This window comes from Mesorhizobium sp. WSM4841 (assembly GCF_055811515.1).
The window spans coordinates 1-57671 of sequence record NZ_JBVVQC010000015.1; the positions used below are offsets into that span (position 1 = coordinate 1).

The window sequence follows — 57671 nt, forward strand, 5'->3', positions numbered from 1 at the left end:
GGTTAGGGGTGGGGTACATCGTAGAGCGAAAGCCTCGGCTTTCCAGCTGCGGTAGCCCTGGTGTAACAGGGGGAGAGGAACCAAAGTCTGCCAGGCCCGCCCTTCCCGACCAGTCATTCGTCGACCCTACGGAGCTTCCCATGCGCATTGCCGTCCTCGCCGATATTCACGGCAACATCGTCGCCCTGGACGCCGTGCTCGACGATCTCAGCCAGCGCGGCAGTGCTGACCTCATCGTCAATCTCGGCGATTGCGTCTCCGGCCCGCTCTGGCCGCGCGAAACCATGGAGCGGCTTGAAGCGCTCGCCTTGCCGACGGTGCGCGGCAATCACGACCGCCGCGTCGCCCGCGACGCCGCCGATGAAGCCATGTGGCCGTCCGACCGCTACGCGCAGGAGCGGCTGACATCGGCGCAGCGCGAGGCGCTGTTCGCCTTGCCTCTCACGCTGGAGATCGCGCCTGACGTGACCGCCTTCCATGCCCGGCCCGACCACGACGAAAAATATCTGACCGATACGATAGAAGATGGCCGGCTGGTGCGAGCACCACTGGCCGCCATCAAGCGACGGCTGGCCGCGCTCGATCCGGCTTGCCGCATCGTGCTGTGCGGTCACAGTCACCGCAGCGAGCTGATCCGAATCCCAGGCGGCCCGGTCGTCTTCAATCCGGGCAGCATCGGCTGTCCCGCTTATGGCGATTCGACACCGCCGGCGCATGTCTCCGAGCAAGGCTCCCCACATGCGCGCTACGGCATCGTCGACCTGGGTGAGCCGGGCCGCCCCGACCGTTTCGAGGCCATTGCCGTCGACTATGATCACGAGGCGGCGGCGCGGCAAGCCGAACAGGCGGGGCGGCCGGAATGGGCCTACGCGCTGCGCACCGGATTTATGTCCGGCTGAACGCAACGCGTTCATGTCCGGCTGAACGCGGAAACGCGTTCATGCCGCACGCTGAGCTTGCTCATGCCGCACACTGAACACGTTGACGTCGCAGCCGCATTTTCGGGCTTACATAGCGCCACGTCGTCGCTTATAAAATCGACTTGGCCAGCGGTGGCGTTTCGTACCTGGCCGCGCCTTCGGTAATGAATCTATCGCCACGGCCAACATAATGAGGCGCACAGTTACGCTCCGAACGACACTGTACGCGCTCACTGCCCCTCTCCTGCTAACGGCGCTGCTGCCGGCCAGGGCCGAGGAGGCGCCCGTCGTGTCCATCGTGACCGACCTCGCTCCAGGCGATCTCCTGAACGTCCGCGCCACGGCGTCGGCGATAGGCAAGATCAAGGCTCGGCTGCCGAATGGTACGAGCGTGAACAATCTCGGCTGCAACGACGTCAATGGCCACCGCTGGTGCAAGGTTGCAGAAATCGACAACCCGCAACTGACCGGATGGGCTCCTGCGCGCTACCTGAACCCTGAGAATCCGGTGGCCGTTTCGGATGCGGATACTGATCCGACCGGCGAAGGCACCGCCTCTGCAGCCGAGGCCGCGAACCCGGCAACCGCAGACCAGCCGCTGCCCGACCTGACAGCGCGCCTGGGCGCTACCGATCCCGAAACCACAATGACAGCCGCTGAGGCAATCGGCAGGGCCGCCATCGAGGACGCTTACCGCCTGGCGCTCGCTACCAGCGGAAATCCTTCGATCGAGGAGATGCAGACGGCCGCGGCGGCGAAAGCGAGCCAAAATCGCGCCGCCAATGCAGCGGCTCCGGCCAACGCACAAACCGTTGCGCGGCTGCAGCCGCCGGGGCGGCCCGCGCCGGCGCTGGGTGCCCGCAACGAGATTCCTTGCGCGCGCTATGTCGGCCAGCCGATGACCAGCTGCAAGGCGGGCGTTGTCCACACCGGCGACAAGGCCGAGGTGACCGTGACCTGGCCCGATGGCGGCACGCGCGTCATCAGCTTCCAGGCCGGTCGGCCCGCCGGTTCGAATGCATCAGGCGAATTCCGCTACACCCGCGAGGGCAGCCTGAACCTGATCCGTGTCGGCGTTTCCGAACGCTTCGAGATTACCGACGACCTGGCGCTGGGGGATGAGTGGCTAAGGGGAATAAGGCAGTAGGGCAGTAGGGCAATATGTTTAAAAGGCGCTCGAACCACTGCCCTACTGCCCTACTGCCCTACTCGCATTTTAGGGGGTTACATCAGGCAAAACTCTTCCCTATAAGGCCCTCCTAGCCTGATACCAGAATCGCGAGCACAACCGGCCGGGTCTTCCCGTCCGGTTTTTCGTGCAAGCCGCCTGCCGAACGGACCCTCGATATGCCAAGACGCACCGACATCAAGTCGATTCTGATCATCGGGGCCGGCCCCATCGTCATCGGTCAGGCCTGCGAGTTCGACTATTCCGGCACCCAGGCCTGCAAGGCGCTCAAGCAAGAGGGTTTTCGCGTCATCCTGGTCAATTCCAACCCGGCCACCATCATGACCGACCCGGAATTGGCCGACGCCACCTATATCGAGCCGATCACGCCCGAAGTGGTGGCCAAGATCATCGCCAAGGAGCGGCCGGACGCGCTGCTGCCGACCATGGGCGGCCAGACCGCGCTCAACACCGCACTGTCGCTGCGCCGCATGGGCGTTCTCGAGCGCTACAATGTCGAGATGATCGGCGCCGACGCCACGGCAATAGACAAGGCCGAGGACCGCGCTTTGTTTCGCGAGGCGATGAAGAAGATCGGCCTGGAAACGCCGAAGTCGATGCTGGCCAACGCCACCGACGTCAAGAACGCCGACCGCAAGACGCACGAGGCCGAACGCGCCGCGCTGAAGGCCGAGAAGCCCGAAAACCTCGACGCCGCGCTCGACGCGCTCGAAACGCGCTGGAACCTCGGCGAGGGCGACCGCAAGCAGCGCTACATCAGCCACGGCATGGCGATCGCCGCACAGGCGCTCGACCATGTCGGCCTTCCCGCCATCATCCGCCCGTCCTTCACCATGGGCGGCACCGGCGGCGGCATCGCCTACAACCGCGCCGAATTCTACGAGATCGTCCAGTCCGGCCTCGACGCCTCGCCGACCACCGAAGTGCTGATCGAGGAAAGCGTGCTCGGCTGGAAGGAGTACGAGATGGAGGTCGTCCGCGACAAGGCCGACAACTGCATCATCATCTGCTCGATCGAGAACATCGACCCGATGGGCGTGCACACCGGCGATTCGATCACCGTCGCCCCTGCCCTGACCTTGACCGACAAAGAATATCAGATGATGCGCAACGCCTCGATCGCGGTGCTGCGCGAGATCGGCGTCGAGACCGGCGGTTCCAACGTTCAGTTCGCCGTCAACCCGGCCGACGGCCGCCTGGTGGTGATCGAGATGAACCCGCGCGTCTCCCGCTCGTCGGCACTGGCATCCAAGGCGACCGGCTTTCCGATCGCCAAGATCGCGGCCAAGCTCGCCGTCGGCTACACGCTGGACGAGTTGGAGAACGATATCACCGGCGGCGCCACGCCCGCCTCGTTCGAGCCGTCGATCGATTACGTCGTCACAAAAATCCCGCGCTTTGCCTTCGAGAAATTCCCCGGCGCCGAGCCGGTGCTGACCACGGCGATGAAGTCGGTCGGCGAGGTCATGGCCATCGGCCGCACTTTTCAGGAATCGCTGCAGAAGGCGCTGCGTGGGCTTGAAACCGGCCTGACCGGTCTGGACGAGATCGAGATCCCCGGCATCGCGCACGGCGCAGCCAGCCACGCCGACGACCGCAACGCCATCCGCGCCGCGCTGGGCACGCCGACGCCCGACCGGCTGCGCATGGTGGCGCAGGCCATCCGCATGGGCACCTCGCTCGAAGACGTCCACGCCATGTGCAAGATCGACCCGTGGTTCCTCGAGCAGATCGCCGGCATCCTGGCCATGGAAGACCGCATCCGCGAGCACGGCATTCCCGAGGACGCCGCCAATCTGCGCATGCTGAAGGCGATGGGTTTCTCCGATGCCCGCCTCGCGTCGCTGGTCCGGAAAGACGTCGAAGATGTACAAAGGATACGCGAAGAGCTCGACGTTCATCCGGTTTACAAGCGCATCGACACCTGTGCCGCCGAGTTCGCCTCGCCCACCGCCTACATGTATTCGACCTATGAGACGCCTTTCGCCGGCGCGCTCGCCAACGAGGCGCAGGTCTCGTCGCGCAAGAAGGTTGTCATCCTCGGCGGCGGCCCGAACCGCATCGGCCAGGGCATCGAGTTCGACTATTGCTGCTGCCACGCGGCCTTCGCGCTGCGCGATGCCGGGTTCGAGGCGATCATGGTCAACTGCAATCCGGAGACCGTCTCGACTGACTACGACACGTCGGACCGGCTCTATTTCGAGCCGCTGACGCCGGAGGACGTGCTGGAGATCCTGCGCGCCGAACAGGCGTCGGGCGAGTTGGTCGGCGTCATCGTCCAGTTCGGCGGCCAGACGCCGCTGAAGCTGGCGGATGCGCTGGAGAAGGCCGGCATCCCGATCCTCGGCACTTCGCCCGACATGATCGATCTCGCCGAAGACCGCGACCGTTTCCAGAAGCTGCTGCACAAGCTCGGCCTCAGCCAGCCAAAGAACGGCATCGCCTATTCGGTCGAGCAGGCCCGCCTCGTCGCCGGCGAGCTCGGCTTCCCGCTGGTGGTGCGCCCGTCCTATGTGCTCGGCGGCCGCGCCATGCAGATCATCCACGACGAAAGCATGCTGCAGACCTACCTGCTCGACACCGTGCCCGGCCTGGTGCCGGAGGACATCAAGCAGAAATACCCCAACGACAAAACAGGCCAGATCAACACGCTCCTGGGCAAGAACCCGCTGCTGTTCGACACTTATCTCTCGGGCGCCATCGAGGTCGATGTCGACTGCCTGTGCGACGGCAAGTCGACCTTCGTCTCCGGCATCCTGGAACATATCGAGGAGGCCGGCATCCATTCGGGCGACAGTGCCTGCTCGCTGCCGGTGCACGCCCTGCCTTCCGACCTCGTCGACGAGTTGGAGCGCCAGACGGCGGCGCTCGCCCGCGCGCTCAATGTCGGCGGGCTGATGAACGTGCAATATGCGATCAAGGACGGCACCGTCTATGTGCTGGAGGTCAATCCGCGGGCGTCGCGCACCGTGCCCTTCGTCGCCAAGACCATCGGCCGTCCCATTGCGAAAATTGCCGCCCGCATCATGGCCGGCGAGACCCTCGAAGACGCCTTCGCCCACTATGGCGCCATGCCCGACCCCAGAAATCCCGGCCACATCGCGGTCAAGGAAGCAGTGTTCCCCTTCGCCCGCTTCCCCGGCGTCGACATATTGCTCGGCCCGGAAATGCGCTCGACCGGCGAGGTCATGGGCCTCGACCGCGACTTCGCGCTGGCCTTCGCCAAGAGCCAGTTAGGGGCCGGCGTCGACCTGCCGCGCTCCGGCACGCTGTTCGTCTCGGTGCGCGACGACGACAAGAAGGGCATCTTGCCGGCGGTCAAGCGCCTTGCCGGCCAGGGTTTTAAGGTAATGGCCACCTCAGGCACCGCGCGCTTCCTCGCCGAGAACGGCGTCGTCGCCGAGAAAATAAACAAGGTGCTGGAAGGCCGCCCGCACATCGAGGACGCCATCCGCAACCGCCAGGTGCAGATCGTCTTCAACACAACGGACGGCCAGAAGGCGGTGTCGGACTCAAAGTCGCTGCGCCGCGCCACGCTGATGCAGAAAGTGCCGTATTACACGACGCTGTCGGGTGCGGCTGCGGTGGCTGAGGCTATTGCGGCGCTGAGGGCGGGGAGCCTGGAGGTTAGGCCGCTGCAGGAGTATTTTGCCTGAGGCGACTAGCCAATCTCCCTCCTTGTGGCGGAGATGGCCGGCAGGCCAGAGGGGGGTGCTGTCCCGCCAACGCTGCGATTTCTACAGCACCCTGATCCGTCCAGGGCAATCGAACCGAGCCGACGCTCACCTCAGTTGAGAAACCCAATAAATCGTCCGGCGAACAGCACCGACGTCCACAGAGCCATCGACAGCACCGCCAGGATTGTGACGGTCCCGCCGGCCGGCTCGTCACCGCCTTTTGCGCGGCGCATGAAGACGAAGAAGTTGGCGCCGGCGAGAAGGATAAGTGTCATCTTGGTGAGGAAAATCGGCATCGCCGCGTACTCGCTCGCCCTGACTGAAAAGAGCAGCGAGCCCGTGACAAGCGCGCCGGCGAACGCGGCAAATGCAGTGCGGCGCAGCAGCGCAATGAACTCCGCGTAGGGCAGCGAACGGAAGGCGCCGAGGATCCTGAGGTCCATCAGCCAGACGCTGGTCAGCAGCGCGCCGATCGACATGATGTGCAGCGCGTTGACTATGGGATAGGCGACGAAGGAGGCCTTCAGTGCCCGCACCAAGGCGAGTTGCTCGATGCCGGCGAGGTACCAGTCCATTCAGGCCGGCGGCACGCGGTCGGGATAAACATCATAAGTCTTGCCATTGACGATGATGCGAGATGCTTTCATCCACTTCTCGGTCTCGTCGCGCGAGCGGTGGCCGATCGCGGTCACCTCGTCGCCGACTTTGGCGACCTCCTCGGTGAAGCCGGCGGCGATCGTCCGGGACGGCGGCGCCAAATCCACCCGCCAGACCTCGCCCTCTGCGTCGACATCCAGCGTGGCATGCGGATTGCCGATGTAGATGGCCGTGATCCTGCCCCGGAGTTCGAAGAACCCGTCCTGGGTCCACGACCAGCCGTGATGTGCATAGGCTGCGGTGGCGGCAGCAAGCATCACTGCCGCTGTCAGCGCGACGCTCCGAATCCCGTTGAAAGGTGACTGCATCGCTCGTCTCCTCGGCTCATGCCGTCAGTGTTCGAGAGTAGGTCACGGCGCGGCAACGTCAAATCACATCGGTGCGAAGGCCTTCCGCGACGGCCGCCATGTGCCGTTCGCCCAGACGCTGCCCGATCAATCACCGGCCCGATCAATCACTGGAATGAACGGTCCGGTCTTGCTTATGACATCTATGCGCGCCATGTTCGGGCGCCACCCGCCGCTCTTCTTCTCCATCGGATGAAGGTCGGAGACTCACACCTGAACGAGGCAAATTATGAGCAGTATGAGAGACCGTCAGGAAGGCTTCGAAAAGAAGTTTGCGATGGACGAGGACACGAAGTTCAGGGCCATGGCGCGCCGTAACAAGCTGCTCGGCCTATGGGCCGCCGAAAAGCTCGGCAAGTCAGGTGAGGACGCCGACGCCTATGCGAAAGAGGTGGTGCGCGCGGACTTCGAAGAGGCCGGGGACGACGACGTGTTGCGCAAGATACGCGCCGATTTCAACGCGGCGGGCGTCGCCCAGTCGGATGTTCAGATTCGCGGCGTCATGGACGACCTGCTGGCGACGGCGGTCGAGCAGATCAAAAACACCTGAGAGCGCCAACGTAAAGCGCGGCGCGACGCGCTTTACGTTCTTGTTTTTATGCATGTCGTTATCCCAAAACCGCTGCGCACCCTCGGGTCAGGCCCGGGTCAGGGCCTGGGTCAGGCCCGAGGGCATGCTTTTGGGCGACATGCATTAGCTGTGGGCGGCCACCAGATCCTTTAGGCGCTCTTCGTGCATCCGCAGCGTCGGTAGTGTCTTCTTGGCGAATTCCTTCAGCGCCGGGTCTTCGCCCGACTGCGCATAGGTGGAAAGCAGCGCCAACGCCTGCTTGTGCACCTGCGTCTGCAGGACGATGTATTTCGCCTGGAAAGCATCGCCGTCGAGCTTCTTGAGCTCGTCCAGCATCGCCTGATCCTTCGACAACAAAGCGGGGCCGCTCGCTGTCACCGAGGCCGTGGTCTGGCTCTGTTCGAGAGCTGCCTTGAAATCCTCGGCAGCCTTGGTGTGATCCCTAATCATCAGCGAGGCGAAATCCTTCACATCGGCGGCGACATTCTTTTGTTCGGCCAGCTTGCTGCTTTCAATCTCGAACCGGTTGGCGCTGGGGACCATTTTGGTGAAGGTCTCGGTCTCGATCTTGGTTTGGCCGACAGCAGGTATATCGGCCGGCGTGGCGGATTGGGCGAAGGCCGCCGGCGCGCCGGCCAGCAAAGCGACCATGGCAAGCGTGAGATGCGTTTTCACAGGAAATCTCCGGGTTTGTGATCCTCGGAGAGTTCAACGCGACACAAGCGGCGAAGTTGCGCGACGGGGACTGGAATGAGGTGTCAGCAATCCCGCCAACACCCCGCTCGGCGCCGAAAATGTGCTTGGCTGCCAGGTCAGTGGCAGCACGCGCCGGCATACTGCAGCTGTTCGTTCCAGTCCGGCCGGCCCTCCGGCGTGAAATCCATCAGGTTCCACAGGTTCTCGCAGGTGCCGACGGCGCGCGGATCCTGGCCGGGTTCGGACGGCGCGAAGCCAAGCTCCGAACTCCAGAAATGCCGGATGCCATCGGCGTCGCGATGGAACACCGACAGCATCGGAAGTTGCGCGCCGTCGTCGGCCTCGGCGTGGTAGTCGCGCTTGAAGCTGTTGCCGGCCGAGGAGACCAGCCGCATGTTCGTCCAGCCGCGATCGCGGCCAAGCGTGATCAGGTTTTCGAGCGCGGTCTTGCCCACCACCGCGAAATTGAAGCCGGCCGCCTCGAGATGGCCGATGGCACCGTCGAACTGGTCGAGCAGCGCCGTGCAGGACGGGCATGGCTGGTCGGCCCGCGCGAGCTTGGCCGTGCCGCCGCTTGTTGCCACGTCGCGCGTCTCCTGCGGGTGGCGCGGAAACATCATCGAGTAGACGATCAGCGTGTCTTTGCCGGACGAAAACAACTCCGACAGTTTTATGCGGGCCGGCTTGCCGTCGGCGCCAAGCCCGTCGAACACATAATCCTGTGGCACCAGCCCGCCCGGCGGTAGTGCACGGCGGGCGACGGCCACATCCTCCATGGCGCGGCGCAGCTCGATTTCCTTTTGCAGCAGCGTTTCGCGGGCGGCGCGATATTCAGCGGATTCGTTGGGAAAGGTGATCATCGTCATCTCCATCAGCCGTGCTTGTGGCGGCGCGCCCTACGCGCACCTTGCCTCTCAAGGACGCATTGCGAAGCAGAGTTCCGACATTTTGCACGCCTGGCCCAGCGATGAGGCCTTAACGGCTCGGCCTTCGCCAGGGACAGAGGCTACTGCGGCGGCACCGGGCAGCTCGTGTCGCCCTCCTGGCGGTTGAGATAGCCCTGAAAATCCTTCAGCCTGATGTTGGTGAGGCTCTCCTTGCAGCCGGCGATAACCATCGGATACATGCTGCCTGCCATATCGGTCGGGCCGCCCTGGAAAGCGCATTCGGCATCGCGGAAGGCGACCCAGGCGCGCTGCGCACCCACCAGCAGCTTCTTCGTCGCCGTATCTTCCTGCAGCCGGCCCTCGATCTGTCTGTAGGCGTGGTTGAGCTTCTTGTCGGCTTCGGTGAACGACTTGCCGGCGCATTCGTTCATGGTCGCCTGGCCCTGCGCGTTGGCGCAATCGTCGGCGTGCGCAACGCCCGCAAGAAGCGGGATGGCGAGGATCACCAGACCCGTTTTGGCCAAACCCGTTTTGGAAAGCAAAAGCCGCATCGTGTTTCTCCGGTTTCGGTCGAGACCCCGCCCGCGGCACGAAAGCCGCAGGATCGCAGCTTAACGCCCGAGCGGTTGCCGGCAAGATGCAGCCTGCCGCCTTGGTGGACACTTCCTTTCCACACAATGCCCCTCGGCCGCTCGCTCGCTGATTGGCTTCGTCGACCGCCCCTCACCCCGCCCAATCGACTTCGAACATCCCCAGCCGCTCGTAGAGCCTGATGGCGGCGGCGTTCTCCACCGTGCTGGTTTTGAGATCGACATGCGCAGCGCCTCGTGCGCGGAAGGCGGCGAAGACGTGCCACATCAGCGCTTCGGCGATGCCTCGGCCGCGCGCCTCGGGGTGGACGGCAAGGTCTTTGACGAACGCCCCCGTCCAGCACAGTGCCGCGCCTGCCAGCCGACCCTTGTTGTCGATAACCAGGAAACACAAGGCAGGGTCGAATTCCGCGTCGCTTGAAATGCGCGGCCACCATTCCTCGAACGGCCCATCGGCGCCATCGTCGAACACGGTGGTCAGCAGCGCATGCAAAGCGAGCGCGTCGGCGGCCTCGAAGCCGCGCATGACAAAACCTTCCGGCCAGCGCGGCGGGGCAAGCTTGTCGTCGAGGATCTTGCGCAGCCTTATGTCGTTCGGCGCCGGCGGGCGCTGCTCAGGCATGTGTTCAGGCATCGGGCTGCAGGCGACGCCGAGCGCGATCGCGGCCTAGGCCGGTTTCTCCCAGCATGCCCTTGCGCTTGGCGTCGTAATAATAGCCGCTCTGGTAGAGCCGATCGGCGCGCTTGGCGTTGCCGCCGGCCACCAGCCAGGCGCCGCGCAGATATTTCACCGCATATTTCAGATTGGTCTCGGCGTCGAACAGCCCGCTCGCCGGCCCGTCATAGCCCATGCCGCGCGCCGTCGCATGCTTGATCTGCATCAGCCCCCAATGGCCGCGATTGTAAGCCTTGGGATTGAAGGTGCTCTCGCGCCTGACGACACGGCGCACCAGATCGACCGGCACCTCATAGAGGACGGCATATTTCTCGATCAGCCGCTCGATCTCGCCGCGCGGGCCCGCCGAATACTCCTTGGCAGGGCTGGTCGAAAGCAGGGCGGACGGATTCTCAGGCACGACATAGGCGGCCTGCTGAACGCCGGGCATCGTCTTGCCTGTCTCGCCGGTGACCGGCATGGCGACAGCGGCCGTCGCATAGACAGGTGCTGCGCCGGCTGGCGCGGCATCGGCCGTCATGGCTGCAGGTGCAGTTGCGGCCAGCGGAGTCGGGCCGGCAAAGGCGGACGGCTGGGCAGGCATCGCGGTGGGGTCGACAGCCAGCGCCGCCGTCTGGACAGGCGCGATGCCGGACGATTCGGGCAGCACCGAAACCGTGTCGGGCAGCGCCAGCGTAAAGCCGGCATCAGCGCCTGCGGGGGTGGTTTCAGTCAGGGAAGGCACGGCCTTCGTCTGCGAGGTCGAAGTGCAGCCGCTGAGACCGGCCGCAGCGAGCATCACGCCGATCGCGGGAAAGATGATTTTTGCTGGCAAGCCGCGCTCGGGTCCGGTTCGTCTGTTAAGAAAGTCCTTACACCAGCGCCTTTGCCCCGGCAATCCGCAGCCAGTTGGGACCTCGAATGGTTTTCGGGTGGCAACAGATCCCTGAAAATGCGATATCTCGTTCTCGATATGTACTGGATTCCCATCCGTTTCTGCGGAAAGGAGCACATCATGGAAAGCACCTCTCAAGCCGTCGCCGGCCACACGGTCTTCGAAACCGTGATCGGCTTCATGGGCATCGCCTGGAGCGAGGCCGGATTGACCCGGCTCTGCCTGCCCCAGCGCAACCGCGACGCCGTGGAACGCCGGCTTTTGCGACATGCCGGCAGTGCCGCTCCGAGCGCCCAACCGCAATGGATTAGCGAGCTGATTCTGTCGATACAGGCCTATGCAGCCGGCAAGGACGTCGATTTCTCCGGTGTGCCGGTCGATCTCACCGGCGTCGACGATTTCCGCCTCGCCATCTACGACGCGGCGCGAAAGCTCGCCTTCGGCGAGACCACCACCTATGGCGAACTGGCCAAGCGCGCCGGGCATGCAGGGCTCGCGCGTGAGACGGGCGCCGCACTCGGCGCCAACCCGGTGCCGCTGGTCATCCCTTGCCACCGCATTCTTGCCGCCGGCGGCAAGATCGGCGGTTTTTCTGCACCCGGCGGCTCGACCACCAAGGAAAAAATGCTGGCGATGGAAGGCGTGCGCGTCGGGCCGCCGCCGCCTGCACAGGTCTCGTTTGGATACTGAGGCCCCGACGTAGCTAGTTCGGAAAGATGCGCCGGCGGAAATGCCGGTCTGTTTCCACGCGCTTGCATTTGTAGACGATGCAGGACCTGGTATCGGCGCTCGGCACCGAGGCGCGTGCCCTGACCTCCCCCGTGTTGCAGAAACGCTGGCTTCGCACATAGCGGTCGTAGAGCGGCAGCCCCGGCGTGCGCGTCGACTGGTAACGCAGGATGACCGCGCCTTCACGCGCGATCGTCGCCCGCACCGTACCGCAACTCATGCGGCTCGGGTCGTAGCGCGAGATCGCCTGCGCCTCGGCGGCCACCAGCGTCAGGCAGGCGGCAAGCAGAACAGTTTTCATGGTCCTCTCCCCAAACAGGACCGGGCGCTCGAAGGCGGCGCGATCTTCCCCGCAACGCGCGATAAGCGGTGCAACCCTCCGCAACACGCGACTTTGCAAGGCTTTCACGCGATTGGGGCGGCCGTTGGGCAGCGCCGCATCAGCGCCTTTTTCGCGCAGTCTTGTTTTTTGCGGAGAAGCAGACTATATGAGGTCCATTGATATTTCGGCCGATCGATCCGGGCCTCGCGATATTCGCGTTTGCTGACGTCTATCCCCAAAATCTCGATACAAACCGGCTGGACTTCGGTTCGGTCAAGCTAAAGCAAACGTATAAGGACTATCGAAATGGCAACAGGTACGGTCAAGTGGTTTAACTCCACCAAGGGTTTCGGCTTCATCCAGCCTGACAGCGGCGGCGCGGACGTTTTCGTCCACATCTCTGCAGTCGAGCGCGCTGGGCTGTCGACCCTGGTCGAAGGCCAGAAGATCAACTTCGAGATCGAGCAGGACCGCCGCACTGGCAAGTCGTCCGCTGGGTCTCTGAGCAAGGCAGCCTGATTTTGCGAATGGCGCGCGCCGGGCGACAGCTCGGGGCGCGCGGCAAGTCACGGATGTACTGACGGTCGCGCGAGAAGCGCACCGGAGCGGAAAGACACCGACAAGCCGAAGCAGCAGATTGCTGTCGGCCCGGACCAAACGCTCCCGATCAGGCTACCAAGCATGGGAAGGCGGGATTATGTCCCGCCTTTTTGCTGTCCGAATTCCGGATGAAACAGCTACCTTGGCCTGTATCAATCATGGTATTTTTAGCCGATGAGCAAGCTCGAACAGATCGAAAAATCCGTTGCCGAACTGAGCCCTGAGGAGTTGAAGGCGTTTGCCGCCTGGTTCGAGGCGCTGCAAGCGGACATATGGGATCGGCAGATCGAAACCGACGCCAAGGCCGGCAGGCTGGATAAACTTGCCGAGCAGGCCTTGGCTGACCATCGCGCCGGCCGGACCCGCCCCTTCTGAATCACACGGCTACGCCTCATCACCCAATCCGAAATACGCGCCACAGCCGAAGGCCGCAAGCCCGACTGGGCGTCGCGCCGGCTACAGCGCCGCGCGTCCTTTTGGACGCGCAAAGGACGCGTAGCACTTTGATCTTGCGCACAATCCTTACCGAAAATTATTTCCGATTTTCGGGGTGCGCTAGCGCCCCGTCCGGAGCGAGCCGCGAAGCGGCGACGAGCGTGAGGACAGAACTAAGGCAGCCATTCCATCGGCACGTGCCCCGGATCGACCTCGACCCGTTTCAGCCAGGCCGCCACCGCCGGATAGGCATCGAGCTGAAAACCGCCCATCTCGGCCGTATGCGTATAGGCATAGAGCGCGACGTCGGCGACGCTCAATGCCTCACCGGCAAAGAACGCACTGCCCGCCAGATGCTTGTTCATCACGCCGAGCGCCTTGTTGCCGCGCTCCAGCGTCACCGCCAGCCGTTCCGGCGTCGCATCCTTGGCCCGTTCGGGAAAGGTCAGCAGCGCCTTGCGCACCGCGATATAGGGTTCGTGGCTGTACTGCTCGAAGAACAGCCATTGATAGGCCAGTGCCCGCTCGTATTTGTCGGCCGGCAGGTACCGAGTGCCCTCGGCGAGATAGAGCAGGATGGCGTTGGATTCGGCAAGCCGCCTGCCGTCGTCGAGTTCGAGCAGCGGCACCATTGCGTTTGGGTTCTTGGCGACATAGTCCGGCTTGCGCGTGTCGCCGGTATGCGAACTCACCTCGACATTGGTGAAGGCCATGCCCAGCTTGGCCATCAACAGGCGCGGCTTGTAGCAATTGCCGCTGTCGATCATTCCGTAGAGTATGGTCATTGGCGCTCCGCTGGCTCGTGCAACGACAGCCCTTGGGGGCCTGAGTCCGGTCTCAAGGCTCTATCCCGGCAGCAACGACTTCATCCAGTGATTTGTTTTGGCGCAACCATCAGCGCCGCTGATAGATCACCCAAACAGAGGCACGACGTTGTTGTCCCTGCCAAGCAGCCTGTCGATCGATAGCGGTTCCTCGTCGAACAGCGTGCCGGCCAGCGCCGGCCGGGCAAGGTAAAAGCCCTGAAAAAGATCGACGCCGCCGTCCAGCGCGACGCGCAGATGCGTGGATTGCTCGATGCCTTCGACCAGCACCTTGGTGCCGCGGTCGTGCAGCGCAGAGACCAACGGCCGGAAAAACCGCTCGGCGGCGGCATGGCGGCAGAATTCCGCGAACCAGGTGCCGTCGATCTTGACGATGTCGGGCTGGACAAGCGCGACCCGTTCTTCCGTCGAATGCCCGGTGCCGAAATCGTCGATGGCGATGCGGATGCCGTCACGCCGCATCTCGCGCGCCAGGCTGACGAGCACCTTGTCGTCGGCGGCCTGTTCGGTGATTTCGCAGACCAGCATGCCGGGGTAGAGATCGAACTCGGCGAGATGCCTGGTCATCAGCCTGATCTCAGCCAGCGCTCGCCCGGGGTCATCGTTGATCAGCGGATTGTAGTTGAAGAACAGGTCGAGCCCATCGACGCCGATGTTGCGGAAGTTCCGGAGATGCAGCACCCGGCACATCGTCTCGACGAACAGGCGATCCGCCACGGGGACGCCCTCGAAAAATACGCGCGGCGCGACCGACCTGCCGGCGCGGTGCGGCTCGATCAGGCCCTCGACCGCGACGGCCTTCAAAAACCTGCCGCGCGGGGCAAAAATCGGCTGATAGGCGCTTCTCAACCGGAACGCGCCATAGACGCCGTATTCGATACCGACCTCATCGGTAAAGATTGCTTCGCCGACATTGCGCCGCCTGTCCGGCCGCCCGGTCATGGCACCGCCTTGCGCCCGAAAGCCCGTTTCGGCCGCGGCGAAGGCGAGACAGTCGCAGGCGCCTCGCCGGCATCTGGCACTGTCACCGGCATCTGCCTGTCCTTGCCGAAGGCGTGAAAGCTGGTCGGTGCAAGCTCGGGGCGCGCCAGCGCGAATCCCTGCACCATCGAGGCTCCCGATTTCTCGGCCAGTTCAAGCTGCCAGCCCTCCTCTATGCCCTCGAACACGGTGCGGATGCCTTGCTGTTCGAAACTTGCCACCATGGCGGTCAGCAGTGCGAAACCGGCGCCGGACTCCATCAGCTGCATGACCCAGCGGGCATCGAATTTGACGATGTCCGGCCTGAGCTCCTTGATGCGGTTGATATCGGACTCGTCGGCGCCGTAGTCGTCGACAGCTATGCGAAACCCGTTGGCCCTGAGTGCCTCGACGAAATTGTAGAGCGTTTCCTGCGAGGCCGATTTTTGCTCGGTCACCTCGCAGACAACGCGGTTCGCATCGATCTCAGCCTCATGCAGTACCAGCCGCATGTCGCGCAGCGCCTTGTCGGCGATGCTGCGGTCGGTGAACACCGACGGATCGAAGTTGATGAAGATGGATGCCTCTTGCGGCAGGCAAGCGCCGGCGTTCAAAAGATGCAGCGTCCTTGTCAGCGCCTCGATATGCAGGCGGTCGACCGTCGGACAGGTGTTGAAAAAGCTCACCGGCGACTGCGGCTCGCCGTCGCGGAACGGCCGGATCAGCCCCTCGAATCCGGTGACGGACAATTTGCCGTTGCCGAAGGCGAAGATCGGCTGGAAAGCGCTCTGCAGCGTATAGATGCCCCAGACACCGCTGGCGGTGCCGTCGTCATGACGGACGATATGGGCATGCTCGATGCTGCGCGACACGGTTCCTCGCTCTGCGAGACTGGCGGAATGGGTCGTGGATCCAGCCAGTCGGGGTTTTACCGCCTGTAGGTGAATTTATTGTTGCCGGATTTGCCGGGGATTTGAGATCTGGCTCATCCGACAATGCTTGCGCTTGGCGGGATGATGCGACATGAGAGACGCCGCGGTCGGACGGACCGCCTAAGCCTACAAGGAGACAACGCCGTCATGGCCTTTCTTGCCGACGCCCTTTCCCGCGTAAAGCCTTCCGCGACCATCGCAGTGACGCAGAAAGCGCGCGAGCTGAAAAACGCCGGCCGTGACGTGATCGGGCTGGGTGCCGGCGAACCGGACTTCGACACGCCGGACAACATCAAGAACGCTGCGATCGAGGCCATCCGCCGCGGCGAAACGAAATATCCTCCTGTTTCCGGCATCGCGCCGCTGCGCGAGGCTATCGCCAAAAAATTCAAGCGAGAGAACAATCTCGACTACCGGCCGGAGCAGACCATCGTCGGCACCGGCGGCAAGCAGATCCTGTTCAATGCCTTTATGGCGACGCTGAATCCCGGCGACGAGGTCATCATTCCGAGGCCGTACTGGGTCAGCTATCCCGAGATGGTGGCGATCTGCGGCGGTACCTCGGCCTTCGCCGACACCTCCATCGACAACGGCTTCAAGCTGACGGCGGCGGCGTTGGAAAAGGCGATCACGCCGCGCACCAAATGGCTGTTGATGAACTCACCGTCGAACCCGTCGGGCGCCGCATACACGGAGGCGGAGTTGCGCGCTCTGGCCAACGTGCTGCTCGAACATCCCCATGTCTGGGTGCTGACCGACGACATGTACGAGCACCTGATCTACGGCGATTTCGTCTTCAGGACCATCGCCGAGGTCGAGCCGAAGCTTTATGAGCGCACGCTGACGATGAACGGCGTGTCGAAGGCCTATGCCATGACCGGCTGGCGCATCGGCTATGCGGCCGGGCCCGTGGCGCTGATAAAGGCGATGGATATGATCCAGGGCCAGCAGACCTCCGGCGCCTGCACCATTGCCCAGTGGGCATCGGTGGAGGCGCTGAACGGTCCGCAGGATTTCATTGCAAAAAACAAGGCGATCTTCCAGGCTCGGCGCGATCTCGTCGTGTCGATGCTCAATCAGGCGCGCGGCATCACATGCCCGTCGCCGGAAGGCGCCTTCTATGTCTATCCGTCCTGCGCCCAGTTGATCGGCAAGAAGACCAAAGCCGGCAAGGTGATCGACAACGACGAAGCCTTCTGCTCGGAGCTGCTCGAGGCCGAAGGCGTGGCGGTCGTGTTCGGCTCGGCCTTCGGCCTCGGCCCGAACTTCCGCATCTCCTACGCCACATCGGAGGCGTTGCTCGAAGAGGCCTGCACGCGCATCCAGCGCTTCACCGCCTCGCTGACCTGATCAGCCGTATCGTTCCCGAACACCAAAACCCGGCCGCGAGCCGGGTTTTGGTGGCGATAGGCACCAGCCTCATCCCTGCTGATTGGTTTCGCGTGCCGAACGTGCCTCGGCCGGCGCCAGAACGGCGACCAGAAGCCCGGCCGTGACAAACGAAACGATGGCCGCCGTCAGCATCGCCGCATGGAAACCGCCGGCATAGGCGGCTGCGAACAGATCGCGCAGGCCGTCCTTGCCCATCGCCGCATCGGCTACGAAATCGTGCCTTGAAACGGCGGCGCGGGCCACCGCTCCGGCATTGGCGACACCGGCATTTTCAAGATGCGCCGTCAGCAGGGCTGTTGCCCGCATGCTCATCAAGGCGCCGAGCAGGGCGATGCCGATAGCGGTGCCGCCCTGGCGGGTTGCGTTGATCACCGCCGACACCATGCCCGAACGCTCGCGCGGCGCAAACGACATCGCGGCAGCGCTGCCGGTCGGGATGGACAGCGCATTGCCGAGGCCGCCGACGGCAAACAGCAGGCCGATCGTCACATAGGGTGTCGAGGGTCCAGCCCAGCACATGCCCAGCATGGAAAGACCGCTCGCAAGATAGCCAGATGTCATCAGCGCCGAGTGTCCGTAGCGCTGACTAAGCCTGCCGATCGCCGGCGACACGACCATTTGGACAAGGAACAGCGGCGCCATGCGCAGGCCGGTCTGTGTCGGCGACCAGCCCTGTACCTGCTGCAGGAACATCGAATAGAGGAAGACGCCGGTGTAGGAGGTGAGGCCGAGCGCGAACGAGGCGACATTGGCGACGGCAAAGCGAATGTCGCGGAACAGGCCAAGCGGCAGCATCGGCCGCGGCGTGCGTGCCTCGAAGACAAGGAATGCCACTAGGCCAGCGAAGCCGACGACAAGGGCGATAACAGCCTCTCGATCGCCCCAACCTTTTTCGCCTGCCGAGATCAGGCCGAAGGTCAAGGCGCCCAGCCACAGAATGCTAAGCGCCAGGCCGACAAGGTCGAGATGGGCATGCTCGGGGTGTGAAGTCTCTACGATCGAAGCCGCACCGAGCACGATCGTGGCCAGGCCGAGCGGCAGGTTGATCAGGAAAATGCTCTGCCATCCGGCGGTTTCGACCAGGATGCCGCCGAGGACCGGGCCGGCGAGCAGCGAGACAGCTGCGAACGACGCCCAGCCTCCGATAACGCCGGCACGCTCGCGACCGTCGGGAAACGCCTGCGTCAGAATCGACAGCGCACCCGGAATGATCAGCGATCCGGCTATCCCTTGCACCACCCGGCCCACCAGCAGCACCGGCAGGTTGGGCGCGATTGCACATATGGCGGAACCGGCCACGAAAATGCCGATGCCTGCCAGCCAGGAGCGCTTGCGCCCGTAGCGGTCAGCGATGAGTCCTGCCGACAGCATGAAGGCCGACAGGCAAAGCGTGTAGGCGTCGATCACCCATTGCAGCCCTGCGAAATCGATGCCGAGCGCAAGCTGGATCGTCGGCAGGGCGACGTTGACGATGCTGATGTCGAGCAGTGCGACGAATGTGCCGAGATAGACGGCGGCAACAAGAGGCAAGCGACGCTTCGACATGTCGACTCCAAACCTGAGTATGGAAAATCCTCTAATGATCGGACGCCACGCGCTTTTAGGTCCGATCGACGCCGCCATACTGCTCGTCTGTCACCGTCTCCAGCCAGTCGGCATGGACGCCGTCGAGCGCCTCCTGCATGGCGATATGCGCCATCGCCGATTTCGGGCCGGCGCCATGCCAGTGCTTTTCATCAGGCGCGAACGAAATGACGTCGCCGGCCCTGATCGCCTGTACCGGCTCGCCCCAGCTTTGCGCGAGGCCGGCGCCTGATATGACATAGAGCGTCTGGCCCAGCGGATGCGTATGCCAGTGGGTACGCGCGCCGGGCTCGAAACTGACGATGATGGCGCGCAGGCGCGCTGGCGCTTCCTTCTCGATGATCGGCGTCTGCCACACACGTCCGGTGAAGTACTTTTCCGGCGCAATGACGGTCGGCACGCTGCCGCAGGCAATGATCTTCATCGTCGCGAGGCCTCAAGCTGATGGCGGATCGGTCGGCGACGGCCGTTCCTTTTTGTCGCAAGAAGGGCAGTTTCGTCCGATAACCATTATGGCGCAACCGCTTTTGCGGCTGTTCGGCGACGGGCTCTGTCGCGGGATTTGATGGGAGGCTAGGCTCGCATCCGACGGCTTCGCCGATCACGGCTCAACATCCGCGACATCAGGCGATCCTCAAATCCCCGATTCTCAAATCACTTGCCCTCCCGGCTAACCCGTGGGACGATGCCTTTGGGTAGGTGGCAAACTGAAAAAAGCCCCGCCCGCGACGGTCGACAGGCCGGCCGCCGCTCCCAGGGAAACGCCTGAGTGGAGGTCAGTCATGGGAACTCGCGCCGGAGGACGACGCACGGGACCGAAATGCATTGCCATAGTCGGTCCCTTTGCAAGCGGTAAGACGACACTTCTCGAAGCCATTTTGGCCCGCACGGGCGCCATTCCCCGCCAGAATCCCGTTTCCTCGGGAAATACCGTTTCCGATCATTCGCCCGAGGCACGCGCCCACGCCATGAGCGTCGAGGCGACCTTTGCGACCACCGAATTCATGGACGAGCAACTCACCTTCGTCGATTGTCCCGGTTCCATCGAATTCTCTTTCGAGGCAGAGCCGGTGCTTGCCGCCTGCGACATCGCCGTGGTCGTCGCTGAAGCCGACGCGAAGAAAATCCCTGCCCTGCAGCTGATCATGCGCAAGCTCGACGATCTCGGCGTGCCGCGTATCATGTTCCTCAACAAGGTCGATAAGGCGATATCAGGCGTGCGCGACACGCTGAAGATGCTGCAGCCGGCAAGCTCGGCGCCGTTGCTGCTGCGCCAGATTCCGCTGCGCAAGAACGGTGTCGTCATCGGCTCGATCGATCTCGCTCTGGAGCGCGCCTACATCTATCGCGAATATGCCGAAAGCGAGGTCGCCCAGATTCCCAGCGACGACAAGGCGCGCGAGTTGGAGGCGCGCTTTTCCATGCTGGAGACGCTTGCCGACCATGACGACCAGTTGATGGAGCAGCTCCTCGAAGAGATCGAGCCGCCGAAGGACGCGATCTTCGACGACCTCGCCGCCGACCTGCGTGACGGCGCGGTGACGCCGGTGCTGATCGGCACCGCCGAGAAGGGCAATGGTGTGCTGCGGCTTCTAAAGACGATCCGCCACGACGCGCCTGATGTTGAAGCAACGCGCAAGCGCCTCGGTGCACCTGACGGCAATACGACCGTAGTCCAGGTGATGAAGACCATCCATACTGCGCATGGCGGCAAGCTGTCGGTCTCGCGCATCCTGTCCGGCCAGCTTGCCGACGCCTCCGAGCTGTTCCTTTCGAATGGCGCCACGGCAAAGGTCTCCGGCATCTACAGGATGCTCGGCAAGGACCAGACCAAGCTCACCTCGGCCAAGGTCGGCGACACAGTCGCGCTCGGCAAGCTGGACGACGTCACGACCGGTCAGACGCTGAGCTCGGCCAAGGGCGGCATCAAGCCGCTGGTGACGCTGGCGCCGCCGCAACCGGTCTTCGCCTTCGCGCTGCGGCCGAAGGAACGCAAGGACGAGGTGAAGATGTCCGCGGCCATCCAGCGCCTTGCCGAAGAAGATCCCTCGCTCAGCCTGCGCCACAATCAGGATTCGGCCGAAACCGTGCTGTCGGGCCATGGCGAGATGCATCTGCGCGTCGTGCGCGAGCGGCTGGAAGGCAAGAACCAGATCCCGGTCGAAGGCCATCCGCCGGCCGTGCCTTATCGCGAGACGATCCGCAAAACCGCGCAGCAGCGTGGCCGCCACAAGAAGCAGTCGGGCGGCCATGGCCAGTTCGGCGACGTGATCATCGAGATCAAGCCGCTGCCGCGCGGCTCCGGCTTCCAGTTCACCGACACCATCACCGGCGGCGCCGTGCCGAAAACCTATATCCAGTCGGTCGAGACCGGCGTGCGTGATTATCTGAAATCCGGCCCGCTCGGCTTTCCGGTGGTCGATGTCGCGGTCAACCTGTCCGACGGCTCCTATCATGCCGTCGATTCGTCGGACATGGCCTTCCAGATGGCGGCGAAGCTGGCGATGAAGGAAGGCATGGCCGCCTGCTCGCCAGTGCTGCTCGAACCTATCATGAAGGTCGAGATCGTCACGCCGTCCGACGCCACGTCGAGGATCATCGCCCTGATCCCGCAGCGGCGCGGCCAGATCCTCGGCTACGATGCGCGGCCCGGCTGGCCGGGATGGGATGTCGTCGAGGCGACCATGCCGCAGGCCGAGATCGGCGACCTGATCATCGAGTTGCGTTCGGCCACCGCGGGCGTTGCCAGCTATCGTGCCACCTTCGACCATATGGCCGAACTCACCGGTCGCCTGGCCGATGAGGCGTTGAACGCCAATGGCAAGGCCGCCTGATACTGGATTTTGACGCCAGTATCGCAGGCTGCAGAACACAGGGAAACGGCGTCCGGAGTGATCCGGACGCCGTTTCCTTGCGGACCGTCTTCGTGGGAGGCGAAAACGGCAGGTCCGCCGCACATGCCGCCAGCCGCCTGACGGCCTCAGCGGAAGAATGGTTCGGACGCGGTAGCCGCCTGAGCCCGGATCGTCCGAGTGATGCCCCCATCTCCCGCACGAACCACACCGCGTCCTATGATCTGCTTAGTCGATGATAGGCGCCTAGGATATGTTACCTGAGGTTACATGTCACTGTTACGTGACAATTTCGGTCGGCTTTCCCTGGGCGCCAGCAGGTTTCAGGCAACAAAAAAGCCGGATCAATGAAGATCCGGCTGAGTTTGATTGGAAGTGCCTGTTAAGGCTAACCTCCAGAGGGGAACACTCGAGGGCGCTAATGGGAGGAGAACGCGCCCAGGAGATGATCTATATATGTGCTCATCATGCCCAAGAAACAAGCATCTATTTTGCAACACACGCATGCAAAATGACACAGGCTGTGGTCTAACCCATTCCTTGGCCCCGTAGGACCAGCAGAATCGTCGAAATGCGGTGCACAGCCAGGCAAAAACCATCGCGAAATAGCAAATCAGAGCCAATTCTCGGCCCGGAATGCAGAAACAACGAATGACGTCGAATCAGGCAGCACGCGTTTATTTTTGCAGCAGCCGCGCATCGGCCCGAAAATTGGCATCGATGTTCGGAAAGCACGGTGCGCAGATCCAAAGTGCTAAAGCGTATTTGTGCGTCCAAGCGGGCGCACGCCGCTCTAATGCATGTCGCCCAAAAGCATGCCCTCGGGCCCGACCCGAGGGTGCGCAGCGGTTTTGGGACAACGACGTGCATAAAAACAAGAACTGAAAGCGCGTCGCATGAATCCCTTTGAATCCTTCAGACGCGACGCGCTTTAGAAGGAAGCCTCAATGAGGACACATCAGGCGATCGTCGGCAGCGCGCTATTCTTCATCGCAGCGCCCGGCGTGGTCGCGGGATTGCTGCCCTGGCTGTTGACCGATCGCTATCGTCTGCCATGGTCGACCCGGCCCGGCTTGGTCCCCGTCGGCTGGGTCCTGATTGTCGTCGCAGCGGCCTTGCTGCTTCATGCTTTCGCCCGTTTTTCCCTCGAAGGCCGGGGCACGCCCGCCCCGGTCGCGCCAACCGAGCGACTGGTTGTCGGCGGCATCTACCGCCATGTCCGCAACCCGATGTATGTGGCGGTGCTGGCGATCATCCTTGGCCAGGCGCTGCTGTTTTCGAGCTGGGCTCTCGTCGCCTATGCCGCTATCGCCGCCATCGCCATGGTCTCCTTCGTGAAGTTCTACGAGGAACCGACGCTTGCTCGCCGCTATGGCGCCGACTACGAGGCCTACCGCCGCGCCGTCCCCGGCTGGCTGCCCCGCCTGACGCCATGGCGCGGGTGAGCCGGAAAGCGGAGATGGCGCCGTTTCAGGCTGTGTTGAGATTCAGGTCAGGCCGAGTCGAGAATGGTGGGTTCCGAGAAACGGAACGGAGCGGACATCGGGTCCGTAAGTACCGGAAGCGCAGGAACCCGCCATTCGCAGGCCGGCATCAAACACCTAATGCGTGTCGCCCAAAAGCTTGCCCTCGGGCTTGACCCAGGGCTTGACCCGAGGGGCGCAGCGGTTTTGGGATAACGACATGCATAATGACAAGAACCTAAGCGCGTCGCATGTATCCGTTCAAACGCGACGCGCTTTAGAACGACCAGCTGCGCGCCTTGGCGATGATAAAATCGCGGAAGACGTGCAGTTTCGCCTGGTTCTTCATCGCATCGGGATAAGCGAAATAGGTGTCGAAGGACGGCACTTCGGTCTCCGGCAGCAACTGCACCAGCCCTGAGTCCTTGCTGACCACATAGTCGGGCAGCATGGCGATGCCGGCACCACCCTGAACCGCGCGCTTGATCGACAATATGTCGTTGATCTGCAGCGTCGGCACCCTTTGCCCGCCTTCGAAATCGCCGACCGTTTCCAGCCAGTTCAATTCCGACAAATGCGCCGGCACCGGCACGCCGAAGGTGACGATGCGATGGCTCTTCAACTCGGCGATCGACGCCGGCTTGCCATACTTGTTGACGTAAGAAGGAGCGGCGTAGAGATGGAAATGCACGGTGAACAGGCGGCGCTGGATGAGATCGGGCTGCTGCGGCTGGCGCAGCCGGATCGCGCAATCCGCTCGGCGCATGGTGAGGTCGAGTTCCTCGTTCGCCAGGATCAACTGCAGGCTGATCTCAGGATAGAGCTCGATGAATTCCTGCACGCGCTCGGTCAGCCAGCCGGCACCGAGCCCCACCGTGGTCGTCACCCTGAGCACGCCGGAGGGCCGGTCCTTGGCCTCGGTCAGCCGCGATTTGATCGTCTCCAGCTTCATCAGCACGTCATGCGCCGTGCGGAACAGCATCTCACCCTGCTCGGTCAACACCAGGCCGCGGGCATGGCGATTGAACAGCGGCACGCCGACGTCATGTTCGAGCGCGCTGACCTGCCGCGAGATCGCCGATTGCGACAGATGCAGTGTCTCGGCGGCATGGGTGAACGACCCAGCTTCCGCCGCAGCGTGAAACACGCGTAGCTTGTCCCAGTCCAACGCCATGATGCCCCCGTTCTGTTTTCTGGCGTCTGAATGAAAAATCAGGCTTTTGCGCGGCTTTTCTCGGCCGCTTCCTTACTCCGCCGCTTCGCGGTGAACTTCGATCCCGGCGAGGTACTTTTCCGCCTCGAGCGCGGCCATGCAGCCGAGCCCCGCCGCCGTCACCGCCTGGCGGTAGATGTCGTCGGTCACGTCGCCGGCGGCGAACACGCCCGGCACGTCGGTGCAGGTCGAATCCGGCGCCGTCCACAGATAGCCGTTCGGCTTCTGCTTCAGCTTGCCGGCGAACAGCTCGACCGCCGGCGCATGGCCGATCGCCACGAACACCCCGTCGACCGTCAGATGCATCTCCTGGCCGGTCACCACATTGCGCAGCTTCAGCCCTTCCACCGACGGCGGCAGCGGCGTCTTGCCGGACTGGCCGGTGATCTCGTCGACGACGGTGTCCCAGATGACGCGGATATTGTCCTTCTTGAACAGCCGCTCGCTAAGGATGCGCTCGGCGCGGAAGTCGCTGCGCCGGTGGATGACCGTCACGCTCTTTGCCAGGTTGGAAAGGTAGAGCGCCTCCTCCACCGCCGAATTGCCGCCGCCGATCACCGCGACATCCTTGCCGCGATAGAAGAAGCCGTCGCAGGTGGCGCAGGCCGATACGCCGAAGCCCATGAAGGTCTGTTCGCTCGGGATGCCCAGCCATTTCGCCTGCGCACCGGTGGCGATGATCAGCGCGTCGGCGGTATAGGTGGTGCCGGAATCGCCCTTGGCACGGAACGGCCGCACATTGAGGTCGACTTCGGTGATGATGTCATTGATGACGTCGGTGCCGACATGCTCGGCCTGCTTCAACATTTGTTCCATCAGCCACGGACCCTGGATCGGATCGGCGAAGCCCGGATAGTTTTCGACGTCGGTGGTGATCACCAGCTGGCCGCCCTGCTGCAGCCCGGCGACCAGCATCGGCTTCAGCATGGCGCGGGCGGCGTAGATTGCCGCCGTATAGCCGGCGGGGCCGGAACCGATGATGAGAACGGGTGCGTGCTTGGTGATCATGGACGGGCTTTCACAAAACCGGACGCGAATGAAGCGTCCGGCACAGGGTTCGATATCGGCCCTAATCTAGGTGTTGCAGGCGACGCCAGCAAGACGACCTGGCCTTCGTCCCCGGAAAGCTTGCCCGCAAACAGACGATCCATGAACATCTTGCGCGGCGACTGTCCGAAAATCAGCGACTGAAGGGATGGAATGGACACCAAAGTCGTTTAATTACAAAATTACGTAAGATTCTTGCGTGAAGCGCCGAAGGTATCCATGCCGCTCAAAGCCGATCTCGATGCCATCGACTGGAAAATCCTGCGCGAGCTGCAGCAAGACGGGCGCATGACCAATGTCGAGCTGTCCGGCCGCGTCGGCATTTCGGCGCCGCCATGCCTGCGTCGCGTCAGGCGGTTGGAAGAGACCGGCATCATCCGCGGCTATCGCGCCTTGCTCAATGCGCCGGCGCTCGGCCTGGATGTCGTCGCCTTCTGCCTTATCGGCCTGCATCACCAGGCCGACGCGGAGCTGAAAACCTTCGCCGAACGCACCCGCGGTTGGCCGATCGTTCGCGACGCCTGGATGGTGTCGGGCGAATCCGACTTTTTGCTGCATTGCGTGGCGAGCGACCTCGGCGCCTTCCAGACCTTCGTCATCGAGGAACTGGCCTCGGCGCCGAATGTCGACACGGTGCGGACGGCACTGACCATCCGTCGCGTCAAGGACGAGGGCCTGGTGGCTTTCAGCGAAGTGAGAATCTAATCCCGGCCGAATTCGGCGATGGCGTCGCAGAGTTTGCTGTGATCGTTACCGGTCGTCAGTTTGCGCGTCGTGAACATGCCATCGCTAGAAGTCCGATTGGATCTGCCGTGCACCAACCAGCCCTCCCATAGCCCGGCTCGCCGTCCGGCCTCCATGTCATCGGCCTTGTCGCCGACGATGATTGACCGGCTGATATCCACGCCCAGCAGATCGCGGGCGCGCAGAAGCATGCCCGGATTGGGCTTGCGCATCGGATGATCGCCTACTGCCAGTTCACCCGTCCCGCTCGAATGGTAGGCGCAGGCGAGCACCAGATCGATCCGGCAATTCTGTGCTTCGAGAAGTGTCAGCAGCCGAGCATTGACTGCGGCGAACTCCGGCCAGCCGAAATAGCCGCGGGCTATACCTGATTGGTTGGAGACCACGATCGCAGGAAGGCCTACGATGTTGGCCGTTCGGATCACCGGCAGCATCGCCGGCCGCAGCACGATGTCAGCCGGATCGCTGGGATAACCGCTATCGACATTCATGGTGCCGTCCCGGTCGAGAAACAGCGCCGGCGTGCCAGCTGCAAAAACCGAGGTACCAATCCGCTCGACCCACAGGCCCGGCTCTTCGAGCGGGTACGGCTGCGAGGTCCTGACAGCGTCCCTATCAGCCATCACAGAGGCGCGCTTCGACCATTTCGCACAGATGATGATAGAGGCACAGATGCCCCTGCTGGATGATCGGCGTCGAGGTCGAGGGCACGTTGAGCAGGATGTCGGAGAGCGGCTTGAGCTTGCCGCCGGTGTCGCCGGTCAGGCTGATCACCGTCATGTCCATCGTGCGCGCCTGCTCGGCAGCGGCAAGGATGCTGGCCGAGTTGCCGCTGGTCGAGATGGCGAGCAGCACGGCACCAGCAGAGCCATGCGCCTCGACCTGGCGTGAAAACACCGTGTCGAAGCCGTAATCATTGCCCCACGCGGTCAGCACCGCCGCATTGGCCGGCAGCGCGATGACGTTGTAGGCCTTGCGCTCCTTCAGGAAGCGGCCGACCAGTTCACCGGCGATATGGATGGCATCGCTGGCCGAGCCGCCATTGCCGCAGATCAGCAGCGCCTTGCCGTGCGAAAGCGCGGCGACGACGGCGGTAACCGCCCGCTCCATCTCGCCGGTGAGGTCGCGCTCGACCATCGCGGTGATCGCGGCCGCCGAGCGGACCAGGTATTCGTTCAGTTCGGACATGAAACCCTCAGTTTGTACTGCCGGCGCGCAACTTGCCGATGGTGCCGGTGGTGCTCTTGCCGGCGACGAGATCGACCAGCACGACGCGGCCGCCCGCCTTTTGCACGATTTCGGCGCCGACCACCTGATCGATCGTGTAGTCGGCGCCCTTGACCAGTATGTCGGGCTTGAGCGCCTCGATCAGCGCGAGCGGCGTGTCCTCCTCGAAGACGACGACGGCATCGACCGAGGCAAGCGCCGCCAGCACGCAGGCCCGGTCATGCTCGTCGTTGACCGGGCGCCCTGGCCCTTTCAGCCGGCGCACCGAGGCATCGCTGTTGAGGCCGAGAACCAGCCGGTCGCATTGGCTGCGCGCCGCATGCAAAAGGCTGACATGGCCGGCGTGAAGGATATCGAAGCAGCCATTGGTGAAACCGACGCTCAGGCCTTCGTCCTTCCACGTCGCCACCAGCCGTGCAGCGGCAGCGGCATCGAGAATTGCATCCTTGTGGGCAATCGGTCCATGCGAGCGAAACAGCGCCCCGGTAAGCTCTTCGACCGTCAGCCGCGCGGTACCGCGCTTTCCCACCACCACGCCGCCCGCCGCGTTGGCGATGGCGGCGGCCATGATGCGGTCGGCGCCCGCGGCAAGAGCTAACGCAAACGTCGCAATGACAGTGTCGCCGGCGCCGGAAACGTCGAACACTTCCCGCGCCTGCGTGGCAATGTGGCGGGCATCGTCCGCGCCGACGACGCTCATGCCCTTTTCGCTGCGCGTCGCGACCACGAAATCGAAGCCGTGTGCCGAGATCAGCTCACGCGCCGCGGCCACGATCTCGTCATCGGCAAACACCACGCGTCCAACCGCCTCGCCAAGTTCCTTGCGATTGGGCGTGATCGCCGTCGCCCCGGCATAGCAAGCATAGTCGCGACCCTTGGGATCGACCAGAACCGGCCTTCCCGCCTCGCGGCAGATCGAGATCAGCTCGCCGGCGATGCCGTCGAGCAATATGCCCTTGCCGTAGTCGGACAGGATAACGATGTCGGCTTGCGCGAGCGCGGCGCGGAAATGCCGGACCAGCGTTGCCCGCTCAGCGTCGCCCAGCGGCTTGATTTCCTCTTCGTCGAAGCGCAGCACCTGCTGGTTGAGCGCACTGAACCGGCTTTTCGACGACGTCATGCGGTTCGCATCCTGCGCGAGGCCGCCGGTGTCGACACCAAACTCGGCGAGCATGCGCATGAGATTGTCGCCGGCCTGATCGGCGCCGATCACCGAGACCGGTATCGCGGCAGCGCCGAGCGAGGCGATGTTGGCGACGACATTGCCGGCGCCGCCCATCGCCGACGTTTCGCCACGCCCGCGCAGCACCGGAATGGGCGCTTCCGGCGAAATCCGCTCGATGACGCCGTTGACGAAACGGTCGCGGATGAAGTCGCCGACCACCAGCACCGTGACGTTGCCGAACCGCGAGATGGCGCGGTGAAGGGGTTCGGGAGAAGGCAGGTATTGCTCGCTCATGTCATCCGCGACGTGCAATGAGAGCCGGTCCCGATGCTGTGAAAACGCTGGACTGGCAGGGCTGATCGTTCATGGCGAAGCCGATATACCGCAATTCGGCTCAGCGCAACGGCAGCCACCGAACGGCCCACAGCCATCGCCGGTTGGCGGATCAGCTTTTCTGCAAAGCCACATGGACGCCCAATCCGACGAGCACCGCACCGCCCGCACGCCGCATGAGGCGCTGTGCGTGGCTCGAACGCCGTAGCCTGGTGATCAGCGCACCCGCCAGCACCACGCACATGACATCCGCCGAGGAGAACATCAGATTGACGATCGTCCCGAGGACGAGGAATTGGAGCCAGACGGGAAACGTCGCCGACGCGTCGATGAATTGCGGCAGGAACGCCATGAAGAAGATTGCAGTCTTGGGATTGAGCACCTCGACGGTGATACTCTCGAAAAAGGCGCGGCTGGCGGATTTCGGCTCAATGCCTGAGATAACAGTATCGTCTTGCGCCCTGGCGCGGAACAGCGACACACCCAGCCAGATCAGATAGAGCGCGCCAGCCAGCTTGACTGCGATGTAGAGCGTCGGTACGGCGTGGAAAAGCACGGACAACCCGGCAGCGGCGGCGACGACGTGCACATAGCCGCCAAGATGGATCCCCAACGCCGCCGTCAGGCCGGACCAGCGGCCGCGCGCCATGGTTTGCGCAGCAGCGTAAAGCATCGCCGGACCGGGAATGTAGGCGAAGATCGCCGTGGTGGCGAATAAGGCGATAAGCAGTTCGGTCGACGGCATTATCCTTGCTCCTGTCGCGCTTCGCCGGTGGATCGCCGACTGAAGCGAAAGCTTTGCGGCGGCACTGTGACGCTCACCCAGCCGCCGGATTGCGACCTGCTTTATCGACAGCCCCGCCAGCCTCCCCTATAAGGGCCGGAATCGGCACAAGATACCAGAGGCTTTCATGATCATCGTCACGGGCGGCGCCGGCATGATCGGCTCCAACATCGTCGCCGCCCTTAACGCCGAAGGGATCAGCGACATCCTCGTCGTCGACGACCTGACCGACGGCCACAAGATCGCCAATCTCGCCGACCTGCAGATCGCCGATTACCTCGACAAGGACGATTTCCTGCCGCGGATGGAGGCCGGAGACCTCGGCCGCATCGAGGCCGTCTTCCACCAGGGCGCCTGCTCGACCACCACCGAATGGAACGGCAAGTTCATGATGGAGGTGAACTACGCTTATTCGAAGCGGCTGCTGCATGCCTGCCTGGCGCTGCGGGTGCCTTTCCTCTATGCCTCCTCAGCCTCGGTCTATGGCGGCGGAGCCGAGTTTCGCGAGGAGCCGGAATGCGAACGCCCGCTCAATGTCTATGCCTATTCAAAGAAGCTGTTCGACGACTACGTCCGCCGCACCGTCTTCGATACCGACCATTCGCCGGTGGCGGGCCTGCGCTATTTCAACGTCTATGGGCCACGCGAGGCGCACAAGGGCACCATGGCCTCGGTCGCCTTCCACCTGTTCAACCAAGTCGAGCAAGGCCAGAACCCGAAACTGTTCGGCGCCTATGACGGTTTTGGACCTGGCGAGCAGAGCCGCGATTTCATCCATGTCGGCGACGTTGCCGACGTCAACCTGTGGTTGTGGAAACGGGGCTCAAGCGGCATCTTCAACTGCGGCACCGGCCGTGCCCAGCCGTTCCGCGCCATTGCCGAAACGGTGATCGGCACGCTGGGCAAAGGCGAGATCGAGTTCATCGACTTCCCAGACCACCTCAAGGGCAGCTACCAGAGTTTTACGCAAGCTGATATGTCCCGGTTGCGCGCCGCCGGTTACAATGGTCAGTTCCGCACAGTGGAAACCGGCGTCAGAGACTATGTCGAATGGCTGAAAGCCCAGCGATCCTCGTAATCGGCCCACGCTGGGTGGGCGACATGGTGATGGCGCAGTGCCTGTTCTCGGCGCTGAGAGAGCTTCACCCGAACGCCGCGATCGACGTGCTGGCCCCGGCATGGGCGGCGCCACTGGTCAAGCGCATGCCCGAAATACGCCAGCAGATCGATCTGCCGCTGAAATCCGGCGCGCTGGAATTCCGCATCCGCAGGCGCTTCGGCCGACGGCTGCGCGGCCACTACGACATCGCCTATGTCATGCCTGGAAGCTGGAAGTCGGCGCTTGTCCCGTTCTTTGCCCGCATTCCGCGCCGCGTCGGCCATCTCAAGGAAATGCGCTACGGGCTGCTGACCGATATCGTCCCCTTGCCCGACAATGTGAAACGGCGCACGGCGCAGGCCTATTTCGGCCTCGCGCAAGGCGGCACGTTCCGTGCTCCCAAGCTCGCTGTCGACACGAAAAACCAGGCGGCATTGCTGGGTCGCTTCGGGCTGGAGGCGGAAAAATTCGTCGCGCTGATGCCCGGCGCCGAATTCGGCCCGGCCAAGCGCTGGCCGAGCGAACGCTATGCCAGCCTTGCCCTCGACATGATGGCGAAAGGTTTTGAGGTCGCGCTGTTCGGATCGAAGAACGACGCCGACGTTACGGCGGAAATCGCCACGCTTGCCCCAGGCGTTGTCGACCTCGCCGGCCAGACGCGGCTGGAGGACGCCATCGACCTGATCGCCGCGGCCAGGCTTGCGGTGTCGAACGATAGTGGGCTGATGCATGTCGCCGCCGCGGTCGGCACGCCGATCGTAGCCGTCTACGGCTCAACCTCGCCGCAGAATACGCCGCCACTCACCGAGCAGCGCGAACTGGTCTGGCTCGGCCTGTCCTGTTCGCCCTGCCACCGGAAGATCTGTCCGCTCGGCCATCTCAACTGCCTGAACACGCTTGAGGTGGCACAGGTCGCGGCAGCAGCGGAACGGCTGCTGGAACTGCCGGCCGCCGCATGAAGGTGCTCATCGTCAAGACATCCTCGATGGGTGACGTAATCCACACCTTTCCGGCCGTCGAGGATGCGCGCCGCAACCAGCCGGATGTGTCGTTCGACTGGTGTGTGGAAGAGGCTTTTGCCGGCATCGTGGCGCTGCATCCGGCGATCGCAACCATTCACACCGTGGCGATCCGGCGCTGGCGCACAAGCCCGCTCGGCCGCAGCACATGGCGCGAGGCGGCGCCACTGCGCAGCGCCTTGCGAGATTGCCGCTACGATCTCGTCATCGACGCGCAAGGATTGCTGAAGTCGGCCCTGGTGGCAAAACTGGCTGCGGCGCCGATCGCCGGCTTCGACCGGTCGAGCGCCCGCGAGCCTTCGGCGACTTTGTTCTACGACCGGCGCTATGCTGTGCCGCGCGATCTGCACGCCATCGAACGCACCAGGCGGCTGTTCGGGCTGGCGCTCGGCTATGAAACGGATTTTTCCGGGCTCGAGTCCGGCATCGTGCCGCCGGCCGGCGGTTCGACCTTTGTCGGCGAAAAAACCGCCTTCCTGCTGCACGGCACCAGCCGCGAGGACAAGAAATGGCCGGTCAGCGACTGGATCGAAACTGCCCGGCTTCTCGTGGAAAGAGGAATGACGCCGGTCACCACCTGGTCTAACGACAGTGAAAAGGCGGTTGCCGAGGCGATCGCCGAGGCCGTCCCGCAAACCGTGCTGGTGCCGAAATCACTGCTTTCTGAGATCGCCGCGATCATCGGCCGGTCGGCGCTGGTCATCGGCGCCGACACCGGCCTCACCCACCTCGCCAGCGCCTTCGGCCTGCCGACGGTCGCCGTGTTTCTGGCGACAGAACCCGGCCTGACCGGCCCGCGCGGACCGTTCTCGTCAACGCTGCTGGCCGCGCCCGGCGGCCGCGTTACGCCTGAGGAGGTGTTGGCTGAGGCAGAGAAGTTGCTGGAGCGCCACGTGCATGATCTGGCAGCCGGAAGGCGTTGATTTATTGAATCAATCCAAATGGAAAGGCCGGCGCCGCCCCTCATCCGCCTGCCGGCACCTTCTCCCCGTATAGTGACGGGGAGAAGGGGGCTGGACGCGAACTCGGCGCCTATCTGCAACGCTGACAATTGGCGAAACCGTCGGTGACGGCGTCCTTCTCCCCGTCACTATACGGGGAGAAGTGCCCGGCAGGGCGATGAGGGGCAGCGCAATCGTCGGGTTAAAACAGCGCGATTCAGGAACAATCCTGCCCGCTTTACCCTAAATGAACTGCACCTGGACGATCTCATAGCCCCGTGCACCGCCTGGCGCGTTGACCTCGATCGCATCGCCGACTTCCTTGCCGATCAGCGCCCGCGCGATCGGCGAGGAGATCGAGATGCGGCCGGACTTCACGTCCGCTTCCTGGTCGCCGACGATCTGGTAGGTCTTCTTCTCTTCCGTGTCCTCGTCGACCAGCACCACGGTCGCGCCGAACTTGACCTTTTCGCCGCTGAGCTTGGTGATGTCGATCACTTCGGCCCGGGCGATGAAGTCCTCAAGCTCGTTGACGCGGCCCTCATTGAGGCTGTGCGCCTCTTTCGCCGCGTGGTACTCGGCATTTTCGGAAAGATCGCCATGCGAGCGCGCTTCGGAGATCGCTTCGATGATGCGCGGCCGCTCTTCCTGCTGGCGCCAGCGCAGTTCTTCCTTCAATGACGCGAACCCCTCGCCTGTCATCGGGACCTTGTTCATGATGCCTGACCTTTCCTGCCGCCGCCCCCGCATTCCGGGAGCGACCTTGTCGATGGGTACAAAAAGAAAACGGTCCGGCAGCCTCGGGCTAACGGAACCGTGTCACCGCAATTTCCCCCAATATAGCAATCTTCGTGGGTTTTTCACGCCAAAAAATCAGTTTTGAAAAATTCACGCGCCATTTGTAGAAATGCCGTAACGGCCGCGCGGCAGGCAGGGCGAGCGGCAAACAAAAAACCGGCTGCGATTGCTCACAGCCGGTGTGAGGAGTGTTTGGGCTTCAAATCAGCTCTTCATGAAACGGTCTATCTCCTCAGACAGCATGCCGTATTCACGAGATCCCTTGCCGGTGCGCTTCTCGATCTCGCGGAGCTGTTCCTGGGCACCGTCGAGATCGCCGATCTGCAGATGCGCCTCGCCGAGATATTCACGTACCAGCGTGTAATCAGGATCGATGCGCAGCGCTTCCTCGTAATAGCCGAGGCCGACGGTGACACGTCCGGAATGGCGATGCGAGTAGCCGAGATAGTTGAGGATGCGAGGGTCTTTCTTGTCCGCAGCCAGGCTGAGTACGACGATCGCCTCGTCATAACGTCCGGCCATCGCCAGCGCGCGGCCGGCTTCATAGATGTTGTCGTCGTCCAGCATGCCTTGCTTGGGTGCCACGCATTTCTTCAGCTTCTTGTCCCAGACCATGCCTTTCTTGCACTGTGTCGTCTGGCTGCCATCGCCACCGCCTCCACCTTCACCGGCCGAAAACACTGGAACAGCAAACAGCGGCAGGGCGGCAACCGCCAGAACCTGGATCAGCAATCGTCTGCGCATCGAACCCTCCTTGAAGCATGACAATGCAAGATAAACGCCGGGCAAAAGCCATTTCATCCCGGAAAAAAAGTCATGGCCACTGAAAGCTTTTTTAACGATCCGCGCCAGCGGAAAATAGAAGCGCCGAACATGACGTGACGAGCGCTGCAAATTCGCTATCATCCAGCAAACGGCAACGGAGTATGCGGAGACGGCCAGTGCAGCGGCGCCTTGAAAAGGAATGGGAGCTTTCGATCGGTCCCGACACGGTGCGCCTATTCATCCTCAAGGCGAAGGCGTTGAGCGCTGCCGTCAACGAAGACTATGCCGATGGCGCCGAGCACGAGGTAGAACTCGATGGCGAGGCGCATGACAACCATCATCATGACGGTCTCGTCGAGGAAAGTTCCGAAGACCTCACCGAAGAAGAACTGCGCGAACTGATCAACGACCTCAATGTCGACGAGGCGGCCGAACTCGTCGCCCTCGCCTGGGTCGGACGCGGTGACTATGACGCCTCGGAATGGGCGGACGCGCTGACGGCCGCGCGCGAGCGCGCCAACAAGCGCACGGCGAAATATCTGCTCGGCATGCCGCTCTTGGCCGACTGGCTGGAGGAAGGGCTGGAAGCGATCGGTGCGTAACGCGGCGGTTACCGTTCGTGATCGGCCAAAACCCTCGTTCAGGCAACTTCCGCATTCGCCCGCCGTTTACGGCAAATGGCGGCGCTGACCCCTCTCTTATTCATCAGATGGCCGGATTTATCAGATTGGCCGGATTGACCAGATTGGCCGGATTGACCAAATTGGCGCTGCCCTTGGCGGCGGCGATGCTGTCCGCAGGAGCGGCCCTGGCCCAAGCTCCGGAATTGCCTGATACCGTGCCCGTCCCGGAGCTCAATCGCTCGCAATCAGCGCAAGGAGCCGCACCTGCCGACGTGCCGATCCCCGAGCCGCGCCCTGCGGATGCGCCAAAGGCTGATCAATCCGCCACCGACAAACTGGACCAGCAGAAGTCGGACCAGCATCAGGAAGCCCGGCCGGAGCCGCCGGCAATCGCTCCAACGCCGAGCGAAAAGCCCGCCGAGGCGGAACCGCCGGCCACCGGCCCGAAACCACCGGAGAAGCCGGCGCAAGCGCAGCAGAAAGAGATCCCTGCCGACCCGCGCTCGGCCTTGGTGCCGCAGGAAAAAATGCCGGACGAGGAACTTGCCTGCCGCAGGCGGCTGAAGTCGATGGGCGTCGACTTCGAGGAACGCAAGGCCGAGCACGATGCGGCGATCGGCTGCTCTATCCCCTATCCGATCGCGCTGAAGACGCTGGGCAAGTCATTGGATATCAACCCCGAAGCCGAGCTGAACTGCCAGATGGCCGAGGCCGCCGCGCGCTTCGCTGCGAATATCATCCAGCCGGCGGCCAAGGCCGAGCTCGGCGCCAATCTCAAGTCGGTCGGCCAGGCGTCCGCCTTTGTCTGCCGGTCGCGCCACGGCGGAGGGAAACTGTCGGAACATGCCTTCGGCAACGCGCTCGACATCGCCAGCTTCACGCTTTCGGACGGCAGGAGGATCGACATCGGCCCGGCGCCGCCGGAAAAGGAGGCAAAATTCCTGAACGCAATACGCAAGGCGGCCTGCGGACCGTTCAAGACCGTGCTCGGCCCGGGCAGCGATGCCGATCATTCGCTACATCTCCATCTCGATCTCGCACCGCGCCGCAACGGCGGCACCTTCTGCCAGTGATATGGTCCCAGACCGCCGCGCGCCGCAATTTGGCCGCAGCCGTAAACGCGGCCGCTGATTTTTCCTTTACTCTTGGCGGCTAATCTCCGTCTCGTCTGATCATGATCCCGAAAAGCCGGATCCGGTTTTCGGAGAAAGATCATGATCAAACGATGAGACAGAGCCTGATCGGGATCAGGCTTGGGGACAGGGATCTTGTCGATGGCCGGGATAATTCGCGCCGCGTTCGTCGCCGTGCGGCAAACCAGACGCGCGCGCATGATTGCCGGCGGCCTTGCCATCACAGCGATCTCGGCCTGCACCACCGGCAGCGTGCTTTCGCTTGAACCGGCCGTCGATGTCGGCAGCCAGACATCGGCCGTTCCGAACTACGCGGGGATGCAGCGCCTCGTCCCGTCCAACCCATACATGACCGCCGCCTATCCGCGCATGGACGAGCCGATGGCGCCGACCGAACAGATGCCGGCCAGCGAGGTCGACTGCCGCAACGAACTGAAACGCCTGGGCGTCGTCTACACCGATCTTGCGCCGATCCGCGAAGGCCAGTGCGGCATCGACTATCCGGTCAAGATCTCGGCCATCGGCAGCGTCGGAATGAAGCCTGCCGCGACGCTGACCTGCGACATGGCCGCCACCTTCGCCGGCTGGACCAGGAATGAACTGGTCCCCTCCGCCCGCTGGCGTTATTTCTCCGGCGTCAAGACCATTCGCCAGGGATCGAGCTATTCCTGCCGCAGGATCGCGGGCGAAGGCGTGCTGTCGGAGCACGGCAAGGGCAACGCGCTGGACGTCATGAGCATCGAGCTCGGCAATGGCAAAGATATCGACGTGCGCAAGCCCGGCCTGTTCGCCTTCCGCACGCGCGGCTTCCTCAACACTGTGCGTGCTGACGGCTGCCAGTATTTCACCACTGTGCTCGGCCCCGGCTACAATTACGACCACCGCAACCACTTCCATTTCGACATCAAGAACCGCAGGAACGGCTACCGCGCCTGCCGCTGAACCCGAGCGCATGCCCACTGCCCAAGGTCTGCGCCGCCGCGTAGAATGACGCCATATAAGGTGATGCCGTATCGCCTGGGTGGTATCTCGTGAGCCGACGAAGCCTTCGACGACGCGCAACGATCTGGCTGGTGGCGTTCTGTGCCGGCTATCTCGTGCTCGCCTATTTCGCCGCGCCGGAATTCTGGACCCTGAGGGACCGCAATTTCCGTACGCAGCGCTTCGCGATGCTGACGCACACGCCGCAGGGTATTGCGGGCGACCCGATCAATGTCGGCCTCGTCGGCACCAAAAAAGAGCTGGTCCACGCCTTCGCCGTCGCGGGGTGGGACACGGCCGACGCCCTCACGCTGAAGACCGCCATTGAGATCGGCGAAAGCGTGCTGTTCGATCGGCCCTATCCCGACGCGCCGGTCAGCCGGTTGTTATTCGAAGGCCGTGCACAGGATCTGGCCTTCGAGAAGCCGGTCGGCGACAGTGCCGACCGGCGTCATCACGTCCGCTTTTGGCAGACCGAGGCGACCGGAGACGATGGCCGGCCGCTCTGGCTGGGGTCGGCAAGCTTCGATCGCGGCGTTGGCCTCAGCCACGACACCGGCGCGATCACTCACCATATCGCTCCCGACATCGACGCCGAGCGCGATTTCCTGATCCGCGACCTGTCTGCCGCAGGCATGCTGATCTCGACCGACGAAATCGCAGGCATCGGCGCGACAAAGACCGGGCGCAATGGCGGTGGCGACCACTATTTCACCGACGGCAAGGCGGTAGTGGGCGTGCTGCTGCAGTTGCCGTAGGCGCAAGACGAAACGGTTCTATCTCCAGATGCTTGAACGTCTGCGACACCTGGTCGAAACAGAGCAGCGAACTCGAGACGGTCCTGTCGGAGTGTCTCGTCGAAGACATCGTCGTGCACGCCATCTGGCCGGTGACGCGCAGCCTGACGCCAAAGGTCGGCGTCGCGTCGACGCCTTGATCATCATTTTTCGTCGCCGCCATGGGATGCTGCATGAAACCGGCATGAAAAATGATGGCGATCTATTTTCGAAGACCGCGCCGCAATGCTATTGACCCCGCATGCTCTATGCTGAAATCGCCATCGTGGCCGCCCTCATCTGCGTGAACGGCCTTCTGGCAATGTCCGAACTTGCCATCGTCTCGTCACGGCCGGCCCGCCTCAGGGCGATGATCGACCGCGATGTCAAGGGCGCCGGCCGCGCCTTGGCGCTCGGCTCCAATCCCGGCAAATTCCTGTCGTCGGTGCAGATCGGCATCACTCTGGTCGGTGTTTTATCCGGCGCCTTTTCCGGCGCCACGCTCGGCGAGCGGCTGTCCGTGTTCCTGGCATCGGCCGGCGTCCGCGAAAGCCTTGCCGACCCGATCGGCGTCGGCATCGTCGTCGCCCTCATCACCTACTTCTCACTCGTCATCGGCGAACTGGTGCCCAAGCAGATCGCGCTGCGCGATCCCGAACGCGTCGCCGCCAAGGTTGCTCCGGCGATGATCATCCTCGCCACCGTCTCGGCGCCGCTGGTCTTCCTGCTCGACATTTCCGGCCGCGCTATGCTGTGGCTGCTCGGCCAACGCGGTGAAAGCGAGGAGAAGGTCACCGACGAGGAGATCAAGATGCTGGTCGCCGAGGCCGAGCATCACGGCACCATCGAATCCGACGAGCGGCGCATGATCGCCGGCGTCATGCGGCTCGGCGACCGCGCCGTCCGCGCGGTGATGACGCCGCGCACCGAGGTCGACTGGATCAACCTGGAGTCCGACGACACGGCGATCCGCAAACTCCTGATGGAGACCCAGCATTCGCGCCTGCCAGCCGGCGATGGCAGTGTCGACGCCATGATCGGCGTCGTCCAGACCCGCGACGTGCTGGCCGCGATGCTTGGCGGTCGCGCACTCGACCCGCGCCGGCACGTGCGCACCGCTCCCATTGTCCATGACCAGGCCGACGCGCTGGATGTCCTTTCGACACTCAAGGGGTCCAACGTGCCGATGGCGCTGGTCCATGACGAATACGGCCATTTCGAAGGCATCGTCACCCCTGCGGACATATTGGAAGCCATCACCGGCGTCTTCCGGGCGGACCTCGACGCCGGTGATGAGGAAAACGCCGTCAAGCGCGAGGACGGCTCATGGCTGCTCGCCGGCTACATGCAGGCCGACGAGATGGCGGACGTTCTCGGCATCGACCTGCCCGAGAACCGCGACTACGAGACCGTCGCCGGTTACGTGCTGTCGCACATGCACCATCTGCCGACGACCGGCGAATGCGTGGATGCGCAGGGCTGGCGCTTCGAGGTCGTCGACCTCGACGGCCGCCGCATCGACAAGCTCATCGCTACCCGCCTGCCCGGCGGTCACCGCGAAATCGTGCGGTGACAAGCGTGTCGAGGTGAAGAGGCACCACGGAACGGTCCGTTTCGCCTCGATCGAGCGCTGATCTCAACTGAAAGAGCCTGCATCTGGACGTTGCGCGGGCTCTTGGACAACAAGCAGTTCAAGCGGCTTCTGGAGGAGCCGAGAGGGCACTTATGCCCTTCGTGACGGCGGTCGGCGCCATCGTTGGCAACGCGTCACCCCAACGGAAATACCACCTCGACCTCGTAGAAAACGATGAGCCCGGCCAACGCCAACAGGAGAGCAAGCAAACCTGCGCCGAGTAATGACTCGAACTTGTTTCCGTCGCTGCGCATTGGAACGCCAATGGTTGACAAGTTGCTAATCGTTATGTGACACTTTTGTGACAATAGCAAGGATGGAAAAGGAAGCCCCGCTTCTGTTCAGCGAATGGAGACCGATACTCGCCCTAGTTGCAGTATTATCTCTGCTGATACTTTGTGCAAGTTTTGCACAAGATTTAAGCTTGTACGCTGGACAGGAGCCGGACCTGTCGACAAAAATATGGCTCCTTGATGTCGATGTGGAACGGAGCGCGTTCACTTGGGTCTCCGTGCTGGTGCTATTTTTCTGCAGCGGTCTACTATTTCAATGCGGAGACGATGCGGCGGGCCGTAGCAGTCGGTTCACCTGGCATTGGTACTTCTTAGGCTTCCTGTTCCTGCTTCTTTCTTTCGATGAATTCACGGGCCTTCATGAGAAGCTATCCGCTGCGTTGGCTGCGAGGTCAACCAATACGGGCCTGCTGTATTTTGCATGGGCAGCGCCGGCAGGCATCCTTAGCTTGGTGGGGCTAGCTGCCTTTGTTCCATTCATCCGCTCTTTCCCGACATCGCTGGCCGTGCTGTTGGCGGTTTCGGCGGCGCTGTTTCTTGGCGGAGCGGTCGGGTTTGAAATGGTCGGCGGCAGCGTTGCAGAGGCGGAAGGTATGGAATCCTTGCGCTATCGCATTCTGGCGAACATCGAAGAAGGTCTCGAACTTGCCGGGACATTGACCTTTATCTACGCACTACTCTCATACCGTGAGATAACATCACGCACGCGCTGAGGGTATGCTAATGGTGGTGCCCGTCCTGCTCCGGCAAGGATATCCCGAAAACCCGCACCAAATCGGCGACCTGTTCCGGCGACAGGTAGCGGGGGTTGAGGCCGCGTAACAGCAGATAGAGCTTTGCGGTTTCTTCCAGCTCCTCGGTAGCGAATACGGCGGCCTCGAGCGTTTCGCCCGCGACCACGGGACCGTGGTTTGCCAGCAGCACCGAGGAGTAGCGCCCGGCAAGGCCCTTGATCGCAGCGACAACCGCCGGGTCGCCTGGCCGATGGTAGGACACCAGCGCGGTGTGTCCGGCGCGCATCAGATAGTAGGGCGTCATCGGCGGCAGCACCGCCTTGGGATCTATTTCCGGCAGCATGGAAAGGGCGACTGCGTGGGTCGAGTGCAGGTGCACGATGGCGCGCGCCTCTGCCCTCGTCTGATAGAGCGCAGTATGCAATGGAATTTCCTTGGTCGGCGCATCGCCAGAGGTCAGCCGGCCTTGCGCATCGAGGCGTGAAATTCGGGCAGGATCCAGGAATCCTAGCGAGGCATTTGTGGGTGTGACCAGCCAGCCGCCATCATCGAGCCGCAGGCTGATATTGCCTGACGATCCCGGCGTCAGCCCGCGCTCGAACAACGAACGTCCGAAGCGGCAGATATCGTCCCTCAGCTTGGTTTCAGTCACGTCGTCGCTCCTTCAATCAGCTCAAATCCGATATCAACCACTGCGGATGGTCCGTCGGAGCAGACGAGCCGTGCTCCGATCTCACCGACGGTCACTCGCGGCGTCAGGATGGTCGAAAGTGGCTGCGGCGCACTTCTGGCTACATCGAGACCGTTGTAGCCGAAGATCGCCAGCCGGTCGGGTATGGTGATGCCGCGAGCGAGACAGTGGAAATAGCCGCCGATCGCCATGTCGTCGTTGGAGAAGTAAACCGCATCCAGATCGGGACAACGCTCCAGCAATCGAGCCAGCCCGTCGCGCCCGGCTTCGATCGAGGATGCGGCAGGAATGATTTCTTCTCCGATGACGCTCAGCCCGGCTTCGCCCAGGGCCGCGCGAAACGCTGCGAAACGCTTGGCCGCGCGAAGGTCCAGGCTGAGGTCGTGGCCGACGTAGCCGATGCAGCGATAGCCGCGCGACATCAAATGCTGAGCGCTTACCCGGCCTGCCTTGCGGTTGGAAAAGCCCACGACGATGTCGATGCCCTCGCCATCGGTATCGAGCAATTCGGCCACTCTGATGCGGGCGTTCCGCAGCATGGCGCCGGTGCGCTCGGTATGCTCGAGCCCCGCTACCATCATCCCGGCTGGACGCCAGCTGAGGAGTGACTCGATGACGCTCTCCTCCCGCTCCGGATCGTAGTCTGTCACTGCGACGACAGGTTGGAAGCCGGCTCCGACCAGTACTGTATTGGCGCCGCGCAGCACATCCGGAAAGACGATATTGCTTAGCGAAGGAATGACGACGCCGACGAGCTTGGACCCCATGGAGGCCAGGGTTCCCGCGATCCGGTTTGGCACATAACCGAGGCTCCGCGCGGCAGTGAGTACACTCTCGCGTGTCTTGGTTGAGAAGGAACCATGCCCGCGCAACACGCGCGAAGCAGTGCTTTCGCCGACGCCAGCCGCGCGCGCAACGTCGGTGAGGGTTATCATCGCGCCGGTTTGCGTACCGTCTTCTGTTTCGCTCTGCATTCCGGTTTCTCGGCTCGATGCGTCGGTACGACGCTAGTTCCTGACGCTTCTTTTGTCACATTCAGGCGCTGCACTCAACAAAATTTGGCAGCGCTGCCACTTTTCGTTTGGCAGCGCTGCCATTCTCGTGTATCGGACTATGCAAGCGCTGCCAAAATCCAGCCAGGGGGCGTGAGACCTTGAGGGACCACCCTTACACTTGGGAGGAAACAGATGACGATACTCACCCCGACGCTTCCGGCGGAGGCCGGAGCAGAAGACGACATCAAAAGGAAGGCCTACGGCAAAGTCTTCTGGCGCATCGTGCCGTTTCTGATGCTGTGCTATGTCGTTGCGTACCTCGATCGGGTCAATGTCGGCTTTGCCAAGCTGCAAATGTCGACCGACCTTGCCTTCAGTGAAACCGTCTACGGCCTTGGCGCCGGCATCTTCTTCATCGGCTATTTCCTGTTCGAGGTCCCGAGCAACGTCATCCTGCACAAGGTAGGGGCACGCGTCTGGATCGCCCGCATAATGATCACCTGGGGCCTGATTTCAGCCGGTTTCATGTTCACTGCATCTGCCCCGATGTTCTACCTGCTGCGCTTCCTGCTCGGTGTCGCCGAGGCTGGTTTCTACCCCGGTATCATCCTCTTCCTCACCTATTGGTATCCCTCGCACCGCCGCGCCAAGATCATCGCGATATTCATGTCCGCGATCCCCATCTCCGGGATTTTCGGCAATCCGCTTTCCGGCTGGATCATGGATTCGTTCCATGGCAGCAACGGCCTTGCCGGCTGGCAGTGGATGTTCCTGATCGAAGCGGTTCCCGCAATCCTGCTCGGCATCGCAGTCTTTTTCTTCCTTGACAACGGCATCCGTCATGCCAAGTGGCTGAGTGAAGCGGAGAAGCAGGCAATCGAGCGAGAGATCGCCCAGGAAGAGCACGGCAAGGAACGCTCACACTCCGTCGCCGGCATATTCCGCGATCCCCGGATCTGGCTGATGTGTCTGATCTATTTCTGCTTCGTGATGGGCCAGTACGGATTGACGTTCTGGATGCCCACGCTGGTCAAGGCGACGGGCGTCGCCGGCAACCTCAACATCGGACTGATCAGCGCAATCCCGTTTATCTGCGCTGTAATCGCCATGAACTGTTTTGGCCGCAGCGCCGACAGATATCGCGAGCGCCGCTGGCACCTGGTGGTTCCGGCTCTCTTTGGAGCAGTCGGCTTTGTGGTCGCAGCCACCTCGCCCGATCCCACCATCGCGATTGCCTTTTTGTCGCTGGCCGCAGCGGGTGCGATCACGTGTGCGCCGCTGTTCTGGTCACTGCCCACAGCGTTCCTCGGCGGAACTGGTGCCGCGGCTGGTATTGCGCTCATCAATTCGGTCGGAAATCTTGCCGGCTTCGTCAGCCCATATCTCGTTGGCTATCTCAAGGATCTGACCGGAACGACCCAGGTCGGCATGTACGCCCTGGCCGCAATCCTGGTGGTCGGCGCGATCCTGGTGCTGACAGTCCCGCCCAAACTGGTCAACCGCTAGCCAAACCGCCTCATGCAAGGAGTTTCCACTATGACAACCAACGCCGATCAGAAGGATATCCCAGCTGCAACCACACTGCGGGTCGCGGTTATCGGCCTCGGTTCGATGGGGTTCGGCATGGCGACGTCGCTTTGCCGCGCCGGGTTCGAGGTGACGGGCTTCGACGTCAACGACCAGATGGTGGCGCGCTTTGTCGCCACCGGCGGGCGGGGAGCACAAACCCCCGCCCAGGCCGCCCAAGCCGCGGACGTCGTGGTTTGCGTCGTCGTTAATGCGGCGCAGACCGAAGCCATCCTCTTTGGCGCCGATGGGGTGGCCGAAACCATGCCAGAGGGCGCGGTGTTCGTCTCCTCAGCCACCATGGATCCTGACGTTGCACGCAATCTGGCCGCCCGGCTGGAAACCACCGGGCGGCTCTATCTCGACGCGCCAATCAGTGGCGGGTCGGTCCGCGCGGCAGAAGGCGCCCTCACCGTTCTGGCCTCCGGCAGCGCTGCCGCCTTTGCCAGGGCGCGGCCCGCACTCGACGCGATGGCAGCCAAGCTTTATGAGCTTGGAGATGAACCGGGCGTCGGCGCCGCATTCAAGATGATAAACCAGTTGCTCGCCGGTGTGCATATCGCGGCAGCGAGCGAAGCCGTCGCCTTTGCCGCTCGGCAAGGGCTCGATATTCGCAAGGTCTATGAGGTCATCACCGCCTCGGCCGGCAATTCATGGATGTTCGAGAACCGCGTTCCGCACGTGCTCGACGGCGACTATGCCCCTCGCAGCGCCGTCGACATTTTCGTCAAGGATCTCGGTATCATCCAGGACATGGCGCGCAGCACGAAGTTCCCCGTGCCTGTGGCGGCCGCAGCGCTGCAGATGTTCCTGATGACCTCGGCGGCCGGTATGGGGCGCGATGACGATGCCTCGGTCGCCCGCCTCTACGCAAAAATCACGGGCACGGACTTGCCCGGCGAACCGCAAACCTGACCAGGACCGGACCCAGCCAATGCCCCGCTTCGCCGCCAATCTCACCATGATGTTCAACGAATGGCCGTTCCTCGACCGGTTCGCCGCCGCCGCCGATGCCGGCTTCGAAGCGGTCGAGTTCCTTTTCCCTTACGAGCATAGACCCGATGCGATCGCCGAGCGCCTCGCAAAGAACGGTCTATGCCAGGTCCTGTTCAACATGCCGCCCGGTAACTGGGCTGGCGGCGAGCGTGGACTGGCCTCCCTGCCGGGACGGTTCGACGAGCTCCAGGTCGGCGTTGAAACAGCGCTCTCCTACGCAGAGGCGACCGGCGTCAGGCGCCTTCATCTCATGTCGGGGATTGCCTCTCGCGACGACAAGGACGCTGTCGATGCCTACCGGAAGGCCATCGTCTGGACGGCCGGAAAACTCGCCGACCGAGGCATCGATCTCTTGATCGAGCCGATCAACAGCCGTGACATGCCGGGTTACTTCCTCAACGACTTCGGCTTCGCAGAAGCTCTTGTCGGCGATCTGGCGCTACCCAATCTCAAGCTGCAATTCGACGTCTACCATCGCCAGATCATGCATGGTGACGTCACCATGGCGCTTCGCCGGCTGATGCCGCTCATTGGTCACATCCAGATCGCCAGCGTGCCATCGCGGCATGAACCGGCGACAGGGGAACTCGATGATCACTTCATTTTCGACGAGCTGGACCGGCTAGGATATGCCGGCTTTGTCGGCTGCGAATACCGGCCGAGCAGGAAGACGCTCGATGGGCTTGGCTGGCTCGCTCGCTATAGCGGCGAGCGCCAGCGCCCAATTTCCGGTGCCAAACGTGGAGTTCTACCATGACGCTCTCGCTCGGCTGCATCGCGGACGATTACACCGGTGCCTCGGATCTGGCGAACACACTGGCCAAAGAGGGCCTGCGTACGATCCAGACCATCGGAATTCCCACGGACGACCTGGCTTTGCCCGAAGTCGATGCGATCGTCGTTTCGCTGAAGATCCGGTCGATCGCCGCATCCGAGGCGGTCGAACGAGCCCGTGCCTCTGATCGCTGGCTGCGAGAGCGCGGCGCCGATCATGTCATGTACAAGATCTGTTCCACCTTCGATTCGACCGACAAGGGCAATATCGGCCCGGTGCTCGATTCCTTGCGCGCCGATGTCGGTGAAACAACGGTGCTGGTGACGCCGGCCTTTCCGCAGACCGGTCGCACCGTCTATCAGGGCAATCTGTTCGTCGGTGCGACGCCGCTCAATGAAAGCCCTCTTAAGGATCATCCGCTCAACCCCATGCACGATGCCAACCTGGTCCGCGTTCTGGCTCGGCAGAGTGCTGCGGCGGTTGGACTCGTCGATCTTGCAATCGTTGCGCGCGGCGCGGAGGCGATCGTCGAGCGGCTGGCACAGCTGGCCTCCGATGGGAACGGAGCGGCCATCACCGATGCCGTGTTCGAGAGCGACCTCGAAGCAATTGGCGCGGCGGCGCTTCGTCAGCGATTGTCGATCGGAGCCTCGGGTTTGGGATTGGGTCTTGCCCGCGGCCTGATCGCGGCGGGCACCGTACGTCGCCACGAGAGGACCGCTGTTTACGGCAGACCGTTCACAGGACCAGCAGCTATTCTTGCCGGAAGCTGCTCGCAGGCGACCTTGAAACAGATCGCCAAAGCCGAGCAGACAATGCCCGTCCTGCGGCTCGATCCGGAAAAGCTTATGAACGGGCGGCAGGAGGCCCAGCTTGCCCTCGATTGGGCGGCCGAGCGGATGGCCCGAACTCCCGTCATCATCGCCAGCAGCTCGAATCCGGATGATGTATCAAGGCTCCAAACCCGCTACGGACGCGACGCGGTCGGCCAGGTCATTGAACGATCCCTCGCGGCGATTGCCGAAGGCCTGGTGGAACGGGGCGTGCGCCGGCTGATCGTAGCGGGCGGAGAGACATCCGGCGCGGTGGTCGACCGGCTTGCCATTCCCGCATTTAGCCTCGGGCAGGAAATCGTTGCGGGCGTGCCCGTCTTGCACAGTATCGGAGGTCGCCACGGCGACATGGTGCTGGCTCTCAAATCAGGGAATTTCGGCGGCGAAAGCTTCTTCGCGGACGCTTTGGCCATTATGGCGTAAGCGCCGTGGCTGCTCTTCACGGGAGCGGACTGGCCGCTTCCGGGACGAAGTTATCGACATGCGGCCATTCAGCCGATGGCCCCCTTGCGGCAGTTCGCTCGCCCTCGGTCGAACTCACGCCCATGACCCGAAGCCGTTATCCGCCACACACACGTGTCCGTCCTAAGATCGGTGCAGGTCTGCCGGCACCGTTCGGGGCAAGATACGACCGCCCACCGTGTAGGTCCGGAATGGCGCAACCACATCATCACTGATGGTTAGCGGGATTGGGGTGAAATCTCAGCAAAACGCTGCAAGCAATTCCTTTATTGTCGCCGACTCCAGTGTCAAAGTGCGAGCGGCGTGGCTTGCGGGAGGTCCTCATGAGTCTTCAATCGACGTTGAAACGGATTCAAATCGTGGCCCTTAATCGGACACATGCTGCGACGCTGAGAGGATTGAGCAAGGTTCGTGAACACAGGCATTGCCCCTTGTGTGGGTGGACGGGATTCCAATTTTCTGCCGGTAAACCTGGCCCGTTCTTCCGGTTTGACGCTCGATGCCCATCATGCTGGTCCGCGGAGCGTCACAGGCTAGCTTACATCCTTCTGAAGGATTCCCTCCCGGCCAAGATAGATAAAATTCTGCACTTCGCTCCCGAACCAGAGATCCAGAAATGGCTCCAGCGAAGTTGCACTGAGTACCACACTGCCGATCTTATGGATCCGCAAGTTATGCATAAGGTTGACATTCAGGACATGCCGTTTGAGGACAACACCTACGATCTCATCTGGTGCTCGCACGTTCTTGAACACGTCCCTGATGACCGAAGGGCTCTGAGCGAAATCCGCCGTATCCTCGCCCCAAACGGCATCGCCGTGATTCAGGTACCTCTTTGGGGATCTAAAACCATCGAAGGCGACCTCCCAACTTCCGAACGCGTGCGGGTCTACTATCAGGAAGACCACCTTCGCCGTTACGGAATGGATATTCTGGAGCGGCTGTCTATGGATGGACTTTCTGTCAGCGTCCGCAGTGTTCAAGAGCTGGAACTTCAGTTGGTATTGAGGTGCTCACTGAACGACATGGCGAGCAACGATGTTTTCCTTCTCAGGAAGCTCGCCTGACATCGCTCGACTCTTCCAGCCCGCGGTCATACTCGGCGGCGGGGAATCTCATCTTGCTCCAGTCCCAACGGCAAGCTCCATCAAGGAGTTAAGCTGCTGCCGCTGGTGAGGTCTCAAACTGGCTCAGACAAGAGATTTTGCCGTTTGTCCATGAGCAATGCGCGATATCAACCCATCGTACAATGTTAAGCACCTGGGTGAAGCTGTCCTAGTCGACCCACCGTCCCTGCGGGCAAACCGTCAGCCGAATACAAGCTCCGGCAGAACTGCTTCCCAGACATCTCGGTGAAGGTGCACCCGGAACTCTTCCAGATTATCGGACTTGCGCCAGCGCACGATGGCACCGACCTCGCCGCGCAGGAAGCTGAGGCCTTCGGGAGGCGACCAGCTTCTGGCCATGCGTCCGAGGGCCTGCCCTTGTTTGTCCTGTATCATCCAGAGCGGGCCATCGCGCACGATCTGAATCGGATCTCCTGCTTTCGCCGCCGAGATGGCGGCGAGGGAGGGATTGCCCGGCCTGAGACGCCCTGCCCATGACAGGTCCACGGTCTTAAGGTTCGGCACCTGGTACAGCGCGGTCGGAAGAGCGACGCCGTCGGCGACAGCCGGCGCGGCTCGGCGCAGCACATGCTCTTCTTCCTGCTGGACGAACGGATGCTGACCTTGAGCAATGATCGCGAGGCTGCGTCGCGCCCGGGTCATGGCGACATAGAACAGGCGGCGCGGCGCATCGTGGTCCTCGCCTTGGGAAGGCTTGTCCCAACCGCCATTCAGGATGACGACATCCTCGAATTCCAGGCCTTTCGATCGATGCGCCGTCAGCAGCAGCAGCGCGCGCTGATCGCTGCGGGCATCATTGGCCCACTCAGCGAACCACTCGACAAGGTCCGGCACGGGCATGGTCTTGTTCGCAAGCTCCTTTGCAAGCGCGGCGATGCCTTCGGCGATCAGATCCGTCCAGCGGTTGGACGGTATCGCGTTCAGCATATCCACCAGATCACGGACGGCCAGCAGATGGGTATTATCGCGGCGCAGTGTGTCGATGAACTGCTGCATCTCGCGCAGGCGCCAGATGCTGGGCAGGCTCTCGTTTGCCATCTCCACGGGGATGCCAAGCGTTTCGGCATAGGCCCGCACCGAAGCCAGCCGCCGCCAGTCGCGCGCGATGATCGCGGCGCGCGACCAGCTCCACTCCGGATCAAGGCGCGAAAGCCGGACGAGTTCATCCATCGCGGCCATGGCCTGCGCCACGTCACCGGCTCGGCAGTCCAGCACATGCACTCGCCCTTGCGCAACCGGATCGAGCGCCGCCATGTCTCCGCCGGGCGGCGCTACGCTGCGCTTGCGATCTATGGCAATGTCGTGTCCCGCTTTCATGCGGTCAGCGGCGGGCGCAATGACTGCGTTGGCCGCCGCAATGATATGTCCGGTTGAACGGTAATTCTCGACCAGGAATTGCGGTCGTGCACGATAGTCGGCCTCGAACTGCCGGATGAAGCGGATGGACGCACCGGCGAAGGCGTAGATGTTCTGATCGTCATCGCCCACCGCAAAAAGGCTGAGCCGAAGGTCCGGATCGTCCAGGGAGCGGCCCGCAACGGCGGAGATCAGCGCGTATTCCTCAGGGCCGATGTCCTGATACTCGTCCACCAGAATCCAGCGATAACCATGGATCAGGGTGTCGCGTTGTGTCTCCGCCTCCGGCTTGCTGAGCCCTTCGCCGTTCAACTGGCGCACGGCCTCCATGACGATCCCGTCGAAGTCGTGCGTCGTCTCGTTCGCACTTCCTGCAAAGCTCGCCCCCACCAGCCGCATGGCGAGGGCGTGGCATGTGGATATGGTCACCGCATTCGCGTCATCGCCGATCAGGTGGCGGAGCCGGATGCGTATCTCGGCGGCGGCATGACGGTTGTAAGTCAGCACGAGGATGCCGCGCGGATCCTCGCGACGGACCCGGATGAGATAGGCGATGCGGTGCACCAGAACGCGCGTCTTACCCGAACCCGGTCCTGCAAGGACCAGGACGCTGGTCTGTTCGCGGTCGTCGGCGACGATCTCTTGCTGAACTGGGTTCTTCAGTGCCTCAACGATCGCTTTCCAGGAGGTGCCGGTGGTTTGACGCCGGATCTCGCCGCCCTTGCCGGGCATCCAGCGGCGCAGGAAGGCGTCGCGCTCGAGCACGAAGTAGTCCTCGGACAGCCGCAGCGCCTGATCCATCGCGGCAAGGCCCTTTTCGGCATAGGCCGCCATCACATGGGTCTGGATCGTCTGCTCGGCGTAGTGTTCCTCGAGGGCTACAAAATCCTTCGCGGTGAACTGGCCGCCCGAGGGGTTCAGATGGACCGTCATCGCCGGCCGAAAGATCGTCAGCCCCTTGCCTAGCGTCACGACCTCCTGCTCGTGCAGCCACAGAAGTGCGCGGTCCATCAGCTTGGTCATGTCCTGAATGCCGCCGCCGCGCAGCAGGGCGTCTCCGGTCAGGGTGGCGAGCAGATCGCCCATGGTGGTTTCCACCTGGATGTCCTTGCCGTGGCTGCCCTTCGGCAGCTTGCCCAGAAGATGTCCCAGCAACAGTTCGGCGCTCTGCTGCCGTAGGGTTGCCGTCTGTTCCAGTGCCTGCCAGGTCCGTTGCAGTGTTACCATCAATGTGTTGCGCGAAGCCTTGCGCAGCCGCAGATTGCCCTTGCCACCATCCTGATCGCGCCCGTCACGGCCCATGCTGCGCAGCAGCTTTTCCACGATGTCGGGTCGCACTGCGCTGTGCCCCTGATTGCGGAGCGCCTGACAGGTTTCGGCCAGATGCAGGGGAATGCCTCCGGCACCTTCGGCATCGGGGGCGGCCTCGCGCATCAGGGTGATCAGCGCGGTTTCAAGCCGTGCGGCCTGCGCCAGCCGCTGCTGCGAATGACCCTCGACGGCGACATGGACAAAGATCGTGACCACGACGTCGTTGCGGGCGATCCCGAGCGCCTCGAGATCCGCCATCGCCTTGTTCAGCATACCCCCTGTCAATCCGCTAATCCCGACCAGCTCATCGGTGGAAATGCCATGATCGGGGGGCGCGTTCATCAGGTGGCGGGTAATATCCAGAAGCTGCTTGCTACGGGTGCCGGTGATCATGGCCTTGGCCAGGATCGCCTCGACTTTTTCCAGGTTGCGGATTCTAAGGGATGAGGGGAAGACCTGAACTCGGTTTTCGTCGCGGCTCAGGAGCGTGGCCTCTTCCAGCCAGGACACCGCGGTTTTCACTCTCGTGTCGTCGGTGGCGCTGTCGCGCTCGAACGCCTGATCGCGTTCGGCTCGCACAACTTCGCCTGGGGTGGCGACCACGGTGCCGGTCTTCTTCGTCCGCTCGTCCAGCCGCCGCAGGGCCTTGAGGATGGCACCGATTTCGTGCCGGGCCAGGCGCGAGCGCGCAGAAAGCGAGAACTGGCGCTCGACATCCTCGACGGCGAACAGCAGGACGCAATTGGCATGCGCGCGATCGCGGCCCGCTCGGCCGGCTTCCTGCAGGTAATTCTCCAATGATCCGGGAATATCGCCATGCACCACCAGCCGGATATCGGGCTTGTCGATCCCCATGCCGAAAGCGTTGGTCGCGGCGATAATGCGCAGTTCGCCGATGCGGAAGCGTTCCTGAATGTCGCGCTTTTCCTCGGGCGTCAGACCGGCGTGGAACCGTTCCGCCGACAGACCCTGCTGTTTGAGGAAATCGGCGACGCGTTGCGTCTCGCTGCGGGTGGCACAGTAGACCACCGCGCCCGAAGCGCCGTCCTGTGGCAGCTTGGCCTCGATCACGTCGAGGATATCGGCCAGCTTGGTGCCGGGCTGCGTCGGCCGGACCTCGAAGCTGAGATTGGTGCGCACCGCGCCGCCGTCCAGCAGCATCAGTTCGCGCTCTAGACGTGATTGGAAATGGTCGCGGATGTCGCGCACCACTTCGGGCTTGGCGGTGGCGGTCAGACAAAGCACCGGGGCAGCAGCTTCATCCCCTACGGATTCCTTGATGAAGCGGCTGATATAGCGGTAGTCGGGCCGAAAATCGTGGCCCCATTTCGACACGCAATGCGCCTCGTCCAGCACCCAGAGCCCGATTTCACGCTGTGCCAGAACCGAGCGGACCGAGTTGCTGCGCAATTGCTCGGGCGAGATCAGCAGCATTGCCGCCTCGCCCATACGCACGCGGTCCAGCGCATCCTGCCGCTCGGGCATCGACAGCATTCCGTTGACGGTTACGGCCGAGGAAATGCCCGCCCGCGCCATGCCCTGCACCTGATCGGCCATCAGCGCGACCAGCGGAGAGATCACTACTGTCAGCGCCCCAGTCTTGTCGAATTTCGACAGGGCGGGAATTTGGTAGCAGACCGATTTGCCGGTGCCGGTCGGCAGGATCCCGAGGACGCTCGCCCCGCGCATCGCCTCATCGACGATTCGCTCCTGCAGGGGGCGGCCCATATCGTCCACCGGCTCCGCTCGGAAGGCATTGAACCCGAACCAGCGCGACAGCGCGCGGACCGGGTCGTTTTTCTCGCTGCACCAGGCGCAATCCGGGCTTTCGCAATTGGTATCGCGCAGCTGCCGCACGATCAGTGCAGCCTCGCGGAACTGCGCCCGCACCCAGGGCGGCATGACGGAATCCCCGCCCGCGACCAGGATCCAGGACAAGGCATAGGCCATGGGCCATCCGAGCTGCGGGTTCGAAAGGCGGCTCAGCGTCTGCTCGACCCGCCTCTCGCAGGCACGCCCCGCCAGCAGCCGGGAAATCGCTTCTCTCGCCGCAAGAGGTCCCGGCGCAGGAGCTCCCCGAACCTCCTGGAACACTGCGTCGAACCCACCTGGGTTTTCCATTCTCGTAGCAAGGAAATGAAAGGCTGCTACGGCATCGGGCTGGTCGGCATTCTGCTGCGTCAAAGCCGCCAGTTGATTGCGCAGCACCTGAAACACCAGTCGCGCATCCATTTCCGGATCGTTGACGTGGCCCGCTTGCAGGCGCCCGTCATGGTAGTGCTTGACCAGGTGGTGGTAGGGATTGCGCGGAAATGCGAGCGGATTGAGCCATAGGGTGTCGATCGGCGATCGAAAAATATTCGCGAGTCCAGGCCGCAATGCGACCAGATGCGGCAAGTCATGTCGAATGATGTTGTGGCCGAGTAGATGCTCGGCCGCGGCTGACTCTGCTCCCAGACGATCAAGGGCCTTATCGAGATCGCGTTTCTTGGCGAGGATTGAGGGACGAGCGTCATCACGCACCGCCGCAAAAGCGAAGATGGTAGCGGTTGCAGGATCCACTTCCAGATCGACCGAAACGCAACGCTGCAAAAAGGATTGGAAAGGCTCAGTCATATTGCAACGCTGTACTCACGGGATGAAACGGTCGGCGATCATGGTCGCGCTCCACGAAAGGTCAACGTTCAACTTGAGCCACAAAGACGTTACCCGACAGCCAACTATCCAGGTCAGTTCAATAACGCGACCCGTAACTGCGCAGGTTATCGACTGATCCTGATTGTGCCTCACAGAGGATCATGTGCGCGGCGGCAACCATCCGAGAAGCGATATCTGCCAAATGCCGCAGATCGTGCCCACTGGCGCGCTGATCAGTCCGGCCCATGCCGGAGAGCACGGCGACCAATGCCGTCAGCTACACCACGCCAGTGGGCACGATCTTCGGTTGCATGACACGCATCGCAATCTCAGGCAAATCAAACCGGAAAGGGAGCCTCATAGAGGTGGCACGCATGCTTCAATTCAAGCCTGGTCGGGACATCATAGAGCCTGCCGCTAGCGAATCTGGGTTTAGTTGGCCGAAGGCCGGGTACAAAGACACGGACAAGCGGCCACTCGTCGTGCTGCCTCAAGGTGACCACAAAAAGCTCCAGCTTCCGCTCACGGCATATTTCTACACACGTATTGCAATCTAATTCCGATGTGTTTGGTAAGACAGAAATTACGGGACCGCCTGACAGGTGCGGAAGATGGCGGATATTCGCTTCGCAATGCCACCTGTAAAGGCGCAACGCTCCGACGGTAAAGTCTGAAATGCCAAATCGCCTGGCTCGCTCATCGAGCAAGGCGAGGTTCGCCTCACATTGTGCGAGTTCGCCGACGGCCCGCTGGGCAGCCTGCGACCACGACGTTCCGGCCGCAAAACCCGCAGCCGGAGCGTCGCCCCGCACGTGATTGGAAATCGCGGCGACTACTGGGATGGGCAGATCGAGTGTCAGTTTTAGAAGCCGCAATTCCCGGTCCCTCGTCCGCAGCCATTCGGCGTATCGAGACACGAGCTCATCTGCCAACGAGGGCAAGTCTATCCGGGGTAGAATCAATCGATTGTACCACCAGATGGCGGTTGCATCGCGCTCCACAACTTCGCCGAAAGCTCGAATGACAGCGTCCTCCAGACTGGTGCCGATGGCCAGGCCATTCGAGTCCGAAAGAGGCAAGCCTGCCTCTTCCTTGTCATGTGGATATCCCAGAAAACATAATCCTGCCGGTAGCCATGCTTCACCTGTGCCAAGCCAGGCGTTGCTCTTGATCCAGTCGAGTGGCCTTGACCTCGTCCATCGATTTGGAACCCTGTGACGATCGTCGACATGCCGGTTCCAGCCGAGTCGACCACGATATTGGGCCTCACTGAAGAGCGTGAGTGTCGGAGGCTCGATTAGTCGCCCGATCGTTTCATCGGCGCTCGCCCGCAGGATTCGTTCCTCAGGCACCACCTGGGCAAAATAAGTTTCGTCGGCCTCCCGGAGACATCCTTGTGTCGCCTCTTCGAAGGTGGCGCCCCAGCCCGAGACGAAGCGCGAAGTCTCGTCGCCCTCGCGCGCGGCTCGCACGCGTCCGGCCGCGACCGTGAGTGGACAGCCTAGCGCCGGATCGGAAATCATCACCGGGCCGTAGAGCAGGCTTGACCTGCTGGAAGATCGCTCAATCTCCTGGTGGTCCGCCATCACCGACCTTCTCAACAAGAGCGACGCCGCCCGGTCTGTTAAGCCCCGGTCGGTGTTTGCGCTTACACGCTGACACGCGCGATTACTTGATGCAAACTGCCGCGGAATATTTCAAGATGCTAAAGTAAACGCCGGACGTCGGACCGCCGAGGTAGTGTGGTGAACGCGGGCAAGAACAATCTCAAGCGGCGCCTTTCGGCCATATTGGCCGCCGACGTGGTCGGCTACTCAGCTTTGATGGCCGGGGACGAGGAAGGTACATTCGCGCGTGTAAGGGATCTCCTGCGCGACGACATCGCACCGAGAATCATCCAACATGACGGCAGGGTGGTGAGGACGGCTGGCGACGGGATCATCGCGGAGTTCTCCAGCGCCGTCGAGGCGGTGCGAAGTGCGGTCGAAGTCCAGGAGCTTCTCGTCAGCCGGTCTTTGGGGCGGTCGTCGGGCATGTCGCTCCGGATCGGCGTCAATTTCGGCGACATCATTGTCGATAGCGACGGCGATGTGTTCGGCGACGGTGTGAATGTAGCCGCACGACTGGAACAGATCTCAGCCCCTGGCGGGATCTGTCTTTCCGCCAAAGTATGTGAAGAAGTCCGCGACAAGCTGCAACTGCCGTTTGAATATTCGGGCGAATTCCACCTTAAGAACATTCCACATCCCGTTGCGGTCTACTCGCTCTTCAATAAGCCTAGCGGGGCTTCACCTCGATCAGGCTCCGAATCACCACGATCGAACAAGCCATCGATCCTAGTACGCGCATTCGCGAGCGCTGGCGATGTGCAGCCCTATTTCAGTGACGGCTTCACCGAAGACCTCATTACCGAACTGACACGATTCACCCAGCTTTCGGTGGCGTCGCTTTACTCCTCGACGCGGCTCGGAGACGTCGACCACACCACGCTCGCTGCTGACCTCCGGGTGGATTTCGTCATCGCAGGGCGAATCCGTCGAATGGGGAAGCGTATGCGCATTTCCTGCGAGCTCGTCGACGCAGCCTCCGGCGACGGACTGTGGGCCGAACACTACGACAGCGACGAGCAGGACATCTTCGACGTGCAGGACGAACTCATTAGGAAGATCGTCGGAACCGTCGTCGGTCGCTTGAAGGCAGCGGGCGCCGAGAAGGCGCGGCGCAAGCCACCAGCGAACCTCGCCGCCTACGAATGCGTGCTTCGCGCAAACGCCTTGCCGTTGGGAGATGTCTCAGCCGAGGCGGAGGCAAGCCGATTGTACCGACGAGCGATCGAGCTCGATCCGGCATATGGGCGAGCGCACGCCAAGCTCGCCCATGTCAAGCAACTCGAGTGGTTCCGCGACATGGGCCCGTCGGACGAGCTTCTGGAGGAAGCGCTCTCGATCGCCAAGAAGGCTGTTGCGCTGTCGCCCAATGATCCGGTCTGCCTGAACATTCTGGGTTGGGTGCTTATCCACCTAGGGGATTTCGAGGTGGCGGCCCAGCTCTATGCACGAGCCCTCGACCTCAATCCGAACGATCCCGAGCAGGTCTCCTATCTCGGCACTTTCCATACTTTCTCCGGCGAGCCGGAACACGCCCTGCAATGGTTTGAACGGGCGCAGGTGCTTGATCCACTTTATGAGCCATCCTGGTACTGGCCATTTCGTGGCCTCGCACTCTTCATCGCCCACCGGCTGGAGCCAGCCATCGTGGCGCTGAGCCGCTCGTCCACCATGCCGGTTTGGGTAAAGGCCTATCTCGCGGCCGCCAGCGCCCTGCTCGGGCGAAGCGCGGAGGCGAAGACGTATGCCTCCCTCGTTCTCCAAGGCGCGCCGGACTTTTCCGCGCTGCGTTTTGCCACCAAGGAACCTTACCGGTTGCAGGAGGATCGCAACACTTTGCTGAAGGGTTTGAGGGAAGCAGGGCTTCCGGAATAGGCAATTAAATCCTATCTGCAGCCGAAGAGCACGGCGGTGGCAAGCTCGTCATGATAGTGACGGCCCTGGGCGTATTTGTGATAGTCGTGGAGATAATCGATCAGATCGCCGCGGGTCAGGACCCCCATCGGCACCTGGGGCACCACCACATTGATCAAGTTCGGTTCGTCCAGGTGAACTTCGACAGATACTCCCGCTTTCACGATGTCTTCCAACGCGATCTTGAGATCACGCTTCAGGTCCGCATAGGCGGCAGCATCCGGGATCGCGTCGCCCCCGTCGAGAGGGTCATCCCCGTAGTTGATAGACTGCCCATTCAGATCTTCTATCGTCAGTGTCTGCGAATGTGGCGCGGTTCCGGCGGCGGCGGTCCGGACCCTGATGTCGCCGATAGCACGGCCTGCTTCCGGGCGAAGTCTTATAGTATCACCTACGGCGAAAATCTGCCGATCAATGGTAATTGTTAGAGGATTTGTTGAATCCATGGACAAGATACGTGACGAGGCCGGCAAAAGCTTGAGCCAGGCGCCTACAATCGCTGCGCCGATCTCTTGGACTTGCCGATCTGGCTTCAATTCTGCCCTGGGCATCGCCGAGGCTCCCCTCCGAGGTCAATGCAAATAGCCTAAACGCATTTTGCATCTGTCGCAAGCAGTGCGCAGGTGGCATGCTCGCATCGACTCAATGTTTTCGTGGACAGAAAACCGTATTGGGAGCATTCTGATCCTCGCGGTATCAGTAACGACAGCTGGAGGATGCACGATGATACTTGCTCAACTTCGTGTGCTGTTGATCGGCTGTCTCCTCGCCGCTGTCGGAACAGTGGGACCGGAAGCGTCAAGCCAGGAGGGCTTCACCGACAGCGGTGACATCGAAAAGACTTTCATCGTCGACATCGCCAGGGCGGAGGAGTTCCGCAGGGATGTCGACGCGCTGAACAAGTTCTTCGCAGGCA

54 protein-coding genes (1 of these 54 running past the window's edge) are annotated in these 57671 nt (G+C 62.6%); 28 read left to right on the forward strand and 26 right to left on the reverse strand.

The window, feature by feature from the left end; translation table 11 throughout:
• Positions 1-140 precede the first annotated feature (140 nt).
• The 3 genes from AC0L14_RS18635 to carB all read left to right on the forward strand — a co-directional run bounded on the left by AC0L14_RS18635 (position 141) and on the right by carB (position 5765).
• A complete protein-coding gene (locus AC0L14_RS18635; RefSeq protein WP_473527760.1) occupies positions 141-899 on the forward strand; it encodes a metallophosphoesterase family protein in 759 nt (252 codons plus the stop codon).
• 310 nt (positions 900-1209) lie between these two features.
• Positions 1210-2067, forward strand: a complete 858-nt coding sequence (locus AC0L14_RS18640; RefSeq protein WP_473489010.1) for an SH3 domain-containing protein — start codon at positions 1210-1212, stop codon at positions 2065-2067.
• A 200-nt stretch (positions 2068-2267) separates the two neighbouring features.
• Complete coding sequence (gene carB / locus AC0L14_RS18645; protein ID WP_473750317.1) at positions 2268-5765, forward strand: carbamoyl-phosphate synthase large subunit; 3498 nt, start codon at positions 2268-2270, stop codon at positions 5763-5765.
• Positions 5766-5896: 131 nt separating this feature from the next.
• Here the strand turns inward: carB and AC0L14_RS18650 are convergent, their stop codons facing one another.
• Complete coding sequence (locus AC0L14_RS18650) at positions 5897-6361, reverse strand: DUF6644 family protein (RefSeq protein WP_473750318.1); 465 nt, start codon at positions 6359-6361, stop codon at positions 5897-5899.
• A complete protein-coding gene (locus tag AC0L14_RS18655) occupies positions 6362-6751 on the reverse strand; it encodes a DUF6152 family protein (RefSeq protein WP_473750319.1) in 390 nt (129 codons plus the stop codon). It lies immediately after the preceding gene.
• A gap of 268 nt (positions 6752-7019) precedes the next feature.
• On the opposite strand from AC0L14_RS18655, the gene AC0L14_RS18660 reads away from it, so the two are divergent.
• Positions 7020-7340, forward strand: a complete 321-nt coding sequence (locus tag AC0L14_RS18660) for a DUF1476 domain-containing protein (protein ID WP_473750320.1) — start codon at positions 7020-7022, stop codon at positions 7338-7340.
• Positions 7341-7484: 144 nt separating this feature from the next.
• Here AC0L14_RS18660 and AC0L14_RS18665 read toward each other — a convergent pair whose 3' ends face one another.
• The 5 genes from AC0L14_RS18665 to AC0L14_RS18685 form a co-directional block, all read right to left on the reverse strand.
• Positions 7485-8036: a DUF4142 domain-containing protein gene (locus tag AC0L14_RS18665; RefSeq protein ID WP_473750321.1), complete on the reverse strand. Its 552-nt coding sequence runs from the start codon at positions 8034-8036 to the stop codon at positions 7485-7487.
• Between the two features lie 137 nt (positions 8037-8173).
• Positions 8174-8917 carry a DUF899 family protein gene (locus AC0L14_RS18670; RefSeq protein ID WP_473750322.1) on the reverse strand — a complete coding sequence of 248 codons (744 nt, stop codon included), beginning with the start codon at positions 8915-8917 and terminating at the stop codon, positions 8174-8176.
• A gap of 146 nt (positions 8918-9063) precedes the next feature.
• Positions 9064-9495 carry a lysozyme inhibitor LprI family protein gene (locus AC0L14_RS18675; protein ID WP_473750323.1) on the reverse strand — a complete coding sequence of 144 codons (432 nt, stop codon included), beginning with the start codon at positions 9493-9495 and terminating at the stop codon, positions 9064-9066.
• 172 nt (positions 9496-9667) lie between these two features.
• Positions 9668-10156, reverse strand: a complete 489-nt coding sequence (locus tag AC0L14_RS18680) for a GNAT family N-acetyltransferase (protein WP_473750324.1) — start codon at positions 10154-10156, stop codon at positions 9668-9670.
• Positions 10157-10160: 4 nt separating this feature from the next.
• Positions 10161-11024 (reverse strand): transglycosylase SLT domain-containing protein, encoded by an 864-nt coding sequence (locus AC0L14_RS18685; protein WP_473750326.1) that lies wholly within the window; start codon positions 11022-11024, stop codon positions 10161-10163.
• 180 nt (positions 11025-11204) lie between these two features.
• On the opposite strand from AC0L14_RS18685, the gene AC0L14_RS18690 reads away from it, so the two are divergent.
• A complete protein-coding gene (locus AC0L14_RS18690) occupies positions 11205-11774 on the forward strand; it encodes a methylated-DNA--[protein]-cysteine S-methyltransferase (RefSeq protein ID WP_473750328.1) in 570 nt (189 codons plus the stop codon).
• A 13-nt stretch (positions 11775-11787) separates the two neighbouring features.
• Here AC0L14_RS18690 and AC0L14_RS18695 read toward each other — a convergent pair whose 3' ends face one another.
• Complete coding sequence (locus tag AC0L14_RS18695) at positions 11788-12114, reverse strand: hypothetical protein (RefSeq protein WP_473750330.1); 327 nt, start codon at positions 12112-12114, stop codon at positions 11788-11790.
• A 327-nt stretch (positions 12115-12441) separates the two neighbouring features.
• Here AC0L14_RS18695 and AC0L14_RS18700 point away from each other — a divergent pair, with 327 nt between their 5' ends.
• Entirely contained in the window at positions 12442-12654 is a 213-nt protein-coding gene (locus AC0L14_RS18700; protein WP_023678332.1) for a cold-shock protein, read from the forward strand.
• Between the two features lie 255 nt (positions 12655-12909).
• A complete protein-coding gene (locus AC0L14_RS18705; protein ID WP_473750332.1) occupies positions 12910-13110 on the forward strand; it encodes a hypothetical protein in 201 nt (66 codons plus the stop codon).
• Positions 13111-13343: 233 nt separating this feature from the next.
• On the opposite strand, the gene AC0L14_RS18710 is transcribed toward AC0L14_RS18705, so the two are convergent.
• From AC0L14_RS18710 to AC0L14_RS18720, 3 genes are all read right to left on the reverse strand, one after another.
• Positions 13344-13955, reverse strand: a complete 612-nt coding sequence (locus AC0L14_RS18710; RefSeq protein WP_473750334.1) for a glutathione S-transferase family protein — start codon at positions 13953-13955, stop codon at positions 13344-13346.
• A 126-nt stretch (positions 13956-14081) separates the two neighbouring features.
• On the reverse strand, positions 14082-14936 hold the full coding sequence (locus tag AC0L14_RS18715; protein WP_473750336.1) for an EAL domain-containing protein: 855 nt from the start codon (positions 14934-14936) through the stop codon (positions 14082-14084).
• Positions 14933-15826 (reverse strand): EAL domain-containing protein, encoded by an 894-nt coding sequence (locus tag AC0L14_RS18720; RefSeq protein WP_473750337.1) that lies wholly within the window; start codon positions 15824-15826, stop codon positions 14933-14935. Before AC0L14_RS18720 ends, AC0L14_RS18715 begins: the two co-directional genes overlap by 4 nt.
• A gap of 207 nt (positions 15827-16033) precedes the next feature.
• Between AC0L14_RS18720 and AC0L14_RS18725 the strand changes: the two genes are divergently transcribed.
• The gene (locus AC0L14_RS18725) at positions 16034-17236 is read left to right on the forward strand and encodes a pyridoxal phosphate-dependent aminotransferase (RefSeq protein ID WP_473750338.1); all 1203 of its coding nucleotides are present in this window, start codon (positions 16034-16036) and stop codon (positions 17234-17236) included.
• A 69-nt stretch (positions 17237-17305) separates the two neighbouring features.
• On the opposite strand, the gene AC0L14_RS18730 is transcribed toward AC0L14_RS18725, so the two are convergent.
• A complete protein-coding gene (locus AC0L14_RS18730; protein ID WP_473750340.1) occupies positions 17306-18823 on the reverse strand; it encodes a DHA2 family efflux MFS transporter permease subunit in 1518 nt (505 codons plus the stop codon).
• Between the two features lie 55 nt (positions 18824-18878).
• Positions 18879-19286 (reverse strand): (R)-mandelonitrile lyase, encoded by a 408-nt coding sequence (locus tag AC0L14_RS18735; RefSeq protein ID WP_292180536.1) that lies wholly within the window; start codon positions 19284-19286, stop codon positions 18879-18881.
• Between the two features lie 358 nt (positions 19287-19644).
• Here AC0L14_RS18735 and AC0L14_RS18740 point away from each other — a divergent pair, with 358 nt between their 5' ends.
• Both AC0L14_RS18740 and AC0L14_RS18745 read left to right on the forward strand, forming a co-directional pair.
• Positions 19645-21696, forward strand: coding sequence for an elongation factor G (locus AC0L14_RS18740; protein ID WP_473750342.1), 2052 nt, complete (start codon positions 19645-19647; stop codon positions 21694-21696).
• Positions 21697-22661: 965 nt separating this feature from the next.
• Positions 22662-23159, forward strand: a complete 498-nt coding sequence (locus AC0L14_RS18745; RefSeq protein WP_473489026.1) for a methyltransferase family protein — start codon at positions 22662-22664, stop codon at positions 23157-23159.
• Between the two features lie 295 nt (positions 23160-23454).
• Here AC0L14_RS18745 and AC0L14_RS18750 read toward each other — a convergent pair whose 3' ends face one another.
• The gene (locus AC0L14_RS18750) at positions 23455-24351 is read right to left on the reverse strand and encodes a LysR family transcriptional regulator (protein WP_023799796.1); all 897 of its coding nucleotides are present in this window, start codon (positions 24349-24351) and stop codon (positions 23455-23457) included.
• Positions 24352-24423: 72 nt separating this feature from the next.
• Positions 24424-25398, reverse strand: a complete 975-nt coding sequence (gene trxB / locus AC0L14_RS18755; RefSeq protein WP_123148546.1) for a thioredoxin-disulfide reductase — start codon at positions 25396-25398, stop codon at positions 24424-24426.
• Between the two features lie 258 nt (positions 25399-25656).
• Between trxB and AC0L14_RS18760 the strand changes: the two genes are divergently transcribed.
• A complete protein-coding gene (locus AC0L14_RS18760) occupies positions 25657-26142 on the forward strand; it encodes an Lrp/AsnC family transcriptional regulator (RefSeq protein WP_095491530.1) in 486 nt (161 codons plus the stop codon).
• Here the strand turns inward: AC0L14_RS18760 and AC0L14_RS18765 are convergent.
• The 4 genes from AC0L14_RS18765 to AC0L14_RS18780 form a co-directional block, all read right to left on the reverse strand.
• Positions 26139-26804, reverse strand: a complete 666-nt coding sequence (locus AC0L14_RS18765) for a D-glycero-alpha-D-manno-heptose-1,7-bisphosphate 7-phosphatase (protein ID WP_473489027.1) — start codon at positions 26802-26804, stop codon at positions 26139-26141. The two genes, AC0L14_RS18760 and AC0L14_RS18765, sit on opposite strands and share 4 nt — an antisense overlap.
• The gene (locus tag AC0L14_RS18770; RefSeq protein WP_095491532.1) at positions 26797-27369 is read right to left on the reverse strand and encodes a D-sedoheptulose-7-phosphate isomerase; all 573 of its coding nucleotides are present in this window, start codon (positions 27367-27369) and stop codon (positions 26797-26799) included. Before AC0L14_RS18770 ends, AC0L14_RS18765 begins: the two co-directional genes overlap by 8 nt.
• 7 nt (positions 27370-27376) lie before the next feature.
• The gene (gene rfaE1 / locus AC0L14_RS18775) at positions 27377-28867 is read right to left on the reverse strand and encodes a D-glycero-beta-D-manno-heptose-7-phosphate kinase (protein ID WP_473750344.1); all 1491 of its coding nucleotides are present in this window, start codon (positions 28865-28867) and stop codon (positions 27377-27379) included.
• 151 nt (positions 28868-29018) lie between these two features.
• Entirely contained in the window at positions 29019-29651 is a 633-nt protein-coding gene (locus AC0L14_RS18780) for a LysE family translocator (RefSeq protein ID WP_473750345.1), read from the reverse strand.
• Positions 29652-29817: 166 nt separating this feature from the next.
• On the opposite strand from AC0L14_RS18780, the gene rfaD reads away from it, so the two are divergent.
• The 3 genes from rfaD to waaC are packed head-to-tail and all read left to right on the forward strand — an operon-like array spanning position 29818 to position 32731.
• A complete protein-coding gene (gene rfaD, locus AC0L14_RS18785; RefSeq protein WP_123148400.1) occupies positions 29818-30768 on the forward strand; it encodes an ADP-glyceromanno-heptose 6-epimerase in 951 nt (316 codons plus the stop codon).
• Positions 30741-31748: a lipopolysaccharide heptosyltransferase II gene (gene waaF, locus AC0L14_RS18790; RefSeq protein ID WP_473489030.1), complete on the forward strand. Its 1008-nt coding sequence runs from the start codon at positions 30741-30743 to the stop codon at positions 31746-31748. The genes rfaD and waaF overlap by 28 nt, the downstream gene beginning before the upstream one ends.
• Positions 31745-32731, forward strand: coding sequence for a lipopolysaccharide heptosyltransferase I (gene waaC / locus AC0L14_RS18795; RefSeq protein WP_473489031.1), 987 nt, complete (start codon positions 31745-31747; stop codon positions 32729-32731). The genes waaF and waaC overlap by 4 nt, the downstream gene beginning before the upstream one ends.
• 261 nt (positions 32732-32992) lie before the next feature.
• On the opposite strand, the gene greA is transcribed toward waaC, so the two are convergent.
• Entirely contained in the window at positions 32993-33466 is a 474-nt protein-coding gene (greA, locus tag AC0L14_RS18800; RefSeq protein WP_095491538.1) for a transcription elongation factor GreA, read from the reverse strand.
• A gap of 285 nt (positions 33467-33751) precedes the next feature.
• Positions 33752-34291, reverse strand: a complete 540-nt coding sequence (locus tag AC0L14_RS18805; protein WP_473750347.1) for a tetratricopeptide repeat protein — start codon at positions 34289-34291, stop codon at positions 33752-33754.
• A 197-nt stretch (positions 34292-34488) separates the two neighbouring features.
• Between AC0L14_RS18805 and AC0L14_RS18810 the strand changes: the two genes are divergently transcribed.
• The 7 genes from AC0L14_RS18810 to AC0L14_RS18840 all read left to right on the forward strand — a co-directional run bounded on the left by AC0L14_RS18810 (position 34489) and on the right by AC0L14_RS18840 (position 40464).
• Positions 34489-34914, forward strand: coding sequence for a DUF3775 domain-containing protein (locus AC0L14_RS18810; protein ID WP_095491539.1), 426 nt, complete (start codon positions 34489-34491; stop codon positions 34912-34914).
• Between the two features lie 125 nt (positions 34915-35039).
• Positions 35040-36008: an extensin-like domain-containing protein gene (locus tag AC0L14_RS18815; protein ID WP_473750348.1), complete on the forward strand. Its 969-nt coding sequence runs from the start codon at positions 35040-35042 to the stop codon at positions 36006-36008.
• Between the two features lie 201 nt (positions 36009-36209).
• Positions 36210-37010, forward strand: a complete 801-nt coding sequence (locus tag AC0L14_RS18820; RefSeq protein WP_473489034.1) for an extensin-like domain-containing protein — start codon at positions 36210-36212, stop codon at positions 37008-37010.
• A gap of 89 nt (positions 37011-37099) precedes the next feature.
• Positions 37100-37807, forward strand: coding sequence for an LssY C-terminal domain-containing protein (locus tag AC0L14_RS18825; protein ID WP_473489035.1), 708 nt, complete (start codon positions 37100-37102; stop codon positions 37805-37807).
• A 32-nt stretch (positions 37808-37839) separates the two neighbouring features.
• A complete protein-coding gene (locus AC0L14_RS18830; protein ID WP_473489036.1) occupies positions 37840-37986 on the forward strand; it encodes a hypothetical protein in 147 nt (48 codons plus the stop codon).
• A 101-nt stretch (positions 37987-38087) separates the two neighbouring features.
• Positions 38088-39398 (forward strand): hemolysin family protein, encoded by a 1311-nt coding sequence (locus AC0L14_RS18835; protein ID WP_473750349.1) that lies wholly within the window; start codon positions 38088-38090, stop codon positions 39396-39398.
• Positions 39399-39774: 376 nt separating this feature from the next.
• The gene (locus AC0L14_RS18840) at positions 39775-40464 is read left to right on the forward strand and encodes a hypothetical protein (protein ID WP_473750350.1); all 690 of its coding nucleotides are present in this window, start codon (positions 39775-39777) and stop codon (positions 40462-40464) included.
• A 7-nt stretch (positions 40465-40471) separates the two neighbouring features.
• On the opposite strand, the gene otnC is transcribed toward AC0L14_RS18840, so the two are convergent.
• Both otnC and AC0L14_RS18850 read right to left on the reverse strand, forming a co-directional pair.
• Complete coding sequence (gene otnC / locus AC0L14_RS18845; RefSeq protein ID WP_473750351.1) at positions 40472-41137, reverse strand: 3-oxo-tetronate 4-phosphate decarboxylase; 666 nt, start codon at positions 41135-41137, stop codon at positions 40472-40474.
• A complete protein-coding gene (locus AC0L14_RS18850) occupies positions 41134-42150 on the reverse strand; it encodes a LacI family DNA-binding transcriptional regulator (protein WP_473750352.1) in 1017 nt (338 codons plus the stop codon). Before AC0L14_RS18850 ends, otnC begins: the two co-directional genes overlap by 4 nt.
• Positions 42151-42363: 213 nt before the next feature.
• Between AC0L14_RS18850 and AC0L14_RS18855 the strand changes: the two genes are divergently transcribed.
• The 5 genes from AC0L14_RS18855 to AC0L14_RS18875 all read left to right on the forward strand — a co-directional run bounded on the left by AC0L14_RS18855 (position 42364) and on the right by AC0L14_RS18875 (position 47870).
• On the forward strand, positions 42364-43677 hold the full coding sequence (locus tag AC0L14_RS18855; RefSeq protein ID WP_473750354.1) for an MFS transporter: 1314 nt from the start codon (positions 42364-42366) through the stop codon (positions 43675-43677).
• A gap of 30 nt (positions 43678-43707) precedes the next feature.
• Positions 43708-44652, forward strand: a complete 945-nt coding sequence (ltnD, locus tag AC0L14_RS18860) for an L-threonate dehydrogenase (RefSeq protein ID WP_473750355.1) — start codon at positions 43708-43710, stop codon at positions 44650-44652.
• Positions 44653-44671: 19 nt separating this feature from the next.
• The gene (gene otnI, locus AC0L14_RS18865) at positions 44672-45490 is read left to right on the forward strand and encodes a 2-oxo-tetronate isomerase (RefSeq protein WP_473750357.1); all 819 of its coding nucleotides are present in this window, start codon (positions 44672-44674) and stop codon (positions 45488-45490) included.
• Positions 45487-46764, forward strand: a complete 1278-nt coding sequence (gene otnK / locus AC0L14_RS18870) for a 3-oxo-tetronate kinase (protein ID WP_473750359.1) — start codon at positions 45487-45489, stop codon at positions 46762-46764. Before otnI ends, otnK begins: the two co-directional genes overlap by 4 nt.
• A gap of 362 nt (positions 46765-47126) precedes the next feature.
• Positions 47127-47870: a class I SAM-dependent methyltransferase gene (locus AC0L14_RS18875; RefSeq protein ID WP_473750361.1), complete on the forward strand. Its 744-nt coding sequence runs from the start codon at positions 47127-47129 to the stop codon at positions 47868-47870.
• A 240-nt stretch (positions 47871-48110) separates the two neighbouring features.
• Here the strand turns inward: AC0L14_RS18875 and AC0L14_RS18880 are convergent, their stop codons facing one another.
• Complete coding sequence (locus AC0L14_RS18880; protein ID WP_473750363.1) at positions 48111-53213, reverse strand: RecQ family ATP-dependent DNA helicase; 5103 nt, start codon at positions 53211-53213, stop codon at positions 48111-48113.
• A 359-nt stretch (positions 53214-53572) separates the two neighbouring features.
• Positions 53573-54820, reverse strand: a complete 1248-nt coding sequence (locus tag AC0L14_RS18885) for a YcaO-like family protein (protein WP_473750365.1) — start codon at positions 54818-54820, stop codon at positions 53573-53575.
• A 159-nt stretch (positions 54821-54979) separates the two neighbouring features.
• On the opposite strand from AC0L14_RS18885, the gene AC0L14_RS18890 reads away from it, so the two are divergent.
• Positions 54980-56716, forward strand: coding sequence for an adenylate/guanylate cyclase domain-containing protein (locus AC0L14_RS18890; protein WP_473750366.1), 1737 nt, complete (start codon positions 54980-54982; stop codon positions 56714-56716).
• A gap of 11 nt (positions 56717-56727) precedes the next feature.
• Here the strand turns inward: AC0L14_RS18890 and AC0L14_RS18895 are convergent, their stop codons facing one another.
• Positions 56728-57306, reverse strand: coding sequence for a hypothetical protein (locus AC0L14_RS18895; protein WP_473750367.1), 579 nt, complete (start codon positions 57304-57306; stop codon positions 56728-56730).
• Between the two features lie 172 nt (positions 57307-57478).
• On the opposite strand from AC0L14_RS18895, the gene AC0L14_RS18900 reads away from it, so the two are divergent.
• Positions 57479-57671, forward strand: partial view of a S8 family serine peptidase gene (locus AC0L14_RS18900; protein ID WP_473750369.1) — the beginning only. 1172 nt of this gene lie beyond the right edge of the window; only the first 193 of its 1365 coding nucleotides appear in the window; its start codon is at positions 57479-57481; its stop codon lies off the right edge, out of view.

Coding starts and splice junctions, on each gene's coding strand:
- AC0L14_RS18730 (WP_473750340.1), bottom strand. CDS start 18,823: ATGTCGAAGCGTCGCTTGCCTCTTGTTGCCGCCGTCTATCTCGGCACA.
- AC0L14_RS18670 (WP_473750322.1), bottom strand. CDS start 8,917: ATGATCACCTTTCCCAACGAATCCGCTGAATATCGCGCCGCCCGCGAA.
- AC0L14_RS18770 (WP_095491532.1), bottom strand. CDS start 27,369: ATGTCCGAACTGAACGAATACCTGGTCCGCTCGGCGGCCGCGATCACC.
- AC0L14_RS18875 (WP_473750361.1), top strand. CDS start 47,127: ATGAGTCTTCAATCGACGTTGAAACGGATTCAAATCGTGGCCCTTAAT.
- AC0L14_RS18735 (WP_292180536.1), bottom strand. CDS start 19,286: ATGAAGATCATTGCCTGCGGCAGCGTGCCGACCGTCATTGCGCCGGAA.
- AC0L14_RS18840 (WP_473750350.1), top strand. CDS start 39,775: ATGGAAAAGGAAGCCCCGCTTCTGTTCAGCGAATGGAGACCGATACTC.
- AC0L14_RS18705 (WP_473750332.1), top strand. CDS start 12,910: ATGAGCAAGCTCGAACAGATCGAAAAATCCGTTGCCGAACTGAGCCCT.
- AC0L14_RS18820 (WP_473489034.1), top strand. CDS start 36,210: ATGGCCGGGATAATTCGCGCCGCGTTCGTCGCCGTGCGGCAAACCAGA.
- ltnD (WP_473750355.1), top strand. CDS start 43,708: ATGACAACCAACGCCGATCAGAAGGATATCCCAGCTGCAACCACACTG.
- AC0L14_RS18740 (WP_473750342.1), top strand. CDS start 19,645: ATGGGAACTCGCGCCGGAGGACGACGCACGGGACCGAAATGCATTGCC.
- AC0L14_RS18650 (WP_473750318.1), bottom strand. CDS start 6,361: ATGGACTGGTACCTCGCCGGCATCGAGCAACTCGCCTTGGTGCGGGCA.
- AC0L14_RS18715 (WP_473750336.1), bottom strand. CDS start 14,936: ATGACCGGGCGGCCGGACAGGCGGCGCAATGTCGGCGAAGCAATCTTT.
- carB (WP_473750317.1), top strand. CDS start 2,268: ATGCCAAGACGCACCGACATCAAGTCGATTCTGATCATCGGGGCCGGC.
- AC0L14_RS18635 (WP_473527760.1), top strand. CDS start 141: ATGCGCATTGCCGTCCTCGCCGATATTCACGGCAACATCGTCGCCCTG.
- AC0L14_RS18695 (WP_473750330.1), bottom strand. CDS start 12,114: ATGAAAACTGTTCTGCTTGCCGCCTGCCTGACGCTGGTGGCCGCCGAG.
- AC0L14_RS18710 (WP_473750334.1), bottom strand. CDS start 13,955: ATGACCATACTCTACGGAATGATCGACAGCGGCAATTGCTACAAGCCG.
- AC0L14_RS18690 (WP_473750328.1), top strand. CDS start 11,205: ATGGAAAGCACCTCTCAAGCCGTCGCCGGCCACACGGTCTTCGAAACC.
- AC0L14_RS18895 (WP_473750367.1), bottom strand. CDS start 57,306: ATGCCCAGGGCAGAATTGAAGCCAGATCGGCAAGTCCAAGAGATCGGC.
- AC0L14_RS18885 (WP_473750365.1), bottom strand. CDS start 54,820: ATGGCGGACCACCAGGAGATTGAGCGATCTTCCAGCAGGTCAAGCCTG.
- greA (WP_095491538.1), bottom strand. CDS start 33,466: ATGAACAAGGTCCCGATGACAGGCGAGGGGTTCGCGTCATTGAAGGAA.
- waaC (WP_473489031.1), top strand. CDS start 31,745: ATGAAGGTGCTCATCGTCAAGACATCCTCGATGGGTGACGTAATCCAC.
- AC0L14_RS18745 (WP_473489026.1), top strand. CDS start 22,662: ATGAGGACACATCAGGCGATCGTCGGCAGCGCGCTATTCTTCATCGCA.
- AC0L14_RS18850 (WP_473750352.1), bottom strand. CDS start 42,150: ATGCAGAGCGAAACAGAAGACGGTACGCAAACCGGCGCGATGATAACC.
- AC0L14_RS18880 (WP_473750363.1), bottom strand. CDS start 53,213: ATGACTGAGCCTTTCCAATCCTTTTTGCAGCGTTGCGTTTCGGTCGAT.
- AC0L14_RS18655 (WP_473750319.1), bottom strand. CDS start 6,751: ATGCAGTCACCTTTCAACGGGATTCGGAGCGTCGCGCTGACAGCGGCA.
- AC0L14_RS18750 (WP_023799796.1), bottom strand. CDS start 24,351: ATGGCGTTGGACTGGGACAAGCTACGCGTGTTTCACGCTGCGGCGGAA.
- AC0L14_RS18760 (WP_095491530.1), top strand. CDS start 25,657: ATGCCGCTCAAAGCCGATCTCGATGCCATCGACTGGAAAATCCTGCGC.
- rfaE1 (WP_473750344.1), bottom strand. CDS start 28,867: ATGAGCGAGCAATACCTGCCTTCTCCCGAACCCCTTCACCGCGCCATC.
- otnI (WP_473750357.1), top strand. CDS start 44,672: ATGCCCCGCTTCGCCGCCAATCTCACCATGATGTTCAACGAATGGCCG.
- AC0L14_RS18675 (WP_473750323.1), bottom strand. CDS start 9,495: ATGCGGCTTTTGCTTTCCAAAACGGGTTTGGCCAAAACGGGTCTGGTG.
- AC0L14_RS18725 (WP_473750338.1), top strand. CDS start 16,034: ATGGCCTTTCTTGCCGACGCCCTTTCCCGCGTAAAGCCTTCCGCGACC.
- AC0L14_RS18765 (WP_473489027.1), bottom strand. CDS start 26,804: ATGGCTGATAGGGACGCTGTCAGGACCTCGCAGCCGTACCCGCTCGAA.
- trxB (WP_123148546.1), bottom strand. CDS start 25,398: ATGATCACCAAGCACGCACCCGTTCTCATCATCGGTTCCGGCCCCGCC.
- AC0L14_RS18835 (WP_473750349.1), top strand. CDS start 38,088: ATGCTCTATGCTGAAATCGCCATCGTGGCCGCCCTCATCTGCGTGAAC.
- otnK (WP_473750359.1), top strand. CDS start 45,487: ATGACGCTCTCGCTCGGCTGCATCGCGGACGATTACACCGGTGCCTCG.
- AC0L14_RS18660 (WP_473750320.1), top strand. CDS start 7,020: ATGAGCAGTATGAGAGACCGTCAGGAAGGCTTCGAAAAGAAGTTTGCG.
- AC0L14_RS18855 (WP_473750354.1), top strand. CDS start 42,364: ATGACGATACTCACCCCGACGCTTCCGGCGGAGGCCGGAGCAGAAGAC.
- rfaD (WP_123148400.1), top strand. CDS start 29,818: ATGATCATCGTCACGGGCGGCGCCGGCATGATCGGCTCCAACATCGTC.
- AC0L14_RS18780 (WP_473750345.1), bottom strand. CDS start 29,651: ATGCCGTCGACCGAACTGCTTATCGCCTTATTCGCCACCACGGCGATC.
- AC0L14_RS18700 (WP_023678332.1), top strand. CDS start 12,442: ATGGCAACAGGTACGGTCAAGTGGTTTAACTCCACCAAGGGTTTCGGC.
- waaF (WP_473489030.1), top strand. CDS start 30,741: ATGGCTGAAAGCCCAGCGATCCTCGTAATCGGCCCACGCTGGGTGGGC.
- AC0L14_RS18805 (WP_473750347.1), bottom strand. CDS start 34,291: ATGCGCAGACGATTGCTGATCCAGGTTCTGGCGGTTGCCGCCCTGCCG.
- AC0L14_RS18680 (WP_473750324.1), bottom strand. CDS start 10,156: ATGCCTGAGCAGCGCCCGCCGGCGCCGAACGACATAAGGCTGCGCAAG.